General features: G+C 41.1%; 57 protein-coding genes and 2 tRNA genes (2 of these 59 only partly in view). 45 read left to right on the top strand and 14 right to left on the bottom strand.

Annotated elements, in window-relative coordinates; genetic code table 11:
• From ychF to rlmH, 19 genes are all read left to right on the top strand, one after another.
• On the top strand, positions 1-592 hold the 3' portion of the coding sequence (gene ychF / locus HNR43_RS07510; RefSeq protein WP_183242654.1) for a redox-regulated ATPase YchF. It extends 509 nt beyond the left edge of the window; only the last 592 of its 1101 coding nucleotides appear in the window; the start codon falls outside the window, past its left edge; its stop codon occupies positions 590-592.
• 104 nt (positions 593-696) lie between these two features.
• Positions 697-984: a 30S ribosomal protein S6 gene (gene rpsF, locus HNR43_RS07505; RefSeq protein WP_009361077.1), complete on the top strand. Its 288-nt coding sequence runs from the start codon at positions 697-699 to the stop codon at positions 982-984.
• Between the two features lie 26 nt (positions 985-1010).
• Positions 1011-1502: a single-stranded DNA-binding protein gene (gene ssb / locus HNR43_RS07500; protein WP_032101641.1), complete on the top strand. Its 492-nt coding sequence runs from the start codon at positions 1011-1013 to the stop codon at positions 1500-1502.
• A 32-nt stretch (positions 1503-1534) separates the two neighbouring features.
• The gene (gene rpsR, locus HNR43_RS07495) at positions 1535-1771 is read left to right on the top strand and encodes a 30S ribosomal protein S18 (RefSeq protein WP_003397568.1); all 237 of its coding nucleotides are present in this window, start codon (positions 1535-1537) and stop codon (positions 1769-1771) included.
• Positions 1772-1832: 61 nt separating this feature from the next.
• Complete coding sequence (locus HNR43_RS07490) at positions 1833-2762, top strand: DUF2232 domain-containing protein (protein ID WP_183242652.1); 930 nt, start codon at positions 1833-1835, stop codon at positions 2760-2762.
• Between the two features lie 21 nt (positions 2763-2783).
• Entirely contained in the window at positions 2784-4757 is a 1974-nt protein-coding gene (locus tag HNR43_RS07485) for a DHH family phosphoesterase (protein WP_183242650.1), read from the top strand.
• The gene (gene rplI / locus HNR43_RS07480) at positions 4754-5203 is read left to right on the top strand and encodes a 50S ribosomal protein L9 (protein ID WP_055440862.1); all 450 of its coding nucleotides are present in this window, start codon (positions 4754-4756) and stop codon (positions 5201-5203) included. The genes HNR43_RS07485 and rplI overlap by 4 nt, the downstream gene beginning before the upstream one ends.
• A 77-nt stretch (positions 5204-5280) precedes the next feature.
• Positions 5281-6645, top strand: a complete 1365-nt coding sequence (gene dnaB / locus HNR43_RS07475) for a replicative DNA helicase (protein WP_183242648.1) — start codon at positions 5281-5283, stop codon at positions 6643-6645.
• 116 nt (positions 6646-6761) lie between these two features.
• Complete coding sequence (locus HNR43_RS07470) at positions 6762-8048, top strand: adenylosuccinate synthase (RefSeq protein WP_026011474.1); 1287 nt, start codon at positions 6762-6764, stop codon at positions 8046-8048.
• A 96-nt stretch (positions 8049-8144) separates the two neighbouring features.
• A tRNA-Asp gene (locus tag HNR43_RS07465) sits at positions 8145-8220 on the top strand.
• 26 nt (positions 8221-8246) lie between these two features.
• A tRNA-Phe gene (locus HNR43_RS07460) sits at positions 8247-8319 on the top strand.
• 100 nt (positions 8320-8419) lie between these two features.
• Positions 8420-9124, top strand: a complete 705-nt coding sequence (gene yycF, locus HNR43_RS07455; RefSeq protein ID WP_183242646.1) for a response regulator YycF — start codon at positions 8420-8422, stop codon at positions 9122-9124.
• A gap of 4 nt (positions 9125-9128) precedes the next feature.
• Positions 9129-10943, top strand: coding sequence for a cell wall metabolism sensor histidine kinase WalK (gene walK / locus HNR43_RS07450; RefSeq protein ID WP_183242644.1), 1815 nt, complete (start codon positions 9129-9131; stop codon positions 10941-10943).
• Between the two features lie 5 nt (positions 10944-10948).
• Positions 10949-12277, top strand: a complete 1329-nt coding sequence (locus tag HNR43_RS07445) for a YycH family regulatory protein (protein ID WP_183242642.1) — start codon at positions 10949-10951, stop codon at positions 12275-12277.
• Positions 12264-13049, top strand: coding sequence for a two-component system regulatory protein YycI (locus HNR43_RS07440; RefSeq protein ID WP_183242640.1), 786 nt, complete (start codon positions 12264-12266; stop codon positions 13047-13049). The genes HNR43_RS07445 and HNR43_RS07440 overlap by 14 nt, the downstream gene beginning before the upstream one ends.
• A 5-nt stretch (positions 13050-13054) precedes the next feature.
• Complete coding sequence (locus tag HNR43_RS07435) at positions 13055-13843, top strand: MBL fold metallo-hydrolase (RefSeq protein ID WP_183242638.1); 789 nt, start codon at positions 13055-13057, stop codon at positions 13841-13843.
• A 112-nt stretch (positions 13844-13955) separates the two neighbouring features.
• Positions 13956-15164: a S1C family serine protease gene (locus tag HNR43_RS07430; protein ID WP_183242636.1), complete on the top strand. Its 1209-nt coding sequence runs from the start codon at positions 13956-13958 to the stop codon at positions 15162-15164.
• Positions 15165-15218: 54 nt separating this feature from the next.
• A complete protein-coding gene (locus HNR43_RS07425) occupies positions 15219-15374 on the top strand; it encodes a CxxH/CxxC protein (protein ID WP_183242634.1) in 156 nt (51 codons plus the stop codon).
• 83 nt (positions 15375-15457) lie between these two features.
• A complete protein-coding gene (rlmH, locus tag HNR43_RS07420; protein WP_183242632.1) occupies positions 15458-15937 on the top strand; it encodes a 23S rRNA (pseudouridine(1915)-N(3))-methyltransferase RlmH in 480 nt (159 codons plus the stop codon).
• A 19-nt stretch (positions 15938-15956) separates the two neighbouring features.
• Here rlmH and HNR43_RS07415 read toward each other — a convergent pair whose 3' ends face one another.
• The 9 genes from HNR43_RS07415 to HNR43_RS07375 form a co-directional block, all read right to left on the bottom strand.
• On the bottom strand, positions 15957-17447 hold the full coding sequence (locus tag HNR43_RS07415; RefSeq protein ID WP_183242630.1) for a peptide MFS transporter: 1491 nt from the start codon (positions 17445-17447) through the stop codon (positions 15957-15959).
• 178 nt (positions 17448-17625) lie between these two features.
• Positions 17626-18699, bottom strand: a complete 1074-nt coding sequence (locus tag HNR43_RS07410) for an ABC transporter substrate-binding protein (protein WP_183242628.1) — start codon at positions 18697-18699, stop codon at positions 17626-17628.
• Entirely contained in the window at positions 18696-19475 is a 780-nt protein-coding gene (locus HNR43_RS07405; RefSeq protein WP_246346272.1) for an ABC transporter permease, read from the bottom strand. The genes HNR43_RS07410 and HNR43_RS07405 overlap by 4 nt, the downstream gene beginning before the upstream one ends.
• A complete protein-coding gene (locus tag HNR43_RS07400; protein ID WP_183242624.1) occupies positions 19472-20269 on the bottom strand; it encodes an ABC transporter permease in 798 nt (265 codons plus the stop codon). The genes HNR43_RS07405 and HNR43_RS07400 overlap by 4 nt, the downstream gene beginning before the upstream one ends.
• A gap of 1 nt (position 20270) precedes the next feature.
• Complete coding sequence (locus HNR43_RS07395; protein ID WP_183242622.1) at positions 20271-21326, bottom strand: ABC transporter ATP-binding protein; 1056 nt, start codon at positions 21324-21326, stop codon at positions 20271-20273.
• 71 nt (positions 21327-21397) lie between these two features.
• Positions 21398-22492, bottom strand: coding sequence for a Ger(x)C family spore germination protein (locus HNR43_RS07390; RefSeq protein ID WP_183242620.1), 1095 nt, complete (start codon positions 22490-22492; stop codon positions 21398-21400).
• Positions 22489-23589, bottom strand: coding sequence for a GerAB/ArcD/ProY family transporter (locus HNR43_RS07385; protein ID WP_183242618.1), 1101 nt, complete (start codon positions 23587-23589; stop codon positions 22489-22491). The genes HNR43_RS07390 and HNR43_RS07385 overlap by 4 nt, the downstream gene beginning before the upstream one ends.
• A gap of 9 nt (positions 23590-23598) precedes the next feature.
• A complete protein-coding gene (locus tag HNR43_RS07380) occupies positions 23599-25068 on the bottom strand; it encodes a spore germination protein (protein WP_183242700.1) in 1470 nt (489 codons plus the stop codon).
• Positions 25065-26579, bottom strand: coding sequence for an FAD-dependent oxidoreductase (locus tag HNR43_RS07375; protein ID WP_183242616.1), 1515 nt, complete (start codon positions 26577-26579; stop codon positions 25065-25067). Before HNR43_RS07375 ends, HNR43_RS07380 begins: the two co-directional genes overlap by 4 nt.
• Before the next feature lie 140 nt (positions 26580-26719).
• Between HNR43_RS07375 and HNR43_RS07370 the strand changes: the two genes are divergently transcribed.
• The 6 genes from HNR43_RS07370 (at position 26720) to pgmB (ending at position 33050) form a co-directional block, all read left to right on the top strand.
• Positions 26720-28012, top strand: a complete 1293-nt coding sequence (locus tag HNR43_RS07370; RefSeq protein WP_183242614.1) for a transcriptional regulator — start codon at positions 26720-26722, stop codon at positions 28010-28012.
• An 81-nt stretch (positions 28013-28093) separates the two neighbouring features.
• Positions 28094-28321: a hypothetical protein gene (locus HNR43_RS07365; protein ID WP_032101622.1), complete on the top strand. Its 228-nt coding sequence runs from the start codon at positions 28094-28096 to the stop codon at positions 28319-28321.
• 173 nt (positions 28322-28494) lie between these two features.
• Complete coding sequence (gene adhE, locus HNR43_RS07360; RefSeq protein ID WP_183242612.1) at positions 28495-31098, top strand: bifunctional acetaldehyde-CoA/alcohol dehydrogenase; 2604 nt, start codon at positions 28495-28497, stop codon at positions 31096-31098.
• Between the two features lie 79 nt (positions 31099-31177).
• Positions 31178-31657, top strand: a complete 480-nt coding sequence (gene ybaK / locus HNR43_RS07355) for a Cys-tRNA(Pro) deacylase (protein ID WP_343055733.1) — start codon at positions 31178-31180, stop codon at positions 31655-31657.
• A gap of 18 nt (positions 31658-31675) precedes the next feature.
• On the top strand, positions 31676-32392 hold the full coding sequence (locus tag HNR43_RS07350) for a TrmH family RNA methyltransferase (protein ID WP_042894333.1): 717 nt from the start codon (positions 31676-31678) through the stop codon (positions 32390-32392).
• A complete protein-coding gene (gene pgmB / locus HNR43_RS07345) occupies positions 32385-33050 on the top strand; it encodes a beta-phosphoglucomutase (protein ID WP_183242607.1) in 666 nt (221 codons plus the stop codon). The genes HNR43_RS07350 and pgmB overlap by 8 nt, the downstream gene beginning before the upstream one ends.
• An 8-nt stretch (positions 33051-33058) precedes the next feature.
• On the opposite strand, the gene pflA is transcribed toward pgmB, so the two are convergent.
• The gene (gene pflA, locus HNR43_RS07340) at positions 33059-33787 is read right to left on the bottom strand and encodes a pyruvate formate-lyase-activating protein (protein ID WP_183242605.1); all 729 of its coding nucleotides are present in this window, start codon (positions 33785-33787) and stop codon (positions 33059-33061) included.
• 49 nt (positions 33788-33836) lie between these two features.
• Complete coding sequence (gene pflB / locus HNR43_RS07335) at positions 33837-36095, bottom strand: formate C-acetyltransferase (protein ID WP_183242603.1); 2259 nt, start codon at positions 36093-36095, stop codon at positions 33837-33839.
• 267 nt (positions 36096-36362) lie between these two features.
• Here pflB and HNR43_RS07330 point away from each other — a divergent pair, with 267 nt between their 5' ends.
• The 3 genes from HNR43_RS07330 (at position 36363) to HNR43_RS07320 (ending at position 38599) form a co-directional block, all read left to right on the top strand.
• Positions 36363-37160, top strand: a complete 798-nt coding sequence (locus HNR43_RS07330) for a basic amino acid ABC transporter substrate-binding protein (RefSeq protein ID WP_183242602.1) — start codon at positions 36363-36365, stop codon at positions 37158-37160.
• A 66-nt stretch (positions 37161-37226) separates the two neighbouring features.
• Positions 37227-37880 (top strand): amino acid ABC transporter permease, encoded by a 654-nt coding sequence (locus HNR43_RS07325; protein WP_183242600.1) that lies wholly within the window; start codon positions 37227-37229, stop codon positions 37878-37880.
• Positions 37877-38599, top strand: coding sequence for an amino acid ABC transporter ATP-binding protein (locus HNR43_RS07320; protein WP_183242598.1), 723 nt, complete (start codon positions 37877-37879; stop codon positions 38597-38599). Before HNR43_RS07325 ends, HNR43_RS07320 begins: the two co-directional genes overlap by 4 nt.
• Before the next feature lie 83 nt (positions 38600-38682).
• Here HNR43_RS07320 and ald read toward each other — a convergent pair whose 3' ends face one another.
• Positions 38683-39813, bottom strand: coding sequence for an alanine dehydrogenase (gene ald / locus HNR43_RS07315; protein WP_183242596.1), 1131 nt, complete (start codon positions 39811-39813; stop codon positions 38683-38685).
• Positions 39814-39933: 120 nt separating this feature from the next.
• Positions 39934-41157: a helix-turn-helix domain-containing protein gene (locus HNR43_RS07310; RefSeq protein ID WP_183242594.1), complete on the bottom strand. Its 1224-nt coding sequence runs from the start codon at positions 41155-41157 to the stop codon at positions 39934-39936.
• A gap of 103 nt (positions 41158-41260) precedes the next feature.
• Between HNR43_RS07310 and HNR43_RS07305 the strand changes: the two genes are divergently transcribed.
• From HNR43_RS07305 to HNR43_RS07230, 16 genes are all read left to right on the top strand, one after another.
• Entirely contained in the window at positions 41261-42226 is a 966-nt protein-coding gene (locus HNR43_RS07305; RefSeq protein ID WP_183242592.1) for an aminoimidazole riboside kinase, read from the top strand.
• Positions 42227-42354: 128 nt separating this feature from the next.
• Positions 42355-43296: a DNA-binding transcriptional repressor DeoR gene (gene deoR, locus HNR43_RS07300; protein WP_183242590.1), complete on the top strand. Its 942-nt coding sequence runs from the start codon at positions 42355-42357 to the stop codon at positions 43294-43296.
• 177 nt (positions 43297-43473) lie between these two features.
• Positions 43474-44688, top strand: coding sequence for a NupC/NupG family nucleoside CNT transporter (locus tag HNR43_RS07295; protein ID WP_183242588.1), 1215 nt, complete (start codon positions 43474-43476; stop codon positions 44686-44688).
• Between the two features lie 51 nt (positions 44689-44739).
• Entirely contained in the window at positions 44740-45408 is a 669-nt protein-coding gene (gene deoC, locus HNR43_RS07290) for a deoxyribose-phosphate aldolase (protein WP_425486529.1), read from the top strand.
• A gap of 15 nt (positions 45409-45423) precedes the next feature.
• Positions 45424-45594: a XapX domain-containing protein gene (locus tag HNR43_RS07285; protein ID WP_003397112.1), complete on the top strand. Its 171-nt coding sequence runs from the start codon at positions 45424-45426 to the stop codon at positions 45592-45594.
• Between the two features lie 25 nt (positions 45595-45619).
• Positions 45620-46015, top strand: a complete 396-nt coding sequence (locus tag HNR43_RS07280; RefSeq protein ID WP_006321049.1) for a cytidine deaminase — start codon at positions 45620-45622, stop codon at positions 46013-46015.
• Between the two features lie 192 nt (positions 46016-46207).
• The gene (locus HNR43_RS07275) at positions 46208-47383 is read left to right on the top strand and encodes an RNA-guided endonuclease InsQ/TnpB family protein (protein ID WP_183242584.1); all 1176 of its coding nucleotides are present in this window, start codon (positions 46208-46210) and stop codon (positions 47381-47383) included.
• Positions 47384-47544: 161 nt separating this feature from the next.
• On the top strand, positions 47545-48741 hold the full coding sequence (locus tag HNR43_RS07270) for an MFS transporter (RefSeq protein ID WP_183242582.1): 1197 nt from the start codon (positions 47545-47547) through the stop codon (positions 48739-48741).
• A gap of 63 nt (positions 48742-48804) precedes the next feature.
• Positions 48805-49620 (top strand): glycosyltransferase family 2 protein, encoded by an 816-nt coding sequence (locus tag HNR43_RS07265; protein ID WP_183242580.1) that lies wholly within the window; start codon positions 48805-48807, stop codon positions 49618-49620.
• Positions 49621-49630: 10 nt separating this feature from the next.
• Complete coding sequence (locus HNR43_RS07260) at positions 49631-49864, top strand: hypothetical protein (protein ID WP_183242578.1); 234 nt, start codon at positions 49631-49633, stop codon at positions 49862-49864.
• Positions 49865-50101: 237 nt separating this feature from the next.
• Positions 50102-50665 carry an alkyl hydroperoxide reductase subunit C gene (gene ahpC, locus HNR43_RS07255; protein WP_183242576.1) on the top strand — a complete coding sequence of 188 codons (564 nt, stop codon included), beginning with the start codon at positions 50102-50104 and terminating at the stop codon, positions 50663-50665.
• A gap of 14 nt (positions 50666-50679) precedes the next feature.
• The gene (gene ahpF, locus HNR43_RS07250; RefSeq protein WP_183242574.1) at positions 50680-52209 is read left to right on the top strand and encodes an alkyl hydroperoxide reductase subunit F; all 1530 of its coding nucleotides are present in this window, start codon (positions 50680-50682) and stop codon (positions 52207-52209) included.
• Between the two features lie 346 nt (positions 52210-52555).
• Positions 52556-53938, top strand: a complete 1383-nt coding sequence (locus tag HNR43_RS07245) for a glycine--tRNA ligase (RefSeq protein ID WP_183242572.1) — start codon at positions 52556-52558, stop codon at positions 53936-53938.
• A 58-nt stretch (positions 53939-53996) separates the two neighbouring features.
• Positions 53997-54671 (top strand): uracil-DNA glycosylase, encoded by a 675-nt coding sequence (locus HNR43_RS07240; protein ID WP_183242570.1) that lies wholly within the window; start codon positions 53997-53999, stop codon positions 54669-54671.
• Positions 54646-54852, top strand: coding sequence for a uracil-DNA glycosylase (locus HNR43_RS14165; protein ID WP_183242568.1), 207 nt, complete (start codon positions 54646-54648; stop codon positions 54850-54852). Before HNR43_RS07240 ends, HNR43_RS14165 begins: the two co-directional genes overlap by 26 nt.
• Positions 54849-55844 (top strand): potassium channel family protein, encoded by a 996-nt coding sequence (locus HNR43_RS07230; RefSeq protein WP_183242566.1) that lies wholly within the window; start codon positions 54849-54851, stop codon positions 55842-55844. Before HNR43_RS14165 ends, HNR43_RS07230 begins: the two co-directional genes overlap by 4 nt.
• Positions 55845-55861: 17 nt before the next feature.
• Here the strand turns inward: HNR43_RS07230 and HNR43_RS07225 are convergent, their stop codons facing one another.
• Positions 55862-57478: a glycoside hydrolase family 13 protein gene (locus tag HNR43_RS07225; protein WP_183242564.1), complete on the bottom strand. Its 1617-nt coding sequence runs from the start codon at positions 57476-57478 to the stop codon at positions 55862-55864.
• Positions 57479-57577: 99 nt separating this feature from the next.
• Here HNR43_RS07225 and HNR43_RS07220 point away from each other — a divergent pair, with 99 nt between their 5' ends.
• Positions 57578-57671, top strand: partial view of a YwdI family protein gene (locus HNR43_RS07220; protein WP_183242562.1) — the beginning only. 143 nt of this gene lie beyond the right edge of the window; 94 of the gene's 237 nt are visible here — the first part of the coding sequence; it begins with the start codon at positions 57578-57580; the stop codon falls past the right edge of the window.

Below are 57671 nucleotides of genomic sequence, written 5' to 3'. Positions count from 1 at the left end.
AACATTCGAAGCAGGAAAACCAGCTAGAACGCTTTCATTTACGGAAGAGGAAATGAAAGTAGTAAAGCAATTACATTTATTAACGATCAAGCCGATGTTATATGTTGCTAACGTTGGTGAAGAAGATTTAGCTGATCCAAACAACAACGAGTACGTTCAAAAAGTAAAAGCATTTGCCAAAGAAGATAATGCAGAGGTCATCGTCGTTTGTGCTAAAGTGGAGGCGGAGATGGCAGAGTTAGACGATGAAGAAAAAGAGCTATTTTTACAAGAACTCGGCATTGAACAATCGGGGTTAGATCAACTCATTCGTGCATCATATAGTTTGCTTGGACTCGCTACGTATTTCACAGCAGGTGAACAAGAAGTGCGCGCATGGACGTTCCGTAAAGGAATGAAGGCACCGCAATGCGCAGGCATTATTCACTCTGATTTTGAACGAGGATTTATTCGTGCAGAAACCGTATCATATGACGATTTAGTTGCGGCAGGATCGATGGCAGCTGCCCGTGAAGCAGGAAAAGTGCGATTAGAAGGAAAAGATTATGAAGTGCAAGATGGCGATATTATTCATTTCCGTTTTAACGTCTAATATTGCATATGAACGATGTTCATGATATAATCATCAAATGTGAGTAATGATATATTGCTCCTTGCTCTGTAAAGAGCCGTGTAGACCAAAAGGAGGTGACTGTGATGAGAAAGTACGAAATTATGTACATTATCCGTCCAAACATGGAAGAAGAAGCGAGAAAAGCAGTTGTTGAGCGTTTTAACAACGTGTTAACTGAAAATGGCGCGGAAATTACGAACGTGAAGGAATGGGGTAAGCGTCGTCTCGCTTATGAAATTGAAAAATTCCGTGACGGTTACTACATGATTTTAAACGTTGTTGCGAAGCCTGCGGCAGTTCAAGAATTTGACCGTTTAGCACGCATCAGCGAAGACATTATTCGTCATATCGTCGTGAAGGAAGAAGAATAATTTCCTCATGAATAGGAGTGGTTCTGATGATTAATCGCGTAATTCTCGTTGGAAGACTGACGAAAGATCCGGAATTACGCTATACTCCAAATGGAGTTGCTGTTGCCACGTTTACGCTAGCGGTGAATCGAACGTATACGAATCCACAAGGTGAACGTGAAGCAGATTTTATTAACTGTATCGTTTGGCGCCGACAAGCTGAAAATGTGGCGAACTATTTGAAAAAAGGTAGTTTAGCTGGAGTGGAAGGTCGAATTCAAACGAGATCGTATGAAAACCAAGAAGGAAAACGAGTGTACGTAACAGAGGTTGTCGCCGATAGTGTGCAGTTTTTAGAGCCGCGAGGTGGCGGTGAGCAACGTGGCATGGCATCAGGCAGCTATGGCGAGCCGTTTCCATTTGGATCAAATCAGAACCCGAACCAAGGACGTAGTAGCGGATTTAGTCGAATTGATGATGATCCATTTGCGAACGATGGACAACCAATCGACATATCGGACGATGATTTGCCGTTTTAATATATATTGATTTGAAGAAAGGAGGAAATACAATGGCAGGACGCAAAGGTGGACGTACAAAACGTCGTAAAGTTTGCTACTTTACAGCAAACGGAATTACACACATTGACTACAAAGATGTGGACACATTAAAGAAATTTATTTCTGAGCGTGGCAAAATTTTACCTCGTCGCGTAACAGGTACGAGTGCAAAATATCAACGCAAATTAACAATTGCGATCAAACGTGCTCGTCAAATGGCTTTATTACCGTACGTTGCGGGCGAATAAAAAGAAAAAGCAGTAAGGGGGACGGAGCCTTACTGCTTTTTGTTTTCAAGGAGGGAAAAAGGTGAAAAACGCTCGGGTATTAACGGAAGGAGCTGTGCAACTTGCTATTTTCACAGTTCTCCTTTTGCTCAGTTTATATATGCCGGTGTTCGGAATGGTTACAACATTTTTTTTGGCAATTCCGTTTCTTTTATTTACGATGCGCCACACATATAAAAACGGCTTATTTTTGCTTGCTATATCATTTATTCCATCCATTTGGTTCGGTTCCCTTTTCTCTGTTCCGATGACATTTATGTTTGCAAGTAGCGGAGTTGTCATGGGACATGTGTGGCGAAAGCAAGGTGGAAAATATACTGTTTTGCTTGTTGGTACTCTTTCTTTTTTAGTGAGCATGATCATCATTTATGCGAGTTCTGTCTTGTTTTTCGACATTCATATTGGCAAACAAATTGAAGAAATGATGCAACAATCGTTTCAAACTGCGCAAAACATATTAGAGAAACTTGGGCAAACAAATGAACAATTTGAACAAACGATGAAACAAACGATGGACATTGTCATCGATTTATTGCCGACTGCATTCGTCTTTGCAGCCGCATGTTTTGCTTTTATTACTCAACAAGTTGCCTTGCCTATTTTAAAACGGTTAAACATGCCGATTGGGAATTGGAAACCATTTCATGAACTTGTTTTGCCGAAAAGTTTGTTATGGTACTATTTAGCGGTTATGCTTTTGTTATTTTTCCCAATCGAGCACGGTTCATTTCTTTACATTGCGTTGCTTAATTTGTTTCAAATTTTACAGTTACTTATGACTATTCAAGGATTTTCGTTCATCTTTTATTGGATGTACCATAAAAAAATGGGGCGCAAAGGCGCTATTGCAACTGTCGTTCTATCGCTATTTTTCCCTTTTTTACTTCACCTCGTGCGAATATTAGGTATAATTGATTTAGGATTTGATTTGCGAAAGAAGCTGAAAGATTAATGACGCAAGGAGCTGACGTTCATGTCCAGTTTGTATGAAAAGCCGAGGCATCGCTATCCCTTGTATGTTTTAATCGGTATTACGTTTATATTGCTTATCATTGTTACGTACTTTGAATGGATGATTGGGATAGTTGGTGCTGTGCTCCTTGGCCCTACGTTGTTTCACGTCTTTCGATCGTATAAAGTTGCACAAGAAGAAATTGAGGACTACATTTCCACTCTCTCTTACCGAATAAAAAAAGTTGGGGAAGAAGCTTTAATGGGGATGCCAATTGGCATTATGCTCATTAATGAGGAGTTAGAAATTGAGTGGACAAACTCTTTTTTATCTTCTTGTTTTGGAGTGGATACGCTAGTTGGACAATCATTATATGATGTTGCTGAACAACTTGTTCCGCTCATAAAAACAGAGGAAACGGAAGAAGTCATTACATTTCACGATCGAACATTTAAAGTAATTATTCGCCGAGAAGAACGATTACTTTACTTTTTTGATATTACGGAACAAGCAGAACTAGAGAAAAAATACGAGCAAGAAAAGGTCGTATTAGGCGTCATTTTTCTTGATAATTACGACGATGTGACGCAAGGAATGGATGATCAAACGAAGAGTCAGCTCAACAGTCAAGTGATGTCCATTTTAAATCGATGGGCGAGTGAATACGGCTTATTTTTAAAGCGTACGTCGTCAGATCGATTTGTGGCTGTGTTAAACGAATATATTTTACAGCAACTAGAAAAAAATAAATTTTCTATTCTAGACGAAGTGCGCGAACAGACAGCGAAAAATCATGTTCCGCTAACGTTAAGTATCGGAATAGGAACAAACTCCCCGTCTTTACCAGAACTCGGGGCGTTGGCGCAGTCTAGTTTAGATTTAGCACTTGGACGCGGCGGCGACCAAGTAGCGATTAAACAACCGAACGGTAAAGTAAAATTTTATGGCGGGAAAACGAATCCGATGGAGAAACGAACGAGGGTTAGAGCTCGCGTTATATCGCATGCGTTAAAAGAGCTCATTTTAGAAAGTGAGCAAGTGTTTATTATGGGGCATAAATATCCCGATATGGATGCTATCGGTTCGGCTATCGGTATTTTAAAAGTGGCCCAAATGAATCAAAAAGAGGCGTTTATTGTCATTGATACAAACCGTATTGACTCTGGCGTACAGCGATTGGTTGAGGAAGTGAGAAAACAGACGGAATTGTGGTCACGATTTATTTCTCCTGAGCAAGCATTGGAGTTAGCGACAGAAGATACGTTGCTCGTTGTTGTAGATACGCATAAACCTTCGCTCGTCATTGAAGAACGGTTATTGTTACGGTTAGATCGGGTTGTAGTGATCGATCATCACCGCCGTGGAGAAGAGTTCATTCAAGATCCGATTCTCGTTTACATGGAGCCATATGCATCATCTACGTCAGAGTTAGTGACGGAATTGTTAGAATATCAACCGAAGCGCTCGAAATTGTCTATGCTTGAGGCGACAGCTTTATTAGCTGGTATTGTTGTTGATACGAAAAGTTTCACATTACGCACCGGCTCACGAACGTTTGATGCCGCTTCATATTTACGTGCTCAAGGAGCAGATACGACGCTTGTCCAGAAACTGTTAAAAGAAAATATTGAGCATTACATTAAACGTGCTAAAATAATTGAGAACGCTATCATTGATGAACATGGTTTCGCAATTGCAAAAGGAAATGCTAATGAAGCATATGATCCTGTATTAATTGCTCAAGCAGCGGATACGCTATTATCTTTACATGGTGTTGTTGCTTCTTTTGTTATTTCGAAACGGAACGATCAAACGATCGGAATTAGCGCTCGGTCATTAGGAGATGTAAATGTGCAGGTAATTATGGAAAAGCTTGATGGTGGCGGTCATTTAACAAATGCAGCCACTCAGCTTGCCAATATAACAATTGATGAAGCGGAAAAGCGATTGAAGGCAGCAATTCGAGAATATATTGAGGGAGGTACAAAAACATGAAAGTCATCTTTTTAAAAGATGTGAAAGGAAAAGGAAAAAAAGGAGAAGTAAAAAATGTTGCTGATGGTTATGCCCAAAACTTTTTATTTAAACAAGGTCTTGCCATTGAAGCAACACCAGCCAACTTAAAAGCATTGGAAGCGCAAAAAAATAAACAAAAGAAAGAAGCGGAAGAAGAATTAGCTCGAGCGAAGCAACTGAAAGAAAAAATTGATACGTTAACTGTTGAATTATTTGCAAAAGCTGGTGAAGGTGGTCGTCTATTCGGTTCAATTACGAGTAAGCAAATTGCTGAGGCGCTTCAGCAACAACATGATATTAAAATTGATAAACGAAAAATTGAACTAGATGATGCCATTCGGGCGCTTGGCTATACAAATGTACCAATTAAACTTCACCCAGAGGTAACTGCTACATTAAAAGTACATGTACAGGAACAAAAGTAATGAAATGTGATTTTATGCCGGATTTTTTTCCGTGCATATAATCACATTTTTCTTATGAGAAAGGACGGTGAGCGTACATGACAGACATATTTGCTGATCGACTCCCCCCACAAAATATTGAAGCTGAACAAGCTGTGCTCGGAGCGATTTTATTGGAGCCATCCGCGCTCACAACTGCTTCAGAAATATTAATTCCCGAAGATTTTTATCGAGCGGCCCATCAAAAAATTTTCCGAACGATGTTACAATTATCTGATCGTGGCGAACCTGTTGATCTTGTGACAGTTACATCAGAATTAGCAGATGCAAATGCACTTGAAGAAGTGGGAGGCGTTTCGTATTTAACGGAGCTTGCAAATGCCGTTCCAACAGCGGCAAATGTGCACTATTATGCAAAAATTGTAGAAGAAAAATCCATTTTGCGCCGTTTAATTCGTACCGCTACATCCATTGCTCAAGACGGCTATACGCGTGAAGATGAAGTAGAAGATGTGTTAAATGAAGCGGAACGAAAAATTTTAGAAGTATCCCAACGGAAAAATACGAGCGGATTTCAAAATATAAAGGATGTGCTTGTTCAAGCGTATGACAACATCGAAATGCTCCATAATCGGAAAGGTGAGATTACTGGAATTCCAACAGGATTTATTGAACTTGATCGGATGACAGCAGGATTTCAACGAAGTGATTTTATTATTGTTGCCGCTCGTCCGTCTGTTGGAAAAACAGCATTTGCATTAAATATTGCTCAAAATGTAGCGACGCGTACGGGGGAGAACGTGGCGATTTTTAGCTTAGAAATGGGGGCGCAACAACTTGTCATGCGTATGCTTTGCGCAGAAGGAAACATTAACGCCCAAAACTTACGAACCGGTAAACTGACGCCAGAAGATTGGGGAAAGTTAACGATGGCGATGGGAAGTCTGTCCAATGCCGGTATTTTTATTGACGATACACCGAACATCCGTGTTAGTGAAATTCGTGCCAAATGTCGTCGCCTAAAACAAGAACAAGGACTTGGCATGATATTGATCGATTACTTGCAGCTCATTCAAGGAAGTGGACGAAATCGTGAAAATCGTCAACAAGAAGTATCGGAAATTTCCCGCTCCCTAAAAGCGTTAGCTCGTGAATTAGATGTTCCTGTCATTGCTTTATCCCAGCTTTCTCGTAGTGTCGAGCAACGTCAAGATAAACGTCCGATGATGTCTGATTTGCGTGAATCGGGAAGCATTGAACAAGATGCGGATATTGTTGCTTTTTTATATCGTGATGATTATTACGATAAAGAATCAGAAAACAAAAACATCATTGAAATTATTATTGCAAAACAACGGAACGGTCCTGTTGGTACAGTACAACTTGCTTTTGTAAAAGAGTATAACAAGTTTGTCAACTTAGAGCGCCGCTTCGATGACACAAACGTTCCACCGGGAGCATAATTTATACGAATAAAAACAAAGGATAAACATATAAATGTTCGGTTTTTTTATTGATTTTTCATAGTTGATTTGGTACACTTACTATGTTTGGAATTGATGAAGCGGAGGTGCTCGCTATGTCTTCAGTTGTTGTTGTTGGAACACAATGGGGCGATGAGGGAAAAGGAAAAATTACAGATTTTTTATCACAACATGCAGAAGTCATTGCACGATATCAAGGTGGAAATAACGCCGGACATACGATTGTATTTAACGGCGAAAAGTATAAATTACATTTAATCCCTTCTGGTATTTTTTATAAAGATAAAATTTGTGTGATTGGAAATGGGATGGTTGTCGATCCGAAAGCGCTCGTACAAGAATTAGCATATTTACACGAGCGTGGCGTAAGCACGGAAAATTTACGCATTAGCAATCGCGCACATGTAATTTTGCCTTATCACTTAAAGCTTGATGAAGTAGAAGAAGAAAGAAAAGGGGCTAATAAAATCGGAACGACGAAAAAAGGAATTGGCCCTGCTTATATGGATAAAGCAGCACGTGTTGGTATCCGGATCGCAGATTTGCTCGACCGAGAAGTATTTGAAGAAAAATTGGCTCGCAATCTAGCAGAGAAAAACGTGCTTTTTGAAAAAGTGTACGGTGTTGAAGGATTTAAATTAGAACACATTCTTGATGAATATTATGAATATGGACAGCAAATCGCAAAGTACGTTTGTGACACATCTGTTGTATTAAATGATGCGCTTGACGAAGGACGCCGTGTTTTATTTGAAGGTGCCCAAGGCGTCATGTTAGATATCGACCAAGGTACGTATCCGTTTGTTACATCGTCAAATCCTGTTGCTGGCGGGGTTACGATTGGGGCTGGTGTTGGTCCGACAAAAATTAAACATGTTGTTGGGGTAGCTAAAGCATATACAACACGTGTCGGTGATGGTCCATTTCCAACGGAGTTAAACAATGAAATTGGTGATCGTATTCGCGAAGTAGGGCGTGAATACGGAACGACAACGGGACGTCCACGCCGTGTCGGTTGGTTTGATAGTGTTGTTGTTCGTCATGCACGTCGCGTTAGTGGTATTACAGATTTATCATTAAACTCGATTGATGTGTTAACAGGTATTGAAACGTTGAAAATTTGTGTTGCTTACCGTTACAAAGGACAAATTATCGAGGAGTTCCCTGCGAGCTTAAAGGTGTTGGCGGAATGTGAGCCGGTTTATGAAGAATTGCCGGGATGGACGGAAGATATTACGGGTGTAAAAAGTTTAGACGAGCTTCCAACTAACGCACGCCGTTACGTCGAGCGCATTTCGCAACTAACAGGTATTCCTCTTTCCATTTTCTCAGTTGGACCAGACCGTTCTCAAACGAATGTTGTCCGCAATGTGTATGCATAAAAAATACGTCGATGAGCAAATCATCGACGTGTTTTTTAAAAAACTATTGTTTTATTTTTAATTATATAGTACAATAATAGATGTCTGTTGAAATGCGGTTCCGTGGTGTAGGGGTTAACATGCCTGCCTGTCACGCAGGAGATCGCGGGTTCGAATCCCGTCGGAACCGCCATTTTTATTGAAATAGTTTACTTATATGGCTCGGTAGCTCAGTCGGTAGAGCAAAGGACTGAAAATCCTTGTGTCGGCGGTTCGATTCCGTCCCGAGCCACTTGTAAGCATAGATACATATGTGTGTCTATGCTTTTTTGTTTTATAATGGTGACATGGTACACTATATGTAAATATGTCTTTTGGGGGAGTGAATATACATGGAGAAAAAAATTTTAGTTGTTGATGATGAAAAACCGATTGCTGATATTTTGCAATTTAATTTAAGAAAAGAAGGATACGACGTACATTGTGCATATGACGGTGTGGAAGCGCTACAAAAAGTAGAAGACATTCAGCCTGATTTAATTTTATTAGATATTATGCTACCTCAAAAAGATGGAATGGAAGTATGTCGCGAAATTCGTAAAAAATATGATATGCCGATTATTATGTTGACAGCGAAAGATTCTGAAATTGATAAGGTGCTTGGGCTAGAACTTGGCGCAGACGATTACGTTACGAAACCATTTAGCACACGCGAACTGTTAGCGCGTGTCAAAGCTAATTTACGGCGTCACCAACAAAGACAAGAACAAGATGTAAAAGAAATAAGTGAAATAAAAATTGGCTCGCTCACCATACATCCAGATGCTTATACTGTATCGAAACGAGGAGAGCAGATTGAACTAACGCATCGGGAATTTGAACTTCTTCACTATTTAGCAAAACATATTGGACAAGTGATGACGCGTGAACATTTACTGCAAACGGTATGGGGATACGACTACTTTGGTGATGTACGCACTGTAGATGTAACTGTTCGACGTTTGCGTGAAAAAATCGAAGATAACCCTTCGCACCCAACGTGGATTGTGACAAGACGTGGGGTAGGATATTATTTGCGAAATCCAGAACAGGAGTAACCGCATGAGAAAGGTAAGTATATTTCAATCGATTCATGTGAAATTTGCCTTGATTTACATTTTGCTTATTTTAATTGCAATGCAAATTATCGGGGCTTATTTCGTGCGCCAATTGGAAGCACAACTTGTTGAAAACTTTAAAAACTCATTAAACGAACGTGTCATTTTACTTGCTTATAACATCGAACAAGAAATGAATAAAGAGCGTGATAAAAAAAGCCCTACGATCGAAGAAGAAATTCGTTCTATTTTACAAGATTTCGTGTCACAAGATATTTCTGAAGTGCGCGTCATTGATCATAAAAGTAAAGTATTAGGGACATCGAATCCATATAATCAAAATATTGTAGGAAAGCGGACGACAGACTTGCTAATTAAACGAACGTTAGTGGCGGGCGAAATGACAGAAAAAATGCTTGTTGATCCAAAGACAGGTCACCGCATGTATATTTCTTCTACGCCTATTAAGGTGAAAAATGAAATTAAAGGGGCAATTTATGTCATTGCTTCGATGGAAAATGTTTTTGCGCAAATGAGGCAAATTAATAATATTTTAGCCACAGGAACAGGAATTGCTTTAGTCATTACTGCGTTGTTAGGCATTTTGTTGGCACAGACCATTACACGTCCGATTTCAGATATGCGTAAACAAGCATTAGCGATGGCAAAAGGTAATTTCTCACGAAAAGTAAAAGTATATGGATACGATGAAATTGGACAACTTGCGCTTAGTTTTAACAACTTAACGAAAAAATTGCAAGAAGCGCAAGCGACGACAGAAGGAGAGCGTCGTAAGTTAGAATCGGTATTAACGCACATGACAGATGGTGTGATTGCAACAGATAGAAAAGGACGAATTATTTTAATTAACGATGCTGCGCTAAACATTTTAAATGTTTCACGTGAAACAGTGCTTTCTGCACCGATTGTGACGGTATTAGGATTAGATGAACAATATACGTTCGAAACGTTAATTGAAGAACGTGAAACATTAATTTTAGATTTTAGTACAGACGACGAAATGTACATTTTACGTGCCTCTTTATCTGTGATTCAAAAAGAAAAAGGATTTGTGAACGGATTAATTGTTGTGTTGCATGACATTACGGAACACGAAAAAATTGATCGTGATCGTCGAGAGTTTGTAGCGAATGTTTCGCATGAATTGCGAACGCCACTAACGACGATGCGCAGTTATTTAGAGGCGCTCGCAGATGGAGCATGGCGGGATGAGGAGATTGCCCCGAGGTTTATTGAGGTGACGCAAAATGAAACAGAACGAATGATTCGTCTTGTCAATGACTTGTTGCAGCTTTCTAAGCTCGACAGTAAAGATTATAAATTGAAAAAAACACGTGTACATTTTATCCCGTATTTCCATAAAGTCATTGATCGATTTGAATTAACAAAAAAAGAGAATGTTTCGTTTGTTCGAGATTTCCCGGATGAGAAAATAATTGTATATATGGATGAAGACAAAATTACTCAAGTACTCGATAACATTATTTCTAACGCCTTAAAATACTCTCCACAAGGAGGGAAAATTACGTTTCGAGTAAGAAAAAAAACGGACTATATTGAAGTAAGTGTAAAAGATGAGGGTGTAGGCATTCCAAAATCGGATTTATCTAAAATTTTTGAGCGTTTTTATCGTGTCGATAAGGCGCGCTCACGTAAACTCGGTGGAACAGGACTAGGTCTGGCCATTGCAAAAGAAGTTGTCGTCGCACATGGAGGACGTATTTGGGCCGAAAGCCAAGAAAGAAAAGGGACAACTATTTACTTTACTTTGCCGATTGAACAACAGAAAAAAGGATGAAAACGATGAAATACGAAACGATTAAGTCCATTGTATTGACGATTCTTGTATGTACGAGCGTTTTTTTAACGTGGAGTTTATGGACGTATCAGCCGAAATATGACTTTATTGAAAACGCAAAATACATTCAAAACGTCCCTGTCAGCAATGTTGCTGTTGATTATAGTACGGTTATTCAGCCACGTTATATTTTTATTCATAAAAATGAACAACATTATGGAATGACACATCACTCGGATATTTATAAATTTATGAAAGAGATGAAAAATTGGACGTTCGATCATTTCGAAAATATATCAAGCACAATTAAAAAAGAACAGTTTCTTTCGTTTATACATGGGAAAGGAAAAATTGAAATTATTTATCCTGATGACATACCGATCGAAATGTATCGAACGATATTTCAATTTGAAGACCAGGACATCGAAAAAGTTCAGTTTGATCGCATCATCATTCCGATGAATGAAAACGAAGAAGAAATGAATGTCTATTTCGTATCTGCCAATGAGAAGCGTATATATAAAGCGGTTGTTCAAGATGCGGTGATTGAAAATTTGAAACAAACATATTATGCGCGGGCAGAACGTTACACACCTTTTTTATCTTATGACATTAGCGAGACAAAATCGTTGTTTTTACCCGCTCGTCCCCTCGTATTAAACCGATTGCAATACTACATGGACGAGTTAAGTAGCGATCGTTTTAAAGATGCATTATTTACAGACCCAAGTTTTGTGAAAAAAGATGTACTCAATTTTGGTGAGGAGTATACAGACGGGTCGCGTTTAATGGATGTTGATTTATCCAAAAAATTGTTGTTGTATGTCAATCCAGCTGCCCGTGGCGAGATAAAGGCGGCGGATCCGACGGTTTTGCAAAAGAGCATTGATTTTGTGAACGATCATGGCGGTTGGACGGATACGTATTATTTTGATCAGTTAGACGAAAATGGAAGAAAGGTAACCTTTCGTTTGTTTGCCAATGGCTACCCTGTATTTAATCGTTATGGAATGGCAGAAATTGTGCAAATATGGGGAGAAAATGAGATTATGAATTACCAACGTCCGTTATTCACATTGGCCATTCCTGACCGAGTAAGTTTACCAATTACACTTTCCTCCGGATATGAAGTCATTGATCAGTTGAAAAAGCAAAAAAATATTCAACATGAATTCATTGACGATATTGCGATTGGCTATGAGCTCGTTCGTGATTCGGAGCGAGAAAATATCGTCATGTTAGAGCCGAGCTGGTATTGTTTGTATAATGGAACGTGGCGAAAAATTGTGATGACGACAGATGAACGAAGAGGGGATATCATTGGATTGGAGTAAAACGAAAACGATTTTTATTATTACATTTCTCATTCTGGATATATTTTTAGGTTACCAATTCATCCAGAAAAAAAATAGTAGCCAGCTTGATGTGATTTTGGAAGCGACTATCGAGGAACAGCTCGAAGCGGATGGCATTACATATGTCGATTTACCAAAAGAGATCACGAAAGCGACATACGTTAGTGGGAAAAGTAAAACGTTTACGGAAGAAGAAGTAAAAAATTTGCCAAACCAACAAGTTGAAGCGGCAAACGAAACCGTTTTGCAAGCTCATTTTATTAAACCTGTGCCGCTACAAGATCCAAAAGACGGCTATCGCCTAACAGAGTTTTTAAGACAAAATATAATTGCAGGTGATCAATATACATTTTGGAAGTATGATGAAGACTTACAAGCGCTCATTTATTTTCAACAATATGAAGGGAAAACCATCTATAAAAATGTGAGCAGTATGTTGCTTATTTATGTGAATGATCGAAATGAAATGGTTGGCTATGAACAAACGTTGCTCGTTGATTTAGAGAAAAACGAGAAAAAACAAGAAATTTTGCCGGCGATTAAAGCATTAGAGACGTTGTATAAGCGAAATTACTTAAAGCCGGGCGATCGAGTAACAAAAATCGATCTGGGATACTATGCGCTCGTTCAGTTTACGACTTCGCAAGTATTAACACCGACATGGCACGTTGTTGTAAATGGAAAAACAGATTATTATGTGAACGCATTTGAAGGACAAGTCATTAGCGATGAAAATAAAGTGTTGGAGTGAATAACATGAGGTTTAGCGTTTTAGCAAGCGGCAGTACAGGCAACGCTTTTTACGTAGAAACGAAACGGGAGCGATTGCTTGTTGATGCTGGGTTAAGCGGCAAACAATTAGAACAATTATTTGCCCATATTGATCGCCGCATTCAAGATGTAACTGGTATTTTAGTGACACATGAACATAGCGACCATATTAAAGGACTAGGTGTTATTGCTCGCAAATATCGCTTACCGATTTATGCGAATGAAAAGACTTGGAAAGCGATGGACGGGTTCATCGGTGACATCCCGCTTGAGCAAAAATTTATTTTTCCAACGGGTTCTGTTCGTACATTTGGAGATTTGGATGTTGAATCGTTCGGTGTGTCTCACGATGCTGTGGAGCCGATGTTTTATGTGTTTCATTATGAGGGAAAAAAGTTAGCTCTCATTACGGATACAGGGTATGTGAGCGAGCGCATGAAAGATGTCATTCGTCATGCGGATGTATTTGTATTTGAAAGTAACCACGACGTAGAAATGTTGCGTATGGGAAAATATCCATGGAACATTAAGCGACGTATTTTAAGTGACGTCGGGCACGTATCCAATGAGGACGCAGGTCTTGCTTTAGCAGACGTCATTGGTGATAAAACAAAGCGCATTTATTTAGCGCATTTAAGCCAAGATAACAATATGAAAGAATTAGCACGAATGACAGTGTCCCAGACGCTTGAGCGAAAAGGAATAGTTGTCGGAGAATCTTTTCAACTGTATGACACAGATCCAGCTCGTCCGACGGCACTGATTTCAGTATAAATTTCACCTTTTTTTCACCAACATGTCGTATGTATATTGTTAGATGCTTAGGGGAAAAGAAGGTTATAATGGAAAAGGGGTCAATATTTTATAAAGAAAGGACGGGTGAAAGATGGGCTATTATGATGATCATTACGAACATATTCGTCAAAAACAAAAAGGCAATCGTGGTGGAGCTTTTTTAGCGGGAATAGTCGGGGCTATTTTAGGCGGAATGATTGTCGTTGTCTCTATTCCTTCGTTAGTTAAATGGGATATTTTACCTTATAAACTTGAACAAACGGAAGAAAAACAGACGACTGTGACGGAGCAGCCAAAAGTAGATAAAAGTGTAGCAGTCGATGTTGTGACTCAAGTAACAAAAGCGGTGAATAAAGTATCAAATGCGGTTGTTGGCATTGTAAATATTCAAGAAGCAAGTTTTTGGTCAGAAGGCGGGGAAGCTGGAACAGGCTCAGGAGTCATTTATAAAAAAGAAGGAAATAAGGCATATATCGTAACGAACCATCACGTTGTTGAAGGTGCCAGCCGTGTGGAAGTAAGTTTAAGCGACGGAACAAAAGTGCCAGCCCGCTTACTTGGGAGCGATGTGTGGACAGATTTGGCCGTATTAGAAATTGACGCAAAACACGTAACAAATGTAGCTGAATTCGGAAATTCTGATGTCGTGAAAGTAGGAGAACCGGTCATTGCGGTTGGAAACCCACTTGGCTTACAATTCGCAGGCTCTGTAACACAAGGAATCATCTCAGGAGTAAACCGGACGATTCCAATTGATATTGACCAAGACGGTATTCCAGATTGGCATGCGGAAGTATTGCAAACAGACGCTGCCATTAACCCTGGAAACAGCGGTGGTGCGCTTGTAAATATCGAAGGGCAAGTCATTGGAATTAACTCAATGAAAATTGCTCAAGAAGCTGTTGAAGGAATCGGATTATCCATTCCAATTAATTATGCTAAACCAATTATTGCGGATTTAGAGAAGTTTGGACAAGTTCGCCGTCCATATATGGGCGTAGAATTGCGTTCATTAAGCGACATCCCAGCATATCATTGGCAACAGACACTTCATTTACCAGCAAACGTCAAAGAAGGCGTAGCTATTTTACAAGTTGTACCGGGCTCGCCAGCTGCGCAAGCGGGATTGCGTGAGTTTGATGTCATTGTAGCGTTAGATGACGAAAAAATCGCTGATGTGATCGAATTAAGAAAACATTTATATAATCGCAAACAAATTGGCGATACGATGAAAGTAACATTTTACCGCGATGGCAAAAAACAAACGGTGACGTTAAAATTAGCGAAACAATCATTATAATGAAACGGCAGGGAATTCCCTGTCGTTTCATTCATGAATAAGGGGTGGTACGTCTTGTGGAAATGTTGCGAGCAACATGTTGAAATCGCTATCGATATGTATGTGGATGAAAAACAACAAGCGCCAGAAATATCAACAATTTCTGTGGATAAAGAAGAAGACACGTGTGACTTTTGTGAAGAACGGGCTGCATATATAGTAGGGAACTAATGTTTTTGCACAATATGTGGATTCGTGTTGTGGATATGTGGATAAAACTTGTGGATATCATGTTTGTAAAGTGGGGATCATTTGTGAATATATACATTATTGCTGTGGGTAAGTTAAAAGAGAAATATTTAAAACAAGGAATAGAAGAATATACAAAACGGTTGTCTGCTTATGCGAAAATGGATATTGTGGAAGTAGCAGATGAAAAAGCGCCAGAGCAGTTAAGTGAACAACAAATGGAACTCGTCAAAAAGAAAGAAGGTGAACGTATTTTAGCAAAAGTTACGGATGACATGCATGTTATTGCTTTAGCGATTGAAGGAAAAATGATGTCGTCAGAAGAGTTTGCCCAAACGCTTGATCGATTAGCGACATATGGAAAAAGTAAAATTGCTTTTATTATCGGTGGTTCGCTCGGCTTAAGCGATGACGTCATGAAACGAGCAAACGAATCGCTTTCGTTTTCAAAAATGACTTTTCCGCATCAACTCATGCGTCTCATTTTAACCGAGCAAATTTACCGCGCTTTCCGAATTAACAGAGGTGAACCGTATCATAAGTAAAGCGGCTGAATTCAGCCGCTTATTTTACCCCTTTCATAAAGCTTTCAATTTTTGGTGAGATGATGAAAAGAATGACGCTAAAGACGATGGCGATTCCACCGATCGTTCCGAAATAAGCCATTTCTGTTTCTGGTGTATAAAACTTCACGATTTGTGCGTTAATGGCTTGGGCTGCCGCGCTTGATAAAAACCATAAGCTCATCGTTTGAGCTGAAAACGCCGCCGGAGCAAGTTTTGTCGTTGCGGATAAACCGACAGGCGATAAGCATAGTTCACCAAACACAACAATTAAGTAGCTTAGCACGAGCCAAAGAGGACTTACTAACGAATCGTTTCCACCGAGATAAGCTGGCAATAAAATGACAACAAACGATAACCCAGCAAACAATAGCGCTAAAGAAAATTTCTTTGGAATGGACGGCTGTTTATCCCCTAATTTCACCCATAGCCAAGCGAAAATCGGGGCAAATGTAATGACAAATAACGGGTTCAACGATTGGAACCAAGCTGGCGAAAGATCGATACCAGCAAAATGCAACTGTGTTCGTTTATCTGCATACGTTGCTAAAATGGTTGAACCTTGTTCTTGAATCGACCAGAACATCGCTGATGCGATGAACAAAGGAATATAAGCGATAATGCGTGAACGTTCCACATCTGTCGTTTTCGGACTACGATACATAACGACAAAGTAAATCGTTGGAATGACAATACCGAAAATACCGACGAGCGATACAAACAAATCGATTGTTAGTGTATTTGTCTGTAAGCCGATGAAAATGAGTAAGGCAATGATCGCTACACCGATTGCGCCCCATGTGAACACTTTTTTCTTTTCATCTGCGGATAACGGGTTTGGTATATGTGTTCCCGCAAGACCGAGATTTTTCTTTTTCGTTCCGATAAATACGAGAAGTCCGAAAAACATACCGATCGCGGCAATACCAAAGCCGAGATGGAAGTTGTATTTCATCCCAACCGTTCCAACAACGAGCGGAGCTAAAAATGCTCCAAGGTTAATGCCCATATAAAAAATGCTAAATCCCGCATCGCGACGGTGATCGCCTTCTGCATATAAATCACCGACAACGCTTGAAACGTTTGGTTTAAGCAATCCCGTTCCAAGCACGATTAAAACCATCGAAACAAAAAACATCGTTACACTTCCTGGAACAGCTAAAGCAATGTGACCGAGCATAATTAAAATACCGCCGTAAAACACAGCTTTTGCTGTCCCGAATAATCGGTCGGCTAACCATCCGCCAATAATGCCCGACATATAAACGAGTGAACCGTAAATGGACATGATCGCTAGAGCAGTCGGTTCATCTAATCCTAAGCCGCCTTTCGATACTTCATAATACATATAAAATACGAGAATAGCACGCATACCATAATAAGAGAAACGTTCCCAAAACTCAGTAAAAAATAATGTGAAAAGTCCTCTCGGATGGCCGAAAAAGCCACGTTGGGGAACGCTTTCGACAATGCGTTGCTTACTTTGTGACATAACGAAACCCCTTTCATTTTTTAAAATAATAATTTTTATTTTCTGTATTTTCTTAATGAAACCAATCTTATATTAAATAAATAGGTTTCACAAGTAACCATTTTAAACGAATGAGTAAATGAAGTAAATAAAAAAATTTTCTAAAATAATATAAGGGTATGGCGAAAAACCCATACCCTTATTTGCGATGCATTTTAAACTGTAAAAACAATTCATTGTAATATGCAAGCATGCTTTTACCGAGATTTTCATATACTTCAAGTTTATCAGCAAGCTGTTCGCTTGGATAAAAACGTTCGTCTTCCACTATCTCTTTCGGTAAGTATTCAAGCGCTTTTTTATTTGGTGTCGAGTAGCCGACGTATTCCGCGTTTTGAGCCGCGTTTTTCGGGTCAAGCATAAAGTTAATAAATTGATGAGCACCTTCAATGTTTTTCGCTGTCTTTGGAATGACCATATTATCAAACCATAAATTTGTTCCTTCTTTTGGGATCACGTAATCAAGCCGTTCGTTTTCCCACATAATTTCTGCTGCATCGCCCGACCAAACGATGCCGATCGCGGCTTCTTCGTTCGCAAGCAGCATTTTAATTTCGTCACCGACAATCGCTTTGACGTTTGGTGTTAGCTGATCAAGTTTTTGTTTTGCTTGTAGTAAATGTGTTTTGTTCGTATCGTTAAGTGAATAATGTAGACTATTTAGCGCCATGCCCATAATTTCGCGTGCACCATCAATAAGTAAAATTTGATTTTTAAATGCAGGGTCCCATAAATCGTTCCAACTCGTTATTTCTTTTCCACCGAGTAGGGCACGATTGTAGACGATGCCGACCGTTCCCCAAAAGTAAGGAATGGAATATTCATTGCCTGGATCAAACGATAAGTCAAGAAAACGCTCATCAATATAGCGCAAGTTTGGGATTTTTGAATGATTGATCGGAAGTAACAACCCTTCCTCTTTCATTTTGCTGATGGCGTATTCTGACGGAACAGCGACATCGAATGTTGTGCCACCTTGGGAAATTTTTGTCATCATCGCTTCATTCGAATCAAATGTTTGGTAAATGACTTTGAGACCCGTTTCTTTTTCAAATTTTTTAATGAGCGCAGGGTCAATATAGTCGCCCCAGTTATAAATCGTTAACGTATTAGCTCCCCCATACCCTTTGGACGATTCGATCGTTTTTGTGACATAAAGCAAACTAAAAGCAATGAGCCAAACGAGCAAAAAAAGTGATGATATTTTTTTCATTTTTGTCCCCCCTTAGCGCTAGCGCGTTGTGTGATGACGTAATACACAACAACGAGAACAAGCGTAAATAAGAAAAGAAGGGTAGATAAAGCGTTAACGGATAACGAAATCCCTTGTCGTGCCCGCGAATAAATTTCCACAGACAACGTCGAAAAGCCGTTCCCTGTCACGAAAAACGTGACCGCAAAGTCATCAAGCGAGTACGTGAGCGCCATGAAAAAGCCAGCAAAAATGCCAGGTGTAATGTACGGAAGGATGACTTTTGTTAATATGTTCCACTCATTTGCCCCTAAATCGCGTGCTGCATCAATCAACGTCGGGCTCATTTCCTGCAGCTTTGGCAACACCATTAATACGACAATCGGAATGCTGAAAGCAATATGAGACAATAAGACAGACGTAAATCCAAGCTGGATGCCAGCAATCGTAAATAAGATCAGAAACGATGCCCCAATAATGACGTCAGGGCTGACGATTAAAACGTTATTTAGCGTAAGCAACGTTTGTTTCCAACGATGTTTTGCATAATAAATGGTAATAGCGCCAAACACGCCAATGATTGTCGCAAGTGATGACGATAATAAGGCGATAATCATTGTATGCAAAACGATAATAAGCAAGCGTGTATCAGCAAACACTTCTTTATACCAGTCAAGAGTAAATGATTCGAAATGATGCATCGTCCCGCCACTATTAAACGAGTAATAAATTAAATAAAAAATAGGCATGTATAATACGAAAAATATAAAAGTTAAATAGAGGCGAGAAAATTTCATTGTCTCACCCCCCATTTTTTATTTCCTGTTAACGCCATAATGCTAGCCATGGCGATCATTAAAAAGACAGCGATTGTCGCCCCCATTCCCCAGTTTTGCGTCACGAGAAAATGTTGCTCAACCGCAGTGCCAAGCGTAATAACGCGGTTTCCAGCGATTAATCTTGTCAACATAAAGAGCGAAAGCGACGGAATGAACACCGCTTGACACCCTGCTTTGACACCATCGAGCGTAAGCGGAAAAATGACGCGACGGAATGTCGTCCATTCGCTCGCTCCTAAGTCGCGCGCTGCATCGATCAAAGAAGGATTCAATTTTTCAAGTGCATTAAAAATCGGCAAAATCATAAACGGAATAAAAATATAAACAGATACAAAAACAAAACTAAAGTCCGTAAACAATAGTTGTTTCGTTCCAATTCCAATCGCCTCAAATAGCGCATTGACTGCCCCATACGTGCCGAACAATCCAAGAAAAGCGTACGCTTTTAGCAATAAATTGACCCATGTTGGCAAAATAATAAGCAACAGCCATAACTGCTTATGCTTCGTTTTTGTTAACAAATAAGCGGTTGGGTATGCAATAAGGAGTGAACATGCTGTGATTAGAAATGCATACCAAAACGAATTAACCGTCATTCGTAAATAAACAGGTGTGAAAAAAGTTTCATAGTTAACGAGCGAGAAATGGCCTTCAATATCGAAAAAAGAATAATAAATAATAAGAATAATCGGTGCAACAACGAACAACCCGATCCACAACCAATAGGGGATGGCATAAGCATATCGGCGCATATTATTCACCCCCACTCCGCTTCATAACATGAATAGCTTCTGGCTCAAAATGGAGGCCAATTTCTTCCCCGATATCCGCCTTTTTTGTCGAGTGAACGAGCCACTCATTTCCATACGTATCGTAACAACAAAGCTCATAATGCACGCCACGGAATAAAACAGAATCAACGCGCACACGCAATTTGCCACGCTCAACAGTTGTTAACTCTAAATCTTCAGGACGAATAACAATGTCGACGCGTTCGTTTTTCGCAAAACCGCGATCGATGCACGCAAATTGTTGATTAGCAAATTCCACAACAAAATCATCGATCATCGTTCCGGTAATGATATTTGATTCCCCGATAAAATCAGCGACGAAACGGTTCACAGGCTCATCATAAATATCTTTCGGTGTACCGCGTTGCTCAATTTTTCCTTTATTTAACACGAAAATTTCATCCGACATCGCAAGAGCTTCTTCTTGATCGTGGGTAACGAAAATAAACGTAATGCCAAGTCTTCGTTGCAATTCGCGCAACTCATATTGCATTTCTGTTCGAAGTTTTAAATCAAGCGCTGATAGCGGTTCATCTAGTAACAGCACATCCGGTTCATTGACGATCGCGCGGGCGATGGCAACACGTTGTCGCTGTCCTCCTGACATTTCATGAATCGCACGTTGTTCGTATCCTTCTAAGTTGACGAAGCGAAGTGCTTCTTTTACTTTTCGTTCAATGTCTTCCTTTCCTATTTTTTTGATACGTAAGCCAAAAGCGACGTTTTCAAATACGTTTAAGTGAGGGAAAAGTGCATAATCTTGAAATACTGTATTCACTTGCCGTTTATTTGCTGGAACATTGTTCATCCGTTTTCCATGAAAATAAATATCGCCTTTTGTTGGTTCGATAAATCCAGCAATTAAGCGGAGAATCGTTGTTTTTCCGCAACCAGAGGGACCGAGAAGTGTATAAAATTTACCGCGCTCCATTTCAAAACTGACGTCATCGAGCACAGGAAGATCATTATCGTATTGTTTTGTGACATGGTTAAAGCGAATGATGACGCGATCGTCCATTTTGTTTTTCCCACCTCATTTATCCATTTTTTAAGTCCATTATGAACGATCGCTTTATGTTCAGCAACCTTTTATTGAAGCACACCGTAGCTAATGATTTCAACTGTTGGGTGAATGTTAATTTCCGCTTTCGCAAAAGCCTTTGACCAGCTTTTTTGTTTTTGAAACGGTTTGTATTCGTAAGCGCGGGCATACAAACCAAATCCGATCGGATCGACTTCATATGTTTGCATTTTTTTCACGATCGCTTCAAGTTGTTTTTGTATTTCTTTTGCGAGCAATTGTTCGAGTTTTTTCTTTTCTTTTTTCATAGCAATATGTGTCGTCGTTTCGGTCAAAATGGCACCTAGATGTATATGAACGTCAAAGCGAAACATCCCATTTTGAAACGACGGTTTATATGAAAAATCACCCTTTTCAATCGAAATGCTTACGTATTCTTTTTGTTTTGTTAGACCCTTTATAGCAAGTGTAAGCGATGTCGCAGGTTTAATATTTTTGTTTAATATCGCAAAATACGGACTTTCTTTTTGTGATAATGAGCCGACATACTTTCGTTGTTTATTAAATAAGGCGATCCCTCCTGCGATTAAATCCCCTTTATGCACTCTTAAAATCGGGGCAAACGGCGTTTGAGCGCGATCAAGCGATAAACGTCGAAACTCAAGTAAATTGATTTTTGTTGTTTGTTTACTTTTATGTGCTGTTAATAACACATCCCGAATAGCCACAGATAGACGCGGTTTATCGTCAAGACGAATGTACATGACATCTTTTAACGGACCGTCAAAAACGATGAAATTTGCTGTTGTTGAATTTTTTGGATCGCGATAAAACACGTCTAAATACGAAAACATATCATGTGTTTTCGCAAATGTTTTACTGACAATGATGTTTTGAGCTTTTCCTCCAACAATTTTCCCTGAGGCAAAGGCGTTTGCTTTTGAACGTCCGTCCCGTGGTGTTACTCCTAATGTACGAATGACTTCGTAAATGTTTTTAGCCTCTTTATTAAACACCGGGCTAACAGAATAGATAAGTAATTTTCCATTTTTCCCTGTATCCAATCCGACAGTCAATGCGAGTGTGAGGTCATCTAGTTGTGTTTTTGCACTACATCCAGTTGTGAAAAGAAAACAGAGGAAGACGTACATATATTTTTTCATTTCTTTTTTCCTCCTTGAAACCATTGCGCCATGGAAACATAAATAAACAAGAAGATAGGAAAAATATAAGCTCCCCATAAACCGTATCGCTCCCACCACGATCCCATCGTTTGAATATGAGAAAACGACGGGGTGTATAAAAAAGACGTCAAAATAAATGCACAAACCGCAATAATAAGTACGATCGTATGATCTTTTTTTCCAAATAGTTGACTAACGCCAAAAACAGTTGTGAAAATATATGGGATGCCTGTCGTTGACATGACAAACAAGTAAAAAGATAAAAAAATCACTTCAAACCGTTCAATAAATGAAAATTCAATCGTTTTCAATAGCGACAACGTCGGCCAAATAAGCGAAGGCGTTTCATCAGGACTAAAGAAAATAAAACAGGTGACTGTAATTAATAAAAAAGTAAAAGCAGAGATACTGTTGGCAATGACCATCGCTTTGATCGCATGTTTTTTTTCTTTTAAAAACGGGTAAAACACGAACGCTAATTCAAAGCCTAAAAACGATAAAACTGTTGTTTTTACCGCTTGAAAAATCGGTGCCCATCCTTCTTTTAAAATAGGGAGCATATATAAAATCGTCCCTTTCTGTAACGGTATCGCAATAAGAATGGGCATCCAAAGCGTTAAGTAAAAGACGAATTCCGCGTAGCGCGCTAGGACGCGTACGCCGTTTCGCGTAATTAAAAAGCCCGGTAGCATAAATAAAATCATAATAAGATAGTTTGGTGTATTTGGTAAAATCCATACTTGTGTAATATGAATGGCGGTAAAAACGACAGTCATAGACGCTAATAAAGCGTAAGCGACAAAAGCAAGATGGATTAATGTCCCAAATATCCTTCCAAAATAGCGACGAGAAAGATCGAAAATCGTGTCTTGTGGATGCTTCGCCATCGTTTTTATAATGATCGTACTTGCGATGATAGAAATAAGCCACCCAATAATAATAGCGATCCATCCGTCCGTGTTGGCAATATCAGCAAGCTGGGCTGGAAGCGATAAAATGCCGATACCGATTTGTGCGCCCGAGATGAGAAAAATATATTGCATTATCGTGATTTCGTTAAATTCATATCGTTTCATAAGCACCACTTATTTACGGAATTTTTTTTGTCTCGTCAGTTGTGTCGGACGAGCGGATAATGGTCGCGTGCGCATCATCCAAAGCGGAAAGCGTAAAATCGTATCTTTCCAGTCGCGCAATCGTGCAGGAGCGAATGGACTCCCTTCAGGTGTGCCAAGTGACTCTAACGAAATGAGATGACCGATAATAAGCATGAAACCGATGACCATTCCAACTAAACCAAATAAAGAAGCAGCAATCATCATTGGAAAGCGCAATAAACGAATCGATTCCGACATATCCGGATTTGGAATAATAAATGAGGCAATGGCTGTCAGTGAAACGATGACGACCATAATGTTGCTAACGATACCAGCTTGAACAGCAGCTTGCCCGATGACAACACCTCCAACGATGCCGACCGTTTGCCCAATTGGTGCAGGTAAACGCAACCCTGCTTCACGTAACATTTCAATCGCAAGCTCCATTAACACAGCTTCTAAAAGTGGCGGAAGCGGGACGCGTTCGCGCGATTCACCAATCGTTAACAATAAATTGAGCGGGATAATTTCATAATGAAACGAAAGTGCCGCAATATAAGCGGATGGTAAAAAAATGGCCATAAAAAAGGCAAGCAAGCGCAAAAGTCGTAAAAACGACGCGATCATCCAACGCGTACTGTAATCGTCGACTGTTTGAAAAAACGTAATAAATGTCATTGGTCCAATCATGACGCTAGGTGAGTGGTCAACGACGATCACGATGCGCCCTTGTAGTAAATTGCTCACCGCTGCATCGGGACGTTCAGTTAATAAAAATTGTGGAAATGGCGAGAACGGATTATCCTCAATATGTTGCATCAGCTCGCCCGTATTGACAATTGTGTCGACATCGACTTGTTCGATTCGATCTTTCAATTCTTGTAACACCTCTGGGTGAGTCACGTCTTCTAAATATAACAGTGCGACAGAGGTATGTCCTCTTCTACCAACGGTCGTTGTTTCAACTTTTAATTGTTGATGCGGCAAATAGCGACGAATGAGTGCGATGTTTTTTTCGTACGTTTCAATAAACCCTTGGTGCGACCCTTTCAAAGACGATTCAATTTGCGGTTCCGCAATGGCGCGTTGTGGCCATCCTTGCGTGTCGAGTAGTAATACGTGGTCGTCGCCGTCTAGAAATAGTGCTGTTTCCCCTTGAAACACGCGCTGAATAACATGTTCCCATATTGTCGCATATGATTTTGCCCCGATTGGCAATTGAATATCAGCAATTGTATTTATTTGTCTCGTTTCAAATAAAAGTGGGCTAATCACGTTATTGTTGATTGAGTTTTTATCAACAAGTGTGTTGAGATATACAAGCAACGCCCGTTTTTTCGGTTCACCAATGAGTAGATGGCAATATACAAGATCAGGCGTTTTTGTAAAATAGTCACGCAACGTTTGTTCATTCGCATCGAGCGAATGGGCCAATAGTTGTTGAGTGCCGTTCATTATTCATCCCCTTTCAGCTGTTGAAGCGGTTTGATGGCTGGTCCCTCTAACACTTTTCCAGTAAAACAAAAACGTGAACCGTGACATGGACAGTCCCATGACCGCTCGCTATTGTTCCATTCGAGTTCACATCCCATATGTGTACACGTCGTATCGACGACATAAAGTGTGCCGTCATCGTCGCGATAAGCACCAGCTCGTTTTCCTCCTACATTGACCACAGCCCCTTCTCCACGCAATATGTCGCGGGGGGTACGAATGGCGTATTCAAGCTTTCCGATCAAGAAATGTTTTGCGACATCGATTCCTTCCGTCAGCAAGTGATTGAGCGACGGATCAGCGATAAATCGTGATGGAGTAAACAGTTGAGCGTAACGGTTTTCTTTTTGTAATGCTAAATCGGTTAACAGATGAGCAGCGACCGTGCTTGTCGTCATGCCCCATTTTCGATACCCTGTCGCGACAAGAATGTGTGGAAGACCTGTGCGAACGGGACCGATGTATGGAAGATTGTCTAGCGTGATGAGATCTTGCGCCGACCAACGATATAGCACATGTGATAAACCGAACGTATGTTCACAAAATGCTTGTAACGCTTCATAGTGTTGAATCATGTTGATCCCTTGTCCGACTTTATGCGACTCGCCACCGATTAGAAGAAGCGGCTTGCCGTCCATCGTTGTGCAGCGAAGAGATCGCTTTGGTTCATTTGCGCTTAAATACATGCCTTGCAGTCGTTCGTGTGACTCGACTGCAATAACGTACGATCGTTCTGCATGCAAGCGTGCAAAGTAAAAAGCAGGGTCAAAAAACGGAAAGTGGGTACAAATGACAACCGTGTCGCACGTGATCGTTGCGCCATTTTTCGTTTGTACAATCGGGCGATGGGCTGTCTCGATATGTTGTGCAACAGTTTGTTCGTAAAAAGATGCCCCATGTTCGACCGCGAGCTCCACTAATGTTTTTAAATAATGGAGCGGATGAAATTGCGCTTGGTTGCGCATCATGACTGCACCTTGGACGGAAAAAGGAAGCGAAAGTTGATCGACATATGCCCCGTCGATGCCGAGCGTTTCATACGCTTTCCATTCCGCCTCAAGCATATGTAATTGTGTTTCTTCCGTTGTATATATGTACGCGTCTTCTAGCGATAAATCGCAAGGAATATCGTGTTTTTTTATCGTTTGTAACATCGATTGCAGCGCTTTTTCGTTTGCTTCGTAATAATGGCGAGCATTTTCTTCTCCGAAGTGGGCAATTAGTTCATGATAAATGAGATCATGCTGGGCGGTAATTTTTGCGGTCGTATGCCCTGTTGTACCGTGACATAGCCGGTCTGCTTCGATGACGGCGACACGCACGCCTTGTTTAGCGAGCAAATAAGCGGTTGTAATGCCTGTTATTCCTCCACCAATAATCGCTACATCTGTTTCAAGCGGTTGCGTCAAAGATGGAAAAGACGGAATCATTGTTGTTTGTAGCCAATACGATTGAGATGACTTTGGTAAAGACATGAGTTTGTTCCTCCATATCCATGTTTTTCTTAATTTTCCCCAAATCGAAAAGTTTATGATGAACATTTGTAAAGATGATAAAATGGAAATAGACGTGTATAGAAATGTTTTTATAACATAACGTAAGAGGGAGAGTTAAAGTGAATAAAGATGCAAGTGTTCGTTTACAAGATAATATCGTCTTAGAACATTATGGGCTGAATGAATTGCATTTAGAATCTGTTCGCCATTATCGTGAGCAATTTGCAAAAGTCAAACCAAACCACCCATGGAACGGTTTAGAAACGAAAGATTTTTTATATAAGATTGGGGCATGGGGAAAAATACGAAACACAAGCAAGGAAGGATTAACATTAGCAGGACTTCTTATGTTTAGCGAAGAGCGAATGATTACAGAAGTTTTACCACAATACTTTCTTGAATATCGTGAATATGATGATAATCATATGCATTGGACAAGTCGTTTCACTTCACAAGATGGAACGTGGTCGGGAAATATTTATGATTTTTATTTTAAAGTGATGAACGAGTTCAAAGATGTATCTACATTTGAAAAAGAAGCGGTGCATGAAGCACTTATCAACGCGATTGTCCATGCCGATTATAATGGCGATGGAGGCATTATTGTTGAACGGCAGCAATCATATATACAATTTTCTAATCCTGGGCTTTTCGGTATTCCTTTAGAACAGGCATTTAGCGGCGGTGTTAGCCATTTGCGTAATCCGAATGTGTTCAAAATGTTTATTTACATTCATTTTTGCAAGCGAGCTGGAGTTGGTTTGAAAACGATCGAAACAATTTGTTTGCAACAGCCTGTCATTGATCAATATGATTTCCAGGAGCGGACGGTTATTACATTACCAGTCGTGTCCTTTTCAGAAAGACATAAACACGACGATGATCTAGAGATGGTATGTGATTGGTCAGATCATTTAGAGTTAGTTGACTCCATAAATAACAAAAACAACTCCTGTAATAGTGATCAAAACTCCGTAAATATCGACTTGAAGTCCATAAACAAAGGGATTAAGTCCTTAAATAATGATTCCGACTCCGTAAACATCGGACTTAACTCCGTAAATAACGAAAACAACTCCTATAATAAAGAGCAAAACTCCATAAATAATTCACCTAACTTCGTAAATAACGAAGAAGAAACGAATATTGATCAGGAGCTCTGGAGTATTGCTGAGATTGCGCGTAAGAAAAAAAGGCTTGCACCGACCAAAATGGAAGAAATCATTTTGCAACTATGTGCCCATCGGCCATTAATGTTAAAAGAATTAGCTTATTTATTAGATCGAACGCCAGACGGACTGCGCAATAATTATTTAGGAAAGCTGTTAGCGGAAGGGAAAATGCGTTTAAAGTATCCAGACCAACCAAATCATCCAAAACAAGCATATATAACAAATAAGCAATATTCATGATTTGTTCAATATTTCACAATCTATAGTATAGAAAAGAATGTTACAATAATGGTAACAAAAGAAAAGTTGAGGTGACAGATGATGCTCGTATGCGAATGGAGAAACTTTTCAACAGATGCAGAAACATATACATTGGAGCTATTTGAAGAAATGATTGGGGACGAATTTGAAGCAATGATGTTTGAAGATGATCAAGATATTCCTTCTTATATATGGACAGTGAACTATGTCGTAATTGTTAAGCGAAATACGCGCATGTACAACGATATTTCGTTTACAAAAATTCCACGCAATCCAGTATGTGAGTGACCGCCTTCTTTATAAGAAGCGGTTCTCTTGCACAATATATTTGCTCAATATTTCACAAAGTTGACACACACAAACGATCCTATCTTCGTTATAATGTGAATGTGAAAGTAATCACATTTTTATTTTCGATCAACTTGTGAAAAAATTCACAAGTAAATATAGGAGGGTCTTATATGGCTGTTGATGAAAAAGTATTAGACCAAAAGAAAGAAGTTACAAAGATGATCGATACGCTCGTGGCGAATGCGCAAAAGGCGTTAAAAGCGTTTCGCGATTACGATCAAGAAACGATTGACCATATCGTCAAGCAAATGGCGTTAGCTGGACTTGATAAACATATGTATTTAGCGAAATTAGCGATTGAAGAAACAAAACGTGGCGTATATGAAGATAAAATCATTAAAAACATTTTTGCGACAGAATACATTTATCATAACATTAAGTACGATAAAACGGTTGGCGTTATCCGCGAAAATGAACATGAAGGCATCATTGAGATTGCCGAGCCTGTTGGCGTCATTGCTGGGGTAACACCGGTAACAAACCCAACATCGACAACGATGTTTAAAGCGCTCATTTCAATTAAGACCCGCAACCCAATCATTTTTGCGTTCCATCCGTCCGCGCAAAAATGTAGCAGTGAAGCGGCACGCATTTTACGTGATGCAGCAATTGCGGCTGGCGCGCCAGAACATTGTATTCAATGGATCGAAACGCCTTCCGTTGAAGCAACGCAACAATTGATGCATCACCCTGGCGTTTCGCTTATTCTCGCGACAGGTGGAGCAGGCATGGTCAAAGCGGCATATAGCTCAGGAAAACCAGCATTAGGGGTTGGACCTGGTAACGTGCCTTGCTATATTGAGAAAACAGCAAATATAAAACGTGCTGTGAACGACCTTATTCTTTCAAAAACGTTTGACAACGGTATGATTTGTGCATCTGAACAAGCGGTCATTATTGATAAAGAAATTTATGACGCGGTAAAAAACGAAATGATTGCAAACAAATGTTACTTCTTAAATGAAGAAGAAAAGAAAAAAGTTGAAAAGCTTGTCATTAATGAAAATACGTGCGCAGTCAATCCGAATATTGTCGGTAAACCAGCATATGAAATTGCGAAAATGGCAGGAGTTGACGTGCCGGTTGATACGAAAATTCTTGTGGCAGAACTAAAAAGCGTCGGTCCGCAAGAGCCACTTTCTCGTGAAAAATTAAGTCCGGTATTGGCGTGCTATAAGGTGAATAGTACAGAAGAAGGGTTAAAACGAGCAGAAGAAATGCTTGAGTTCGGTGGACTTGGCCACTCTGCTGTTATTCATTCAGAAAATCAAGAAGTCATTCTTGAATTCGGTAAGCGAATGAAAGCAGGGCGAATCATTTCGAACGCACCATCTTCACAAGGAGCGATCGGTGACATTTACAATGCATACATTCCGTCATTGACGCTCGGTTGCGGTACGTTTGGAGGCAACTCGGTTTCAACAAACGTAGGTGCGACACATTTAATTAACATTAAAAAATTAGCGAGAAGGAATGTAAACATGCAATGGTTTAAAGTTCCGCCAAAAATTTATTTTGAAAAACATGCAACACAATATTTAGCGAAAATGCCAAACATCTCACGTGCCTTTATTGTTACAGATCCAGGCATGGTGAAGCTTGGCTATGTCGATAAAGTGTTGTACTATTTACGCAAACGCCCAGATTATGTGCATTGCGAAATTTTCTCAGAAGTGGAGCCAGATCCATCCATTGAAACAGTGATGAAAGGTGCCGACATGATGCATGCGTTCCAACCAGACGTCATCATCGCCCTCGGCGGTGGTTCGGCGATGGACGCGGCGAAAGCGATGTGGTTGTTCTATGAACATCCAAATACAGACTTTAACGGATTAAAACAAAAGTTTTTAGATATTCGTAAACGTGTATTTAAATATCCAAAACTCGGTCAAAAAGCGCAATTTGTCGCGATTCCAACAACGTCTGGTACAGGTTCAGAAGTGACATCGTTTGCGGTCATTACAGATAAGAAAAATAATGTAAAATATCCGCTCGCTGATTATGAGTTAACACCAGATGTCGCGATCGTTGATCCACAATTCGTTATGACGATGCCAAAACATATTACAGCCGATACAGGTATGGACGTATTAACACATGCGATTGAAGCGTACGTATCGAACATGGCGAACGACTATACAGACGGATTAGCGTTAAAAGCGATTCAACTCGTCTTTGAATACTTGCCACGTGCATACAAAAACGGCAACGACGAAGTAGCGCGCGAAAAAATGCACAACGCATCAACAATTGCCGGTATGGCATTTGCGAACGCATTTTTAGGTATTAACCATAGCTTAGCGCATAAACTTGGTGCAGAATTCCATATTCCGCACGGACGTGCGAATACGATTTTAATGCCGCATGTCATTCGTTACAACGCGCAAAAACCGAAGAAGTTTACAGCGTTTCCGAAGTACGAACATTTCGTTGCTGATCAACGTTACGCTCAAATTGCCCGCTTGCTCGGTTTGCCAGCGAAAACGACAGAAGAAGGAGTAGAAAGCCTCGTTCAAGCGATCATTAAGCTCGCAAAAGAACTCGACATGCCATTAAGCATCGCAGCAACAGGCGTCAGCAAAGAAGAGTTTGAAAGTAAAGTCGAACAACTTGCTGAATTAGCTTTCGAAGATCAATGTACAACAGCTAACCCAAAATTACCATTAGTCAGCGACCTTGCCGACATTTATCGCCAAGCGTATAAGGGGGTTTAAGATGATAAGGGACGTCCGATGAAGGATGTCCCCTCTTTTTGTTTATGGTACACTAATAGAGGAAAGAGAGGGACGGATCGTGAAACAAGCGAAGACGAATGCTGTACGCATGCTTGATCGCGCACGTGTGCCATATGAACTGTTAACTTATGACTATACAGATGGACAAATTGATGGAATATCGGTTGCAAAAAAAATTGGTCAACGTGAAGAAATGGTATATAAAACGCTTGTGACAAAAGGGGCGAGCGGACAACTTTACGTATTCGTCATCCCTGTCGCAGCGGAGTTGCATGTAAAAAAAGCAGCGGCTGTTGTTGGAGAAAAAAGTGTGCATATGTTGCCTGTGGCAGACATTGAAAAAATGACAGGGTATGTGCGTGGCGGTTGCTCGCCTATTGGGATGAAAAAGATGTATGCCACATATGTGGACGAATCGGCGCTTTTGCACGAGCAAATCATTGTGAGCGCAGGGAAAATCGGCATGCAAATGAAACTTTTTGTTCAAGATTTATTAAAGTTAACCAATGGAAAAACCGCACATGTCATCAAAGCGTAGGAGGGTTGGCGCATGAGAATGACAAAAGAGGAAGAACGTCAATGGCTAAAGCAACGCATGGAAGAAGGACTGTTGACAGACGATAATCGCTTGCTTTGGGAAATGATCTTGCCAAGTCGCTTAAAGCGCATGTACGATGTGTTAAGCGAACGAACAAGATATATTACGATTTTGACGGAAGCGGTTGATGATCCGCACAATCAAGCAGCGGTGTTACGTTCAGCCGAGGCGTTCGGCATTCAAGACGTTCATGTTGTCGCCGGAGCGGCTCCATTTGAACCGAATAAATGGGTGACGCGACATGCGGACAAATGGTTAACCGTGCATAAACATTCATCGATTGAACAGGCCATTCGCCACCTCCAACAAAACGGCTATCAAGTATATGCAAGCTATTTAGGAGAGGGAACGATTCCGCTTGAACAAATCAACGTATCGAAGCCAACGGTGCTTTTGTTCGGAAATGAGCATCGCGGAGTATCCGAAGAGGCGCTTACTTTGGCGGACGGGAAATTTATCATTCCGATGAATGGCTTTGTGCAAAGCTTTAATATTTCCGTCGCTGCAGCGATCTCTCTGTACGATGTTACGAAGCGGGCGAAACAAGTGGCGAATGGGCGCTACTATTTGTCGCTTACGGAAAAGAAAGAAATATACGAACATTGGATGAAGCTTTCGCTTAGCCCACGGCTAAGAAAAATGGTGGAAAGTCAAATGGGAGGACGCAATGATTGAAGCGGTGATTTTTGATTTAGATGGCGTCATTGCTGATACCGTTGAGCTGTATTATATCGCGACAAAACGTGTCGCGGATGAAATTGGAGTGCCGTTTGATCGACAGCTTAATCAAAAGCTACAAGGTATGAGCAGACAGACGATGGTTGAGGCGCTTCTCGGTGAAAAAGCGCATGAATGGTCGGAGAAAGAAAAGCGAGCTCTTGGCGACCTTCGCGGTCAATATTATCGCGAGTTGATCGAGCAATTGTCGCCAAATGACGTGTTGCCGGGAATGAGGGATCTTCTTTGCGACATTCGGCGCGACGGCGTCCCGATGGCGCTCGCATCGTCAAGTTCAAACGCACGTATTGTTGTTGAACGTCTTGGCGTACATTCTTTTTTTGACGTCATTGTCGATGTAAAAACAATTACGCGCATGAAGCCAGATCCAGAAATTTTTTTAACAGCCGCGAAAGAACTTCATGTCGATCCGTCTTGTTGTATCGCTATTGAAGACGGAGAGGCAGGCATGAAAGCAATTAAGCAAACAAATATGTTTTCCGTCGGCATCGGAGCTCATTTAGCTCCGCTTTCCCCTGATTGGCTCGTTCAACGGACAACACAACTGACGTGGGGCGAGTTAAAAAAACGGTTTATGCAAAAAGCTGGTCAATGACGACCAGCTTATTTTGCGCCTAATATTTCCTTTGCTTTTTCGACAAGTTCTTCTGATGGCGTCGGGATGCCTTCAAGCGGATATGTCAGCCCGAGCGCTTTCCATTTGTACACGCCGAGTTGATGATACGGAAGTACCTCAATTTTTTCGACGTTGTGCAACGTACGAATGAAGTCAGCTAAGCGATGTAAATCTTCTTCATCGTCTGTGACGGTTGGAACGAGCACATGACGAATCCAGACGGGTACGTTTCGCTCAGATAATAAACGAGCAAAAGCTAAAATATGTTCATTCGTTTTTCCTGTTAGTTTCCGATGTTTTTTTTCATCGATATGTTTTAAATCTAGCAAAATTAAATCTGTATATTGAAGCAATTCATCAAGCTTTTGTTGGAACGATGCTTCCGTGGTATAACATCCCCCTGATGAATCAATCGTTGTATGAATGCCAAGCTGCTTACAGCGACGAAAAAGTTCAATTAAAAAGTCGATTTGTAAAAGTGGCTCGCCACCACTGACTGTTATTCCACCACCAGACGCTTGCATAAACGGCAAATATGTTTGGGCATCAGTGATGATTTCATCGACAGACATTTGTTTTCCTTTGCCAATTTCCCACGTATCTGCGTTGTGGCAATATTGACAACGTAATAAACAGCCTTGGGTGAAAATGACATAACGAATGCCGGGACCATCCACTGTTCCACACGATTCAATCGAATGAATAAATCCGTTCATATTGTTTTCCTCCTAGGTAGAAAGCTCCCACAATGTGTGGGAGCTTCCATTACATCGTTTCATGGAACGTCCGATTAATGACGTCAATTTGTTGTTCACGTGTTAATTTAATAAAGTTGACCGCATAACCTGATACGCGAATAGTCAATTGCGGATATTTTTCAGGATGTTCCATCGCGTCAAGTAACGTGTCGCGGTTAAAGACGTTGACGTTTAAGTGATGACCGCGTTTTTGCGCATAGCCATCTAAAATCGCCACGAGGTTTTGAATGCGTGTTGCGTCATCTTTACCGAGCGCTTTTGGTACGATCGAGAACGTGTTCGAAATGCCGTCTAATGCATATTCATACGGTAATTTGGCGACAGAGCTTAATGACGCAAGCGCTCCTTTTGTGTCGCGACCGTGCAACGGGTTAGCGCCAGGTGCGAACGGTTCGCCAGCGCGACGACCATCAGGCGTATTTCCTGTCTTTTTGCCATATACGACGTTTGATGTGATCGTTAAAATCGATGTTGTATGCTTCGAATCGCGATACGTTTTATGTTTGCGTAATTTTGTCATAAAGCGCTCAACAATATCGACGGCAATCGAATCGACACGGTCATCGTTGTTGCCGTATTTCGGGAAGTCGCCTTCAATTTCAAAGTCGACCGCTAAGCCATTTTCGTCGCGAATGGTTTTTACTTTTGCATATTTTATTGCGCTAAGTGAGTCAGCAACGACAGAAAGACCAGCAATTCCCGTTGCCATCGTGCGCAAAATGTGCGTATCGTGAAGCGCCATTTCGATTCGTTCATAACAATATTTATCGTGCATGTAATGGATGACGTTTAATGTATTAATATACAATTCAGCTAGCCATTCCATGACGTTATCGAATTTGCGCATCACTTCTTCATAATCTAAGTATTCAGATGTGATTGGCGCAAACTCTGGACCGATTTGCACTTTTAACTTTTCATCCACCCCGCCGTTAATTGCGTATAACAATGCTTTCGCAAGGTTTGCGCGCGCACCGAAAAACTGCATTTGTTTACCGATGCGCATCGCGGATACGCAGCATGCGATGCCGTAGTCGTCGCCGAACTCAGGACGCATTAAATCGTCATTTTCATATTGAATGGAGCTTGTTTGAATCGACATTTTTGCACAATATTTTTTAAATGCTTCTGGTAATTTTGTCGACCAAAGAACCGTTAAGTTTGGTTCTGGCGCTGGACCTAAGTTGTCAAGCGTATGCAAGAAACGGAATGAGTTTTTCGTTACAAGTGGACGACCGTCAATCGCGACACCGCCGATCGACTCTGTGACCCACGTTGGGTCACCGCTAAATAACTCGTTGTATTCTGGTGTTCTTGCAAATTTCACGAGACGCAATTTCATGACGAAATGGTCAACAAGCTCTTGCGCTTCGCGTTCAGTTAATGTTCCTTCTTGTAAGTCGCGTTCAATATAAATATCTAAAAATGTGGAGACACGACCTAAGCTCATGGCCGCACCGTTTTGTTCTTTAATCGCAGCGAGGTAAGCGAAATATAGCCACTGGAACGCCTCATGTGCGTTGCGCGCTGGTTTCGAAATATCATAGCCATAGCTTGCCGCCATTTCTTTTAGTTCTTGAAGGGCGCGAATTTGTTCAGCTAATTCTTCACGGAGACGAATGATGTCTTCGCTCATTGTGCGCGCACCTGTGTTGCGTAAATCTGTTTTCTTCTCTTCAATTAAGCGATCAACACCGTATAACGCTACGCGACGGTAGTCACCGATAATGCGACCGCGTCCATATGCGTCAGGGAGTCCTGTAATGATTCCTGCTTTGCGTGCGGCCTTCATTTCGTCTGTATATACGTCAAATACGCCTTGGTTATGTGTTTTGCGATATTGCGTAAAAATTTTCTTTACTTCATCGCTTACTTGGTAGCCGTACGCTTCGCACGCTTGTTCAGCCATGCGAATCCCACCAAATGGCATAAGTGCTCGTTTAAACGGTTCATCGGTTTGAAAACCGACGACCTTTTCAAGTTCTTTATTTAAATAACCAGGTCCATGCGACGTAATCGTCGATACAATTTCCGTATCCATGTTGAGAACGCCGCCTTTTTCGCGTTCTAACTTTGAAAGTTCCATCACTTGTTCCCACAGTTTTTTCGTCGCTTCTGTCGGACCTTGTAAAAATGATTCATCCCCTGTGTAAACGGTTACGTTATTTAAAATAAAATCACGAACGTCAATTTCTCTTTTCCATTTATCACCTTTGAACGTTCTCCATGCGTCCGTCAACGTTTCATTCACAGTAAGTAGCGTCATGATAATCTCCTCCCAATCATCAGAATAAAAGTACCCCCTATATAAAGAATACTACTTTTTTACATGACGAGGAGAAAGAAGGATTGACGAATTTGTGAAACATTGATCAAAAATATTTTTTAAAATAAAGATTTTTCCAAAAATTATTTTTATAAAATTTGTTGCATAAAAACAATAAAGCTGATAATATGTGAAACATAGAGAGCATAACATGTTTATACACAAATATTTATTATTTTACAACAGATAGTAAGGGGGATACAGTTGATGAAAAAAGGAATGATGGCAACACTTATTTTTATACTTATGTTTGCGCTTGTAGGGTGTGGTAGTTCAACAGAAAAAACAGCAACAACAGAAAAGAAAATTACAGTTGTGACAGACGCGGCGTTTGCCCCATTTGAGTACATGGATAAAGGTGAAATTGTCGGCTTTGATGTCGATTTATTAAAAGCAGTCATGAAGGAAGCAGGATTAGCATATGAATTAAAAAACATCGGTTGGGATCCATTGTTTGCGGCTATTCAAGGAAAGACAGCGGATATGGCTGTTTCAGGTATTACAATTAACGATGATCGAAAACAAACATATGACTTTTCCATTCCGTACTTTGAATCGACACATATGATTCTTGTGAAAGAAGGAAGTTCGATTAAAAGCGCGAAAGATTTACAAGGAAAAGTTGTCGGCGTCCAAAACGGGACAACAGGACAAGAAGCCGTTGAAAAAATTTTAGGAAAAGAGAATCAAAATATTAAAAAGTTTGAGAATACAGTCGTTGCGATTATGGATTTATTAAACGGCGGTGTGGAAGCCGTTGTAACAGATAATGCTGTTGCGAACGAATATGTAAAAAATAATCCAGATGCTAAAATTGTAGCATTTGAGGATCCTGAACATTTTGAATCTGAATTTTACGGCTTCATGTTCCCGAAAGGAAGCGAGTTGAAGCAAAAAGTAGACGAAGCGTTGAAAAAGGTAATTGAAAACGGAACGTATACAGAAATTTATAAGAAATGGTTTGGTACAGAACCGAATATTGAATCATTACAACAACAGCAATAACGTCGACGAAAAATTGCGTAACTGTAGACAGTTACGCAATTTTTACAAGAAGAAAGGTGAGGGATGATGGATTTTCGTTTCAACATTATTGTAGAATATGCCCCGTTTTTTTTGAAAGGGGTACTATGGACAATCGGCTTATCTTTGATCGGTATCCTTTTCGGGACGATTCTTGGTTTAGCCATTGGGCTTGGGAAAATGGTTCAAAATCGTCTTGTTCGTTTGCCGTTTGATTGGTACGTTCATTTTTTCCGTGGAACGCCATTATTTGTACAAATTTTACTTATTCATTTTGGCATCATGCCGATGTTTACCGCCCAACCGAACCCGCTCGTATCGGGAGCGATTTCGTTATCTTTAAATGCGGCCGCGTACATTGCTGAAATTTTCCGCGCTGGTATCCAATCGATTGATCGTGGGCAAATGGAAGCGGCACGTTCGCTTGGAATGACGCATGTACAAGCGATGCGTTACATCATTTTACCACAAGCGATCAAGCGCATGATCCCGCCACTTGGTAACGAATTTATCGTCCTTATTAAAGATTCATCGCTTGCGGCAATTATTGCGGCACCTGAGCTTATGTACTGGGGACGAGCGATGCAAGGGCAATATTATCGCGTCTGGGAGCCGTACTTAACCGTTGCGCTTATTTACTTAGTGCTCACCCTTTCATTAAGCAAGTTGTTACATCGGTTAGAAAGAAGGTATGATGCATGATTCAAGTCACAAATCTGAAAAAATCATACGGATCGCTCCAAGTGTTAAAAGGAATTGATGTGCACATTCATGAAAAGGAAGTGGTTGTTGTCATCGGTCCGTCTGGATCGGGAAAGTCGACGTTTTTACGTTGTTTAAACATGTTGGAAGATTTTGATGAAGGGGATATTGTTGTTGACGGATTTTATTTAAAAGATCCGAAAACGGATTTAAATAAAGTGCGTGAAGAAGTTGGCATGGTGTTTCAACGATTTAACTTATTTCCGCATATGACGGTGCTTGATAATATTACACTCGCCCCGATGAAAGTGCGCAAATGGTCGAAAGAAAAAGCGACAGAAAAAGCGATGCAGTTGCTTGCGAAAGTCGGTTTACAAGATAAGGCACACGTATATCCGGATTCATTATCCGGTGGACAGGCACAGCGTGTTGCTATTGCTCGTGCGCTTGCGATGGAGCCGAAAGTGATGTTATTTGACGAGCCGACGTCTGCGCTCGATCCGGAAATGGTCGGGGAAGTGCTTGCCGTCATGAAGCAACTAGCGAAAGAAGGAATGACGATGGTCGTTGTGACGCATGAGATGGGATTTGCGCGTGAAGTCGGGGATCGCGTTCTCTTTATGGACGGTGGAGTGATCGTAGAGGAAGGAACACCACAACAAATTTTTGATGCACCACAACATGAGCGAACGAAGTCGTTTTTATCTAAAGTGTTATAAGAAAAAGGTGTCCCGTTTGTCAGGACACCTTTTGTTGTATAAAAATTCGAGTTCAGAGAGCTGTCTAGCTCTGATCGCTCTATTTATGCTAACAACTGTTTGTCTAAAGCCACTTCAACTGGAACGTAGTCGTAACCGAGGTCGCGTGCGACAGCTTCGTATGTGATTTCTCCGTTTGCGACGTTTACACCAAGGCGTAATGCAGGATTGTCTGCGACCGCTTTGTGTACGCCTTTATTTGCAATTTGTAGTGCGTATGGCATTGTGACGTTTGTAAGTGCAAGTGTTGATGTGCGTGGAACCGCCCCTGGCATGTTTGCAACTGCGTAGTGAACGACACCGTGTTTCACGTATGTTGGGTTGTCGTGTGTCGTCACATGGTCGCTCGTTTCAACAATCCCGCCTTGGTCGATCGCTACGTCAACGATGACTGAACCTGGTTGCATCGCTTTGACCATTTCTTCTGTCACAAGTTTTGGTGCTTTTGCTCCAGGGATTAATACGGCGCCAATGACAAGGTCAGACTCCGCCACCGCTTGTGCGATGTTCATAGGGTTAGACATCAATGTATTAATTTGGCTTCCGAAAATATCGTCAAGTTCACGTAAACGTTCTGCGCTTAAATCGATAATTGTCACGTTTGCACCTAAGCCGATCGCCACTTTTGCTGCGTTTGTTCCGACGACACCGCCGCCAATGATTGTCACTTTTCCGCGGCTAACGCCTGGAACTCCGGAAAGAAGAATACCTTTTCCGCCTTTTGTTTTTTCGAGGAATTGTGCACCAATTTGTGCTGCCATACGTCCTGCTACTTCGCTCATCGGTGTTAAAAGTGGCAACGTACGACCAACTTGTACCGTTTCATAAGCGATGGCGATGACACCTTTTTCTTTTAGCGCACGTGCTAATTCTGGTTCAGCAGCGAGGTGTAAGTATGTGAACAATACTAATCCCGGACGGAAGTATTCGTATTCACTTGGTAGTGGTTCTTTGACTTTCATGACCATATCCGCTTGCGCCCAGACGTCTGCAGCACGTTCAACGATTTGCGCTCCTGCCTGAACGTAAGCCTCATTTGTGAAACCGCTTCCAATTCCTGCATCTTTCTCAATTAATACAGTATGTCCATTGCTGACAAATGACATGACGCCAGCAGGTGTAATAGCTACGCGATTTTCGTTATTTTTAATTTCCTTTGGAACACCAATAATCATGTGCTGTTTCCCCTTTCATGTTGTCTTTTATTATTATCTACAGTATAAATGTTTTTTATCATTTGTTGTTTGTTTAGAAAAGAGAAAGAAAAAACAAGCTTTTGTGGATTTCCACAAAAGCTACGTTGTCCGATATTTGTCTAATTTCATATCGATATATAGTTTTACTTTTTCGCCCATGTTGCCTAGGTCGATGTTTCCAATTTCACTAATTCGCTTTAGGCGGTAAGCAAGCGTATTCGGATGAATATTGAGCGTTTTCGCCGTTTCATTGACGTTGCTGTCACAGTCGAGATACGTTTCAATCGTCTCCACTAAGTTTGTATGGTGCTGTGCATCATATTGTTTCAGCTTTTCGAGTGCTGCGTTGTGGAAATCCCCATGTCGTTTTTTTTCAAAAAGTAAATCAAAAAATTGATACATGCCGAGATGCTGATAACCTTGAATATTCGCAAGTTGATGAGGGAAGGCACGTTTCATTTTTAACACCGTTTGCGCTTCCTCGTAGCTTTTTGCAATTTTTGTATAGCACTCGTACACATTTCCGAATGCCCCCATCATAATGTCCACGCGAAATCGCTCTCTCATTTGTGTCATAAATGAACGAAAAAATCGTTCAATGTGTGCTTCTCCATAGACGTCTGAACTTGGAGCAACGAGCACAATTAGTCGTTGGTGATCAATCGTATAAAGTGGGACGGCGAGTTGCTGTGTCGTTTTTAATAAATAATCAATTTGTCTTTCTACTTGTGTTTGAATATGTTGTTGAAATTGAAAAATGCCAACAGAAAAAAATGGATAAACATGTACGTTTAATTGATGACATTGTTCAATTACTTCGTGAGGAGATGGAAAATGCCCAGTCAATAGCTTCCAAAAAAACTCTTGAATGCGCTCTTCTTTTTTATGTTTGCGAATTTGTAGTTGCAATAACAAATTTTTCGCTGCTTTCGCTGCTTGTTTTAACAAGTCAAACTGTTGCTCCGTCCATGGTTCGTTCATTTCAATTGCCCAAATAAACCCGAGCACCTCTTTATTTCTCCAAATCGAAATGGCGATACGATTGCCGAGCCCTACTTCTGAAATTTCCGCGACACGAACAGGTTCCTCGCTTTGCAGGAGCCTTGGGATCACCCCTTCGCGCCATAAACTATTAATGACGCGCTCTGGCACGCGCCGGTGGATAATGGTCGCTGTACGAGCTGGATCGGTATAATGTTCATGTCCACTATAAGCAATTAAGCGATGGTTTGCATCTTCAATCGTAATCGGACATTGCAACAACTCGCTCACACGATCTGCAAATTCCTCTAAACTTTCAAAATGAGTGGCAAAAGGGTTCATCGCATCCACTCCGTTTCGTATGTTGTCTTATGATTATTGTAGCACGTTTTATTGTTGTGCGTTGCATTTGTATGATGGAACGTATTACGATGGAATGGGAGGGATGACGATGAAGCAAGGAGTTATTAGTCTTGGTGAAGCGTTAATTGATTTTATTCCACTTGATGAAACAAATCTTGCGTATCAAAAAAGCCCAGGAGGAGCGCCAGCGAATGTCGCGGTTGGTGTCGCGCGGTTGGGTGCGCCATCGACGTTTCTAGGGAAAGTGGGCCGAGATGTACTCGGTGTCTTTTTAAAAGAAACGCTTGATAAATACGGTGTAAATACGACTTGGCTTCAATTTAGTGATGATGTTCGTACAGGTGTCGTTTTTGTAACGCTAGCGGAAAATGGGGAACGAAGCTTTGACTTTTACATTAATCCGAGTGCCGATCGCTTTTTACGCGAAGAAGAAATAGATGAATCGCTATTTCATACACATCGCATTCTCCATTTTGGTTCGATCTCATTGATTAGCGAACCAGCACGCAACGCAACAAAGCGAGCTGTCATGCTAGCTAAGGAAAACGGAATGATTGTCTCGTATGATCCGAATTTACGTCTCGGTTTATGGGAAAGTGAACAACAAGCTCGTGAAATGATTATATCGATGTTACGAGAAGCGGATGTGCTTAAAATTTCTGAAGAGGAATTGACGTTTATTACAGGGGAGAGAGATATACAAAAAGGTGTAGATGCCCTTGCTTCCTACAACATTCCGCTCATTGTCGTCACGCTAGGGGAAAACGGTAGTTATGCGTTTACGAAAGAAGGGTCTGTATTTACGCCAGCGCTTAAAGTAGAGGCGGTTGATACGACAGGGGCGGGTGATGCTTTCGTTTCCGGGATGCTGTATTGCTTACATGAAAGAGAAGGCACAATGGATTCTCTATCGCTTTCGGAAGTTGAACAAATGACGCGCTTTGCAAGTGTTTCGGGAGCGCTAGCTGCATCAACAAAAGGAGCAATGACAGCGCTGCCAACACTCAGTGAAGTCGAGCACATTTTATGTGAAGGTTGGTTGAAATAATAGAAATTATGTTAAAACTTTTTCTTGTCAAATGTTCAGTTTTTTTCGTATGATGAAACAAAAGGGAGTATTCCTTCAAATATGGAAGGTTGCTCCTTTTTCATTCATAAATAAAAGGTGATGAAGCGATGGAGCAAGATAAGCTAAAAAAAGTCGTTGAAGCAGCGAAATTGTATTATTTGCTAGACTACAATCAAAACGACATTGCAAAAAAGCTTGGCGTATCGCGGCCGACGGTGTCGCGTCTACTACAGCAAGCAAAAGAAGAAGGAATTGTAGAAATTAAAATTAACGATCCGGCTGAAGATATTCAACAGTTAGCAAGGCAAATTGAACAAAAGTTCAATATAAAAAAAGCAATTGTTGTATCTGTACCGGAACATCAAGATGGCATTATTAAAAAATATTTAGGGAAAGAAGCGGCAGAATACTTACGTTCGATTGTCAAAGATGGCGATATTATCGGTGTCACATGGGGAACGACGTTATATCACGTCGCATTACAACTGAAACATAAACATGTCAAAGACGTGAAAGTTGTACAATTAAAAGGTGGCGTCAGCTTATCAGAAACGAATACGTTTGCCTCTGATATTTTGCATTTGTTTGGAAGCGCATTCAACGCAACAGTGCATCATTTGCCGCTACCTGCGATCGTTGATCATGTCGTTGTGAAACAAGCGATGGAGGCTGACCGCCACATTCGTAAAATTCTCGATCTAGGACGCCAAGCGAATATCGCTGTCTTTACGATCGGACCAATTAAATCAGAGTCGTTATTGTTTCAACTCGGTTATTTTACAGAGGAAGATTTGCAAACAATTTATTCAAAAGCTGCTGGTGACATTTGTTCACGTTTTTTTGATCAAAATGGAAAACTATGTAGTGAGGAGTTAAATGCGCGCACGCTCGGCATTGAGTTAGAGGAATTAAAAAAGAAAGAATACTCGATTGTGATCGCAGGAGGTATTCATAAAGTCGCTGGTATATACGGTGCGTTAAAAGGAAAGTATGCGAACGTATTAGTGACCGATCAATTTACTGCTGAATGTTTGTTAGAAAAAGAATAAAGAAAAGATAAATGGGGGAAAAGAAGAAAAGCCCCCTTTATTTATTGTAAAAAGGAAGAAAGATTTAGCGAAACCATGAATTTTCTTTAACATTTGTTCATGTTAACGTTTACATATGTTCGTTTTCCTGTTATATTGATTACGTAATCAAAAATTCAACTTATAGGAGTGTGCAACATGAATATCGTTTGGGGACTTGTTGGTATCTCTGTTGTCCTTGGGATCGCTTTTCTTTCTTCAAACAATCGCAAAGCGATTAATCCGCGAACGATTTTAGGTGGTCTTGCGATTCAAGTCGCTTTTGCGTTTATCGTTTTAAAATGGGAAGCGGGGAAAGCGGCCTTACAGTGGCTGACAAATGGCATCACAAACATTATTAACTATGCGAACGAAGGAATTAACTTTTTGTTCGGTGGTGTGTTTGCGGCAAAAGGAATTGGATTTGTGTTTGCGTTCCAAGTGCTGCCGGTCGTCATTTTCTTCTCTGCGTTAATTTCTGTTCTTTACTATATCGGTGTCATGCAGTGGATCATTAAAATGATCGGTGGTCCGCTTGCCAAATTGCTCGGAACGAGTAAAGCGGAGTCGATGTCAGCAGCAGCGAACATTTTTGTTGGTCAAACAGAAGCACCGCTTGTCATTCGTCCGTATTTATCAAAAATGACACAATCTGAACTGTTTGCGGTCATGACAGGAGGGTTAGCATCTGTTGCTGGTTCTGTGCTCGTTGGTTACTCGCTTTTAGGTGTTCCGCTTGAATATTTACTTGCGGCAAGTTTCATGGCAGCGCCAGCAGGATTAGTCATGGCGAAAATGATTGTGCCAGAAACAGAGCCGATTAAAGAAGATGAACATTTTGAAATGGAAAAAGACGAAGAATCAACAAACGTCATCGACGCGGCTGCGCGCGGAGCAAGTGATGGCTTAAAGTTAGCATTAAATATCGGTGCAATGTTGTTAGCATTTATCGCCCTTATTGCGTTAATTAACGGATTGCTTAGCGGAATCGGAAGTTTGTTTAACTATGATGGTTTAACACTTCAAAAAATTTTAGGATTCGTATTTGCTCCTCTTGCATTTGCAATCGGTGTACCTTGGTCTGAAGCGGTGACAGCTGGTGGATTTATCGGCCAAAAATTAATTTTAAACGAGTTTGTTGCTTATTCATCGTTTGCGCCACAAATTCCAGACTTATCAGCAAAAACGGTAGCGATCGTTAGCTTTGCGCTATGTGGATTTGCTAATATTTCTTCGATGGGTATTTTGCTTGGTGGGTTAGGAAGCTTAGCGCCAAATCGTCGCAGCGACATTGCGCGCATGGGTTTAAAAGCCGTCCTCGCTGGTATGCTTGCGTCATTGTTAAGCGCATCCATCGCAGGAATGTTTATTTAACGACGAAGCGCCTCGTACGCTTCAATCACATCAAATTTTAAGGAGGAATACATGATGAACATTGCTAGCATGATCGATCATACGTTATTAAAACCAGAAACAACGAAAGCGCAAATTGAAAAATTAGTGGAAGAAGCGAAAAAGTACGAATTTGCATCTGTATGTGTTAATCCAACGTGGGTGAAATTTGTTGCTGAACGTTTGCAAGGAACAAAAGTAAAAGTATGTACAGTAATCGGCTTTCCTTTAGGAGCAACAACACCAGAAGTAAAAGCGTTTGAAACAAAACAAGCGATCGAAAACGGCGCGCAAGAAGTCGATATGGTTATTAACATTGGTGCGTTAAAAGATGGTGATGATGAGCTTGTAGAGCGTGACATTCGTGCCGTCGTGGAGGCAGCAAAAGGAAAAGCCTTAACGAAGGTCATTATCGAGACAGCGTTGTTGACAGATGAAGAAAAAGTGCGCGCATGCGAGATTGCTGTTCGTGCTGGTGCGGATTTTGTAAAAACATCAACAGGATTTGCAAGCGGTGGGGCAACAGTTGAAGATGTCGCATTAATGCGCAAAACAGTTGGTCCAAACGTTGGTGTAAAAGCATCTGGTGGTGTACGTAGTGCAGCGGATGCAAAAGCGATGATTGAAGCGGGGGCAAATCGCATCGGTACAAGCTCTGGACCAGCAATTATGGACGGAACAACGTCAAACGAAGCATATTAATGGAGGCGTCCACATATGAAAGAAGTATTACTTAGCTTACTTGCTGGGCTTGTCGTTGGGATTTTATTTAAGTTTTTACGTCTGCCGTTGCCAGCTCCGCCTGTATTAGCAGGAATGATGGGCGTATTTGGCGTATATTTAGGTGGCGTTGTTGCAGATTGGTTAATGAAGACGTTTTTTAATTAAACAGCCCAAGAAGGGATGATCAACAATGAATAAACAACAGTTAATTGAAGCGGCAAAACAAGCGAGAGAGCGGGCGTACGTTCCGTATTCAAAGTTTAAAGTGGGAGCAGCGCTATTAACGAAAGACGGAAAAGTGTACGGTGGTTGCAACATTGAAAACGCCTCATACGGTTTATGCAACTGTGCAGAGCGTACCGCTTTATTTAAAGCATACTCGGAAGGTGACCATGAGTATGCGATGTTAGCTGTCGTTGCGGATACGGAGCGACCAGTTCCCCCGTGTGGCGCATGCCGTCAAGTCATTGTTGAATTATGTGATCCAAATATGCCTGTTGTTTTAGCGAATATGAAAGGCGATGTGCAAGAAACGACAGTGAAAGAACTTCTCCCTGGAGCGTTTTCAAAAGAAGATTTGCGCTAAGCGTCGGTTTTTCCCGACGCTTTTTGCATTGATACATAACAAAAAAGGAAATATAATCATGAGGAAGGCGATTTGACAGCTGACAATGGAGGCTTTTGACTGTTCATGATAAATGTATAAATATTTATAAAAATTTTGTAAAAATCTGATGATCATTTTATGTGAAAAAAGTCAAAAAGGGGCTGGGAGAAGATGATTCGCACGTATAAAGTCATGCTTCTGCCCAATAATAAGCAAAAGACGAAGCTATTTCAATGCGCAGGTGTTGCCAGATGGGCGTATAGCTTTGCATTAGCACAACAACAAGAAAATGATAAACAAGGTGGTCAATTTTTAAGTGATGGTGAATTAAGAAAAAGGTTAACGCAGCTCAAACAAACGAAAGAGTATAGTTGGCTCAATCAATTCTCAAACAACATTACAAAACAAGCAATGAAAGATGCGTGTCAAGCCTACAAAAACTTTTTTGAAGGACGAGCGAAGTTTCCGAAGTTTAAAACAAAAAAGCGAACACGCCCAAGTTTTTATCAAGACACCGCCAAAATCAAAGTGACCGACACGCATGTGAAACTAGAGAAACTGACGCCTTCCAAAAAGAAAAATAGACAGAAATTCAATTGGATCCGTCTTGCTGAAAGAGATCGTATTCCTCACGGTGCAAATATAAAGTATGTCAATCCGCGCATCGTGTTTGACGGACTTCACTGGTTTTTAACGGTCGGTGTAGAGGAAGCGGAAGTGAAACATGAAACATACAGCGAAGGCATCGGCATTGATTTGGGAGTAAAATCGTTCGCTACCGTCAGCAATGGGATGACATTTCCAAACATCCATCACATGCCTCAAGTGAAAAAGCTTGAAAAACAAATCAAACGAATGCAAAGAAAAATATCGCGAAAATATGAAATGAACAAAATCCAAACAGAAAGGGGGGAATTCCGTTACAGAAAAACGGAAAACATCAAGAAACTAGAATTCCTTGTTTTGAAAAAACGCCGAAGGCTAAAAAATACCCAGCTAAACTATACCCACCACATCACAACGACGTTGGTGAAAACCAAGCCAGCGTATGTCGTGATGGAAGACTTGAATACAAGCGGCATGTTAAAAAATCGGAAGCTATCGAAAGCGATTCAACAACAAACATTCCACGAGTTCAAGCGGCAAATGACGTACAAATGTGCATGGCATGGGATCGAGTTGATCGTGGCGGATCGTTTTTATCCGTCAAGCAAAAAGTGTAGCTGTTGCGGTCATGTAAAAGAGAAGCTTTCTCTATCCGAACGGACGTATCGCTGTGAAGCGTGCGGGATAGAAATGGATCGCGACCTCAACGCGAGCATCAACTTGAAAAACTATGCCAAGTAAAGCACAACATGTACCCATCCGTTAGTGGGGAAGTGAAGCCTTCGGAGCGCCAAGGAAACGAGAGTAGCTTTTTGCGAAATCGGGCGCGATGAACAAGGAAGGAAACATAGACTTTTATAAGTTTTTTATAAAGTCTTGTAAGTTTTCTGTAACGGGATGACATGAGTAAAGACGTATCAAAAAACAAATTGCTTTGGATTGCAGGACTTGGTTGGCTATTTGATGCGATGGATGTCGGCATGCTTTCATTTATTATGGCTGCCTTGCAGAAGGAGTGGAATTTAACGACTGAGCAAATGGGGTGGATCGGAAGTATTAACTCGATCGGCATGGCTGTCGGTGCGCTCGTTTTTGGATTGTTAGCTGACCGCATTGGGCGAAAACAAGTTTTCATCATCACGCTTTTATTGTTTTCGATCGGTAGCGGTCTATCTGCGCTTGCCACAACGTTAATGGTCTTTTTAATTTTACGCTTTTTCATTGGCATGGGTCTTGGTGGAGAGCTTCCGGTTGCATCGACGCTCGTATCGGAAAGCGTGCCTGCACATGAGCGCGGAAAAGTTGTTGTTTTATTGGAAAGCTTTTGGGCAGGCGGTTGGTTAGTAGCAGCGCTCATTTCATTTTTCATTATTCCATCGTATGGATGGCAAATGGCGCTCATTTTAGGAGCTGTACCAGCGCTATATGCAATTTATTTACGCATGAACTTACCAGATTCACAAAAGTTTATCGCGACAAAAACAGAGCGTCGTTCCGTTTGGCGAAATATTGCGGACGTTTGGGCAAAACCGTATGCAAAACAAACGACAATGCTTTGGATTTTATGGTTTGCGGTCGTCTTTTCCTATTACGGCATGTTTTTATGGTTGCCGAGCGTCATGGTCATGAAAGGATTTAGTTTAATTAAAAGCTTTGAATACGTACTCATTATGACGTTAGCGCAATTGCCAGGTTATTTTAGCGTGGCATGGTTAATTGAACGGATCGGACGAAAAGCAGTACTGATCATTTATTTAACTGGTACTGCATTAAGTGCTTATTTCTTCGGAAATGCCGAGACAGCTACCGCATTAATGACATTTGGCGCATTGTTATCGTTTTTCAATCTCGGCGCTTGGGGAGCGCTTTACGCATACACACCAGAGCAATATCCAACGGTTATTCGAGCAACAGGGGCAGGGATGGCTGCTTCATTCGGACGCATCGGTGGCATTTTAGGACCGCTTCTTGTCGGTTATCTCGTTGCACAAAACGTGTCGATCACGATGATTTTTGCGATGTTTTGTATCGCCATTTTCATCGGCGCGCTTGCTGTCCTTTTCCTCGGAAAAGAAACGAAACAACAAGAACTCGCATAATCATAAGAAAAGAAGCTATAATGGTATCATTGTAGCTTCTTCTTTTGAAAGGAGATATTTCATTTGGGTGTTTCTGTAGTCATTGCGACATATAACCGATTATTACCTTTAGCAGAATTACTAGAGTCATTAAGCAAGCAAACGTATAAACCAACGCAAATCATTATTGTCAACGATGGGGGTTCATCGGTACAGGCCGCGGTTGATGCGTATCCTGAGCTTCCTATTGAAATTATCCAATTGCATGAAAATGTCGGGCATGTTGAGGCGCGGAATATCGGTGTGCGTGCGGTGACAGAAGATTTTATTATGCTCTGTGATGATGACGATTTACTATTGCCGTGCCATATTGAGCGAATGATTGCGAATATGAATGATGCGGATTTTGTATATTCGGACGTAGAAATTTTCCATTATCGTATTGAGAACGGAATGCGCATACCGACAGATCGTTTTTTATTTGCATATGAATGTGATTTACAAGCGATGCGTTCGTTTTCCACGTATGTCCCTTCAGGTAGCATGTATCGGCGCGTGATTCATGATATAATTGGCTATTTTGATCCATACGTTCATAACTATTGGGATTGGGATTTCTTTTTACGTGTGGCGAAAGAGTTTCGCATCAAGCGCGTATCGACAGCGAGCGTCCTCTATGCTTTTTCAAATGAAGGCGATCATTTATCGAAACAAATGAACGAAACGAGGCAAATGTATTTAGGCCGATTAAGTGAAAAACACGAGCTTGGCGATTTACCGACGAAAAACTTTTGGCTTCTTTTATCGGAGCCCGAAGTGCAAAGACGGAAAGCAAAAAGTGAAATCATATGGGATGGTGAACCGTTTCGCTCGCGACTTGCTCACTCTATTCACTGTTAGGAGAGGGAAAATGTATTGGTGGAGCGTTCAGCAATTATTTATTTTACTTTTGTTTTCACCGCTTCTTGTTCGACATGTGTTTCATGGGCGAATCGCATTATTTTTTTCGTTTGTTTGTTTCGCTTTCGGGACGGTCGCATGTGTAGAATATATGGTGAAGAAAAAAAGGAAACAAAAGTGGCTTTTTGCCGTTGCATTATTACTTAATGTACTTATTTTGCTTTGTTTTATCTTTATACAATGAGAGAGCAGAGTCTTTGCGAAGGCTCTGTTTTTTGTTTATAGAAAAAGGGATAAAGAAGAAATGTGTCGAAAAACTAAGATGGTTCGATAGTTTCTACTTGACAAATAAACATTCCTATATGATAATTTATATCGAATTGTAATTGTTATAATTTAATTTCGCTTTCAGTCATATTTTTCGTATGACTGTAGCATACTACTAACATGCAAAAAAAATGAAGCAGGAGGATGATTCACAATGCCATTAGTAGGAAAACAAGTACAACCATTTAAGGCGATGGCGTTTCATAACGGAGATTTCATCGAGGTGACAGAAGAGAACTTAAAAGGAAAATGGAGCGTTGTTTGCTTCTATCCAGCGGACTTTACATTCGTTTGCCCAACTGAGTTAGAAGATTTACAAAACGAATATCCAAAGTTAAAAGAGCTTGGTGTTGAAGTATACTCTGTTTCAACAGATACACATTTCACACATAAAGCATGGCATGACCATTCACCAGCAATCAGCAAAATCGAATATGTGATGATCGGTGACCCTTCACAAAAATTATCACGCATGTTTGAAGTGCTTGATGAAGAGACAGGTCTTGCACAACGCGGTACGTTCATCATCGATCCAGATGGCGTCATTCAAGCGGTTGAAATTAACGCTGACGGCATCGGTCGCGATGCAAGCACAATCGTAAATAAAATTAAAGCGGCACAATACGTGCGCAACAACCCTGGTGAAGTATGCCCAGCAAAATGGCAAGAAGGTGGCAAAACGCTTAAGCCAAGCCTTGACCTTGTAGGTAAAATTTAAGGAGGCTTATGTAAATGATATTGGATGCGGAAATTAAAGCACAGCTCGCCCAATATCTACAATTGATGGAAAATGACATTGTGTTAAAAGTAAGCGCGGGAGACGATGAAGTTTCCCGCGATATGCTTGCTTTAGTCGATGAACTCGCCACAATGTCATCGAAAATCAAAGTAGAAAAGACAACGCTAGAGAGAACGCCAAGTTTTAGCATTAATCGTGTTGGTGAAGAAACAGGCGTTGTATTTGCGGGCGTGCCTTTAGGACATGAATTTACTTCTCTTGTGCTTGCATTGCTTCAAGTGAGTGGAAGACCACCAAAAGTGGATCAAGCGGTCATTGAACAAATCAAACATTTAAAAGGGACGTATCGTTTTGAAACATACGTCAGCTTAACGTGCCATAATTGTCCGGATGTCGTGCAAGCATTAAACGTTATGAGCGTATTAAATCCGAATGTCTCCCATACGATGATTGATGGGGCAGCATTTAAGGAAGAAGTTGAACAAAAAGACGTCATGGCGGTGCCGACGGTCTTTTTAAATGGCGAACCGTTCGCAAGCGGTCGGATGTCGCTTGAGGAAATTCTTGCGAAGTTAGGAAGTACGCCAGATGCTTCTGTTTTTGCGGACAAAGACCCATTTGATGTGCTCGTCATCGGTGGAGGTCCTGCTGGCGCAACAGCAGCGATTTATGCGGCGCGTAAAGGCATTCGTACAGGAATCGTTGCAGAACGCTTTGGCGGCCAAATTTTAGATACGTTAGGCATTGAAAACTTCATTAGTGTGAAATATACAGAAGGTCCGAAGCTTGCCGCAAGTCTTGAGGAACATGTGAAACATTACAACGTCGACATTATGAACTTGCAACGCGCGAAGCGGTTAGAAAAGAAAGAGCTTATTGAAGTAGAGCTTGAAAACGGTGCGGTTTTAAAAAGTAAAGCGGTCATTATTGCCACAGGTGCACGCTGGCGTAATCTCGGCGTTCCGGGTGAAGCGGAGTTTAAAAATAAAGGAGTCGCTTACTGCCCGCATTGTGACGGTCCGTTATTCGAAGGAAAAGATGTTGCGGTTATCGGCGGTGGAAACTCTGGCGTCGAAGCGGCAATTGACTTGGCGGGAATTGCTAAGCATGTGACGGTTCTTGAATTTGCACCAGAATTAAAAGCAGACGCAGTGTTGCAAGATCGTTTGTACAGCTTACCGAACGTCACGGTCATTAAAAATGCACAGACGAAAGAAATTACAGGTACAGATAAAGTGAACGGTCTCACATATATTGATCGCGCAACAGGCGAAGAGCACCATATTGAACTCCAAGGTGTATTCGTGCAAATCGGTCTTGTGCCGAATACAGAATGGTTAGAAGGAACGGTAGAACGCAATCGCTTTGGTGAAATTATCGTCGATAAGCGCGGTGCGACAAACGTTCCTGGCGTCTTCGCTGCTGGCGATTGTACAGATAGCGCATATAAACAGATTATCATTTCGATGGGCTCAGGCGCAACAGCTTCTTTAGGAGCGTTTGACTACTTAATTCGAAATTAATATAACCTCTTAACTCGCTTTACTTCATGATAGTAAAGCGAGTTTTGTTTTCCCCCCTCCTCTTGACTCTCCTAATTTAGTTTGATACAATATCAACCAAATGAAATACAGGTGCAACGATGAAAGATGGATAGTAGCTAAGGTTGTTCTTTTGTAGCGAGCTAGGGATGGTGGAAGCCTAGCAAAGACACTTAGTGAAACGGCAGTCTGGAGTTGCTTCACGCAAAAGTGGATGCGCTACGCATCAACTAGGGTGGAACCGCGGGAGTTACGCTCTCGTCCCTAGGCGAAAGGCCTAAGGATGAGAGCGTTTTTTGTTTACATTTGACAAAAAGGAGGATGAAAGATGTCAGTAACGATGGATCAAATTGTAGCACACGCGAAACATCGTGGTTTTGTTTTTCCTGGCTCAGAAATTTACGGCGGATTAGCAAATACGTGGGATTACGGTCCGTTAGGGACAGAGTTGAAAAACAACATTAAACGTGCATGGTGGAAAAAGTTCGTTCAACAATCGCCATATAACGTTGGCTTAGATGCGGCGATTTTAATGAACCCACGCACGTGGGAAGCGTCAGGTCATTTAGGAAACTTTAACGATCCGATGATCGACTGTAAGCAATGTAAAGCGCGTCATCGGGCGGATAAGTTAATTGAAAGCGCGCTTGAAGCGAAAGGCATTGAAATGGTTGTCGATGGGCTTCCGTTTGAAAAAATGGAGCAGCTCATTCAAGAACACGACATTGCTTGTCCAGATTGTGGTAGTCGCGACTTTACGAACATTCGTCAATTTAACTTAATGTTTAAAACGTTCCAAGGTGTGACGGAATCGAGTGCAAACGAAATTTATCTTCGTCCTGAAACGGCACAAGGTATTTTTGTCAACTTTAAAAACGTGCAACGGACGATGCGTAAAAAATTGCCGTTTGGTATTGCGCAAATTGGAAAAAGTTTTCGTAACGAAATTACACCAGGAAACTTTACGTTCCGCACACGCGAATTTGAACAAATGGAGCTTGAATTTTTCTGCAAGCCAGGAGAAGAGTTGCAGTGGTTTAGTTATTGGAAACAATATTGCGAACAATGGCTTTTATCGCTTGGTATGAAGCGAGAAAACATTCGTTTGCGCGATCATTCCGAAGACGAACTGTCTCACTACAGCAACGCGACAACAGATATTGAATATAAATTCCCATTCGGTTGGGGCGAGCTATGGGGCATTGCATCACGTACCGATTATGATTTACGTCGTCATATGGAATATTCAGGCGAAGACTTCCATTACCTTGATCAAGAAACGAATGAACGATTCATTCCGTATTGCATTGAACCTTCACTCGGTGCAGATCGTGTGACGCTTGCATTTATGATTGATGCGTACGAAGAAGAACAATTGGCAGACGGCACAACGCGCACTGTGATGCATCTTCATCCGGCATTAGCACCATATAAGGCAGCTGTATTACCGTTATCGAAAAAGTTATCAGAAGGTGCACGTGCGATCTTTGAACAACTTTCACAACACTTTATGGTTGATTACGATGAGTCTGGATCAATCGGTAAACGTTATCGCCGCCAAGATGAAATTGGCACACCGTTCTGTATTACGTATGACTTTGATTCGGAACAAGACCAAATGGTAACTGTACGCGACCGCGATACGATGGAGCAAACGCGCATTCCAATTGCGGAATTAAAAAGCTTCTTAGAAGAAAAAATTCAGTTTTAAACGAAAACAGGCTATCCTATGTAGTAGGGTAGCCTTTGTATTAGAAAGGAGTGCGACGATGAGCATATTAAAAAACGATTGGGCCCCATTATTAGAAGAGGAGTTTCAAAAACCTTATTATTTGAAGTTGCGCCAGTTTTTAAAAGAAGAATATCGTACAAAAACAATTTATCCCGATATGCACGACATTTTTAATGCCCTTCATTATACTTCATATGCAGATGTCAAAGTCGTCATCTTAGGACAAGACCCATATCACGGGCCAAATCAAGCGCACGGATTAAGTTTTTCCGTCAAACCAGGTGTTGCTTTGCCACCATCGTTATTAAACATTTTTAAAGAGTTACAAGATGACCTTGGTTGCTATATTCCAAACAACGGTTATTTATTAAAATGGGCAAAGCAAGGGGTACTACTGTTAAATACCGTATTAACAGTGCGACGTGGAGAAGCAAATTCGCATAAAGGAAAAGGATGGGAGCATTTTACGGACCGCGTCATTGAGCTTGTAAATGAAAAGGATGAGCCTGTCGTCTTTATTTTATGGGGACGTCATGCGCAAGCAAAAAAATCGCTTATCACGAATGAGCATCATTACATGATTGAAGCACCGCATCCAAGTCCGTTTTCCGCCGCGCGAGGTTTTTTCGGTAGCCGTCCGTTTTCAAAAACAAACGCTTTTTTACAACAGACAGGGAGAGAGCCGATTGATTGGCAAATCGAAAACATTTAATACGCGTGTCAATTGTTATGAATGCAAACATTTTTATATCACATGGGATGCGCAATCGCCGCGTGGCTGTCGCGCGTTCGGTTTTAAAAGCGCAATGTTGCCGTCTATTGTCGTTAAGCAATCATCAGGTATGCCTTGCATGAAGTTTATAAAAAAAGAACATAAGGGGAGAAACGGATGAGTTCGTCGCGCTCTATCGTCGTTTCCGTCGTCGCGATGATCGTCGCTATTATCGCAGGAACGGTAGGGTTTATGTTTTCTGAACAATTAACGTTTTTTGATGCGCTTTGGTTGACGGTTGTTACGATTTTGACGGTCGGCTATGGTGATACAGTTCCACAAACGTTTTATGGGAAAATGTTTGCACTGATCATTATTCCCGTCGGTATTAGTATCGTGACATACGCAACAGGGGCGGTTGCCTCGATGATGATGGAAGGAGAATTTTCGAAAACGGTGCGGAGGCGAAAAATGAAAAAGAAGATTGAAGCGATGACAAACCATATTATCGTATGCGGGTTCGGTCGTGTTGGCGAACAAGTCGTACGTGAGCTTGTCAAAAACGGTACACCTGTCGTTGTCATCGAACGGAATATAGACGGGCTTGAGGAGATGGGCGACCCGATTCCGTACGTTGAGGGGGATGCGACAGAAGATGATGTGTTAATTGCTGCGGGCATTGAGCGTGCAGCGGGACTAGTTGCGGCATTGCCTTCTGATGCGGATAACGTCTTTATTTCTTTAACGGCAAAAGGACTGAATCCTAACATCCAAGTTGTCGCGCGCGCCGAGCGAACGGAATCAGAGGAAAAATTGCGACGTGCGGGTGCGGATAAAGTCATTAACCCAGCATTTTTGAGCGGTCGGCGCATGGCGATGACGATGTTAAAGCCGGTGAGTGTCGATTATGTCGATACGATTTTTCACGATCGTGCCGAACAGTACGCGATTGAAGAAATTACGATTGAATCGCATTCTTCGTTTGTCGGGACGTCTATGCGCGATCAAGCGGTACGTACGCGTTTTCGCGTGACGATTATTGCTATTCAACGTAAAAATAAAATTATTGGAAACCCGGCACCAGAGGAAAGATTTTGTGCTGAGGATGTCATCATTGTATTCGGTGCGAAACAGGCATTAGAAGTGTTTGAACAGGCGGTAAATAAAAAGTAAGCAGCCGATATGGCTGCTTATTGTAGTGCATAAATTCTTGCCTCATGCGGACGCATATGAAGCGTTGCGCCTTCTTCTTTTACGTCTGTATAGTTGCCAAGCAAGAGACGACGGTGAGCCGAAGCAAGCTCTTCTGGCAATTCATATACGTTGTCGTTATCACAATGATTTAAGACGATAAGCCAACGAATGTCATCAAGTTCACGTGTGTAGGCGTAAATGTACGGATCATTTTCTGAAAAATCGCGGAACGTTCCGTACACCATAACCGAATTTTGTTTACGTAATTGAATGAGCTTTTTATAGTAATAATACACCGAGTTCGGATCTGCTAACGCTTGTTTGACGTTAATTTCTTTATAATTCGGGTTCACTTTTAGCCAAGGTGTTCCCGTCGTAAATCCTGCATGTTCGCTATCGTCCCATTGCATCGGTGTGCGCGAGTTATCGCGACTTAATAGCTGCAAGCTTTCAAGTACTTCTTTCGGATCGCGACCTTTGGCGACTTCCTCGGCATATTTATTTTTCATCGCAATGTCGTTATAGTCATCGATTGAGTCAAATTTGACGCCCGTCATACCGATTTCTTCCCCTTGATAAATGTACGGCGTTCCAGGCAACGTATGCACGAGCGTCGCGAGCAGTTTTGCTGATTCAACACGAAACTGTTTGTCGTTTCCGTAGCGCGTCACTTGTCGCGTGTGGTCGTGATTGTTTAAAAACTGCGAGTTCCATCCTTTTCCCCACAAACCTTCATACCAACGCTTTTGAATTTGTTTAAAGCGAATCGGATCCCATGTCGGCATTTCGTCGCACACTTCAAAATGGAAAAGGGTATGTAGCTCGTTTCGATCTTCCCCGACATATTTTAAACCTTCCTCTGGTGACACGAAAGCGACTTCCCCGACAGTGAAAATGTCATAATGCTTTAACACTTTCTCATTCATTTCTTGTAAATAATCGTGCACGCCCGGGTTGTTCGTTAAATAACGAATGTCATATGGATTTTCGGCATCAGGAAATCCTTCAGGTTTGGCAAGCAAAGCAATGGCATCTAAGCGGAACCCGTCAATGCCTTTATCTAACCAAAAACGCATCATTTTGTAAATTTCTTCACGAACTTCTTCGTTTTCCCAATTTAAATCTGGTTGTTCTACCGCAAACGAATGGAAATAATATTGCCCTGTTTGTTCATCATATTCCCAAGCCGATGGTGTAAAGTATGAACGCCAGTTATTCGGCTTGTCGCGCCATATGTACCAATCGCGTTTCGGATTGTCTTTTGATGAACGAGACTCAATAAACCAAGGATGTTGATCAGATGTATGATTCACGACAAGATCCATAATTAGCTTCATTCCACGTTTATGTACTTCATGCAGCAAGCGGTCAAATGTCGCCATATCCCCCGCTTTATCCATGATGCGATAGTAATCAGAAATGTCGTATCCGTTATCTTTATCTGGGGACTCATAGCACGGATTGAGCCAAATGACATCGACCCCTAAGTCGCGAATGTAATCCAGCTTTTGAATCAGTCCTTCTAAGTCACCATACCCATCACCGTTTGAGTCAAAAAAGCTGCGCCAATATACTTGATATACAACCGCTTCTTTCCACCATGTCCGTTTCATTCGTTGTCACTCCTTTTTTAAAGCGTTTTCAATTTGAAAAGTTGCTATGTATAAGATAACATTGTTTTAGTGGAAAAAGAAGTGGGGAGTGAAAACGTTTTGGATATATCAGTGACAAATGTATTAACAAAGATCGAAGAAGAAATTGCAAAAGCCAAACATGCGTCGTCACCACAAGCGGTGCGTGAACATA

The sequence above is a fragment of the Anoxybacillus mongoliensis genome, from assembly GCF_014201515.1.
Classification (GTDB): Bacteria; Bacillota; Bacilli; order Bacillales; family Anoxybacillaceae; genus Anoxybacillus; species Anoxybacillus mongoliensis.
The sequence above is the reverse complement of the archived record's forward strand: the minus strand, read 5'-3'. Positions and strand labels throughout refer to the sequence as shown.

Excerpts from the sequence above, each read along its gene's own strand:
- ahpC (WP_183242576.1), top strand. The coding sequence starts at position 50,102 with ATGCCATTAGTAGGAAAACAAGTACAACCATTTAAGGCGATGGCGTTT.
- ald (WP_183242596.1), bottom strand. The coding sequence starts at position 39,813 with ATGATTATTGGTGTTCCAAAGGAAATTAAAAATAACGAAAATCGCGTA.
- ssb (WP_032101641.1), top strand. The coding sequence starts at position 1,011 with ATGATTAATCGCGTAATTCTCGTTGGAAGACTGACGAAAGATCCGGAA.
- ahpF (WP_183242574.1), top strand. The coding sequence starts at position 50,680 with ATGATATTGGATGCGGAAATTAAAGCACAGCTCGCCCAATATCTACAA.
- HNR43_RS07280 (WP_006321049.1), top strand. The coding sequence starts at position 45,620 with ATGAATAAACAACAGTTAATTGAAGCGGCAAAACAAGCGAGAGAGCGG.
- rpsF (WP_009361077.1), top strand. The coding sequence starts at position 697 with ATGAGAAAGTACGAAATTATGTACATTATCCGTCCAAACATGGAAGAA.
- HNR43_RS07365 (WP_032101622.1), top strand. The coding sequence starts at position 28,094 with ATGCTCGTATGCGAATGGAGAAACTTTTCAACAGATGCAGAAACATAT.
- HNR43_RS07260 (WP_183242578.1), top strand. The coding sequence starts at position 49,631 with ATGTATTGGTGGAGCGTTCAGCAATTATTTATTTTACTTTTGTTTTCA.
- HNR43_RS07240 (WP_183242570.1), top strand. The coding sequence starts at position 53,997 with ATGAGCATATTAAAAAACGATTGGGCCCCATTATTAGAAGAGGAGTTT.
- pflA (WP_183242605.1), bottom strand. The coding sequence starts at position 33,787 with ATGAACGGATTTATTCATTCGATTGAATCGTGTGGAACAGTGGATGGT.
- HNR43_RS07395 (WP_183242622.1), bottom strand. The coding sequence starts at position 21,326 with ATGGACGATCGCGTCATCATTCGCTTTAACCATGTCACAAAACAATAC.
- HNR43_RS07285 (WP_003397112.1), top strand. The coding sequence starts at position 45,424 with ATGAAAGAAGTATTACTTAGCTTACTTGCTGGGCTTGTCGTTGGGATT.
- HNR43_RS07225 (WP_183242564.1), bottom strand. The coding sequence starts at position 57,478 with ATGAAACGGACATGGTGGAAAGAAGCGGTTGTATATCAAGTATATTGG.
- rpsR (WP_003397568.1), top strand. The coding sequence starts at position 1,535 with ATGGCAGGACGCAAAGGTGGACGTACAAAACGTCGTAAAGTTTGCTAC.
- HNR43_RS07400 (WP_183242624.1), bottom strand. The coding sequence starts at position 20,269 with ATGCGCCGATATGCTTATGCCATCCCCTATTGGTTGTGGATCGGGTTG.
- adhE (WP_183242612.1), top strand. The coding sequence starts at position 28,495 with ATGGCTGTTGATGAAAAAGTATTAGACCAAAAGAAAGAAGTTACAAAG.
- HNR43_RS07445 (WP_183242642.1), top strand. The coding sequence starts at position 10,949 with ATGAAATACGAAACGATTAAGTCCATTGTATTGACGATTCTTGTATGT.
- HNR43_RS07230 (WP_183242566.1), top strand. The coding sequence starts at position 54,849 with ATGAGTTCGTCGCGCTCTATCGTCGTTTCCGTCGTCGCGATGATCGTC.
- HNR43_RS07310 (WP_183242594.1), bottom strand. The coding sequence starts at position 41,157 with ATGAACCCTTTTGCCACTCATTTTGAAAGTTTAGAGGAATTTGCAGAT.
- walK (WP_183242644.1), top strand. The coding sequence starts at position 9,129 with ATGAGAAAGGTAAGTATATTTCAATCGATTCATGTGAAATTTGCCTTG.
- pflB (WP_183242603.1), bottom strand. The coding sequence starts at position 36,095 with ATGACGCTACTTACTGTGAATGAAACGTTGACGGACGCATGGAGAACG.
- HNR43_RS07270 (WP_183242582.1), top strand. The coding sequence starts at position 47,545 with ATGAGTAAAGACGTATCAAAAAACAAATTGCTTTGGATTGCAGGACTT.
- HNR43_RS07385 (WP_183242618.1), bottom strand. The coding sequence starts at position 23,589 with ATGAAACGATATGAATTTAACGAAATCACGATAATGCAATATATTTTT.
- HNR43_RS07470 (WP_026011474.1), top strand. The coding sequence starts at position 6,762 with ATGTCTTCAGTTGTTGTTGTTGGAACACAATGGGGCGATGAGGGAAAA.
- HNR43_RS07485 (WP_183242650.1), top strand. The coding sequence starts at position 2,784 with ATGTCCAGTTTGTATGAAAAGCCGAGGCATCGCTATCCCTTGTATGTT.
- HNR43_RS07330 (WP_183242602.1), top strand. The coding sequence starts at position 36,363 with ATGAAAAAAGGAATGATGGCAACACTTATTTTTATACTTATGTTTGCG.
- HNR43_RS07350 (WP_042894333.1), top strand. The coding sequence starts at position 31,676 with ATGACAAAAGAGGAAGAACGTCAATGGCTAAAGCAACGCATGGAAGAA.
- HNR43_RS07325 (WP_183242600.1), top strand. The coding sequence starts at position 37,227 with ATGGATTTTCGTTTCAACATTATTGTAGAATATGCCCCGTTTTTTTTG.
- HNR43_RS07435 (WP_183242638.1), top strand. The coding sequence starts at position 13,055 with ATGAGGTTTAGCGTTTTAGCAAGCGGCAGTACAGGCAACGCTTTTTAC.
- HNR43_RS07405 (WP_246346272.1), bottom strand. The coding sequence starts at position 19,475 with ATGAAATTTTCTCGCCTCTATTTAACTTTTATATTTTTCGTATTATAC.
- HNR43_RS07415 (WP_183242630.1), bottom strand. The coding sequence starts at position 17,447 with ATGTCACAAAGTAAGCAACGCATTGTCGAAAGCGTTCCCCAACGTGGC.
- HNR43_RS07275 (WP_183242584.1), top strand. The coding sequence starts at position 46,208 with ATGATTCGCACGTATAAAGTCATGCTTCTGCCCAATAATAAGCAAAAG.
- HNR43_RS07245 (WP_183242572.1), top strand. The coding sequence starts at position 52,556 with ATGTCAGTAACGATGGATCAAATTGTAGCACACGCGAAACATCGTGGT.
- pgmB (WP_183242607.1), top strand. The coding sequence starts at position 32,385 with ATGATTGAAGCGGTGATTTTTGATTTAGATGGCGTCATTGCTGATACC.
- HNR43_RS07295 (WP_183242588.1), top strand. The coding sequence starts at position 43,474 with ATGAATATCGTTTGGGGACTTGTTGGTATCTCTGTTGTCCTTGGGATC.
- HNR43_RS07320 (WP_183242598.1), top strand. The coding sequence starts at position 37,877 with ATGATTCAAGTCACAAATCTGAAAAAATCATACGGATCGCTCCAAGTG.
- HNR43_RS07410 (WP_183242628.1), bottom strand. The coding sequence starts at position 18,699 with ATGAAAAAAATATCATCACTTTTTTTGCTCGTTTGGCTCATTGCTTTT.
- HNR43_RS07375 (WP_183242616.1), bottom strand. The coding sequence starts at position 26,579 with ATGTCTTTACCAAAGTCATCTCAATCGTATTGGCTACAAACAACAATG.
- yycF (WP_183242646.1), top strand. The coding sequence starts at position 8,420 with ATGGAGAAAAAAATTTTAGTTGTTGATGATGAAAAACCGATTGCTGAT.
- deoR (WP_183242590.1), top strand. The coding sequence starts at position 42,355 with ATGGAGCAAGATAAGCTAAAAAAAGTCGTTGAAGCAGCGAAATTGTAT.
- rplI (WP_055440862.1), top strand. The coding sequence starts at position 4,754 with ATGAAAGTCATCTTTTTAAAAGATGTGAAAGGAAAAGGAAAAAAAGGA.
- deoC (WP_425486529.1), top strand. The coding sequence starts at position 44,740 with ATGATGAACATTGCTAGCATGATCGATCATACGTTATTAAAACCAGAA.
- HNR43_RS07390 (WP_183242620.1), bottom strand. The coding sequence starts at position 22,492 with ATGAAAAAATATATGTACGTCTTCCTCTGTTTTCTTTTCACAACTGGA.
- HNR43_RS07430 (WP_183242636.1), top strand. The coding sequence starts at position 13,956 with ATGGGCTATTATGATGATCATTACGAACATATTCGTCAAAAACAAAAA.
- HNR43_RS07305 (WP_183242592.1), top strand. The coding sequence starts at position 41,261 with ATGACGATGAAGCAAGGAGTTATTAGTCTTGGTGAAGCGTTAATTGAT.
- dnaB (WP_183242648.1), top strand. The coding sequence starts at position 5,281 with ATGACAGACATATTTGCTGATCGACTCCCCCCACAAAATATTGAAGCT.